Source organism: uncultured Senegalimassilia sp., assembly GCF_934630535.1.
GTDB lineage: Bacteria > Actinomycetota > Coriobacteriia > Coriobacteriales > Eggerthellaceae > Senegalimassilia.
This window is the reverse complement of the sequence record NZ_CAKTVU010000007.1, coordinates 1-57,671: the sequence shown is the minus strand read 5'-3', so window position 1 is coordinate 57,671 and position 57,671 is coordinate 1. Positions and strand designations below refer to the sequence as shown.

Here is a 57,671-nt window from a genome sequence, read left to right as displayed (position 1 = left end):
TGGCCCTTCGCCAGGATGAACCGATCGCGGTCCTCCCACTTCGGCTGCTTTGGATCATGATCCATCACGCCGCCGAAATACAGCGCGGTGAGGATGTCGGTGCACGAAAGCGAGCCGCCGGGATGTCCGCTTCCCGCCTCGGCGATCATGCGCACGATGTCGATGCGCATATCGCATGCCCGCTGCTCAAGCTCGGTCATTGCTTGTCCTTTCGTCGTTTTGACGCTTTCACTATCAACAGGGAACGCGGCTACCCGCATCCCGCTATCGCCATACCATAGCACCCCCGCAAGCGCCGCGGCGCCGGCAAGGGAGCTGACGCTCGAGGCCGCGTACTGCGACCACGGGCGCGTTGAAGGCTATTCCTGCGACACGCGCCACTTGTGGTAGCCCACCACGAACTGTTCGATGTCGCCGTCGAGCACCGCGTCCACATTGCCCGTTTCCACACCGCTTCGCACATCCTTGACCAGCTGATATGGGAACAACACATAGTTGCGGATCTGGCTGCCGAAGCTGTTCTCCATGCGCTCGCCTCGCAGCTCGTCGATTTGATCGCGGCGTTTCTGCTGCTCGATCTCGTAGAGCTTGGACTTGAGCACGCGGATGGCGGCTTCCTTGTTCTGCAGCTGGGACTTCTCGTTTTGGCACGTGACCACGATGCCCGTGGGCATGTGCGTCAAGCGCACGGCGGAATCGGTGGTGTTGACGCACTGGCCGCCCGGACCGCTGGAGCGGTACACGTCCACGCGAACGTCGTTCATGTCGAGGTTTACCTCGATATCGTCGGGGAGCACGGGGAGCACCTCGACGGCTGCGAACGTGGTGTGACGGCGCTGCTTGACGTCGGTGGGGCTGATGCGCACCAGGCGGTGCACGCCGTTCTCGCTGCGCAGCATGCCGTAGGCCAAACGCCCCTCGATCTGCAGGGTAGCCTTGTTCAGGCCGACGGCCTCAGCGCCGGGGACCAGGTCGAGGACCTTGACCTTCCAGCCCTTCGAATCCGCGTAACGGCTGTACATGTTGTACAGCATCTCGGTCCAGTCCTGAGCCTCAAGGCCGCCTTGACCGGGGCTGACGGTGAGGATGCAGTCCCCATCGTCGAAACGCCCGGAGAACCAGCTTTCCACCTCGAGGGCATCGAGCCTGCCGTCGAGCGCTTCTAAGGTTTGCTGCACCTCTTCAGCGAACAGGGGGTCCTCCCCCGCCAGCTCATGTGCGGCGCGCGCATCCTCAAGCAGCGAGACGGCGGCGTTGTACGCATCGATGGTGTCACGCAGGGAGCTTGCCTGCTTCGACACGGTCTGCGCGCGCTGCGCATCGTCCCAAAAACCCGCCTGCGCGATCTGCGCATCGAGCGCCGTGAGCTGCGCGGTTTTATCATCGATATGCAGAAAGCCGTGCGCGTCGGCGACGCGCTGGGCAACCTGCTCGATATCTTTCAGTTCTTTATCAGCCATAGTCATTCCATAGTACCAGCAAAACGCCCCGCGCTTGCGTGCGGGGCGTTGGAGTGCATAGTTTCTTCGCGCCTTCGAAGACGCTGTTGTAAGGCTACCTATCCTTGCCGTGGCACTTCTTGAACTTCAAACCGCTGCCGCAAGGGCAAGGGTCGTTGCGGCCGACGTTGGCGAACGGGTCGTCCTTATCCTTGACGTAGGTCTGCGGCTTGGCCGGCGCGGGCTTAGGCGCCGAACCCGCTGCCTGCTGGGCACGCTGGGCCGCCTGCTGCTGGGCGACGGCATGGCCGACGCCCGTTTGGCCGAGCGCCTGCTCGGGATTGGAGTAGCTCACGCGGCCTTCAAGCGGATTGGGCTCGGCGGGCATCTGCGGAGCAGCCGACGCCGCCACCTGCAGGCGGAGCAGGGTACGCAGATATTCCTCGTACATGGAGTGTGTCAGATTGCTGAAGGCGCGATAGGCCTCGTTCTTGTACTCCACCAACGGGTCGCGCTGACCGAAGGCACGCAGGCCGATGCCGGTTTTCAGGTAGTCCATATCCTGCAGATGCGCCATCCACCTGCGGTCGATGATGCGCAGCATGACCTGGGATTCCAGCATGCGCATGATCGGCTCGCCAAGCTCAGCGGCCTTCTGCGCCACCACACCGTCCAGATACTCCTCGAGCGCCTCGCACACCTGCGCGGGGTCGTCCTCATGATCGACTTCGGCGACATGGAAATCGTTCAGACCCGTCATGGAAGCGGCCCACAGATCGACCGCCTTGCAATCCCAGTCGTCGCTAGGCAGCTTCTCGGGGCAGTTCTCCTCCACCACGGCCTCGACGGCGTCGGCCACGATCTCGGGGATACGGCCCTCCATGTCCTTGCCGTCCAAGATGGCGTTGCGCTCTTCGTAGATGGCCTTGCGCTGCAGGTTCATGACGTCGTCGTACTCGAGGACGTTCTTACGCGCTGCGAAGTGCATGCTTTCGACCTGGCGCTGCGCAGACTCGATGGCCTTGGAGACCATGGAGGCCTGAATGGGCATGTCGTCGGGCATGTTGGTCTTCTCCATCATGGCGCCGATCTTGTCCATGCGCGAGCCGCCGAACAGGCGCATAAGGTCGTCTTCGAGAGACAGGTAGAACTGCGTGGTTCCAGGGTCGCCCTGACGGCCGGCACGGCCGCGCAGCTGGTTGTCGATGCGTCGGCTTTCGTGGCGCTCGGTGCCGATGACGCACAGGCCGCCGGCCTCCAAGACGCGCTTCTGCTCTGCCTTGCACGTTGCGCGCGCGATGTCGAGCGCCTCCTTGCGCTGGCCCTGCGTAGGCGCCGGCAGGCCGCCTTCATCGGCGGGCTGCATGCCGGGCTCGAGATCGGGGTTGAGGCCACGCTCGAGCAGCACATCGTCAGCGAGCACGTCGGGGTTGCCGCCGAGCAAGATGTCGGTGCCGCGGCCCGCCATGTTCGTGGCGATGGTGACGGCGCCGACGCGTCCCGCCTGCGCGATGATATGGGCCTCGCGCTCATGGTTTTTCGCGTTCAAGGTCTCATGCTTGATACCGCGCTTATCAAGCAGGCGGGAGAGCCTCTCGGAGCTTTCGATGGACACCGTGCCGATAAGGCAAGGCTGGCCGGCCTGGTGACGGACGGCCACGTCGTCGGCGACGGCGTGGAACTTCGCATCGACCGTGCGATAGATCAGATCGTCCTCGTCGATACGCTTGACCTGCTTGTTCGGCGGGATAGCCACAACCGGCAGCTTGTAGATCTGACGGAACTCGGCGTCCTCGGTCATGGCCGTGCCCGTCATGCCCGAGAGCTTATCGTAGAGGCGGAAGTAGTTCTGCAACGTGATGGTGGCGAGCGTTTGGTTCTCCTCGCGCACCTGCACGTGCTCTTTGGCCTCGAGCGCCTGATGCAGGCCCTCGGAGTAGCGACGGCCCTCCATGATGCGGCCCGTGAACTCGTCGACGATCTTCACCTCGCCGTTAACGACCACGTAGTCGACGTCGCGATGGAACAGGAACTGCGCCTTCAGGGCCTGCTGCAGGTGATTGGGCAGCTGGCCGGACGGGTCGGCGTAGATGTCGTCGATACCGAGCATGGTCTCGATCTTGGTGAGGCCGGACTCGGTGGCGTTGATGGTCTTTTTCGCCTCGTCCATCTCGAAGTCCTCGTCAAGCTTCAAGGCGGGCATGACGCGGGCGAACTTGTTGTACGTGTCGGCGGCGCGCGTGCCGGCGCCGGAGATGATCAGCGGCGTGCGGGCCTCATCGATGAGGATGGAGTCGACCTCGTCGACGATGGCGAAATGATGGCCGCGCTGCACGCGGGCATCGGCGCGAGTGACCATGTTATCGCGCAAGTAGTCGAAGCCGAACTCGGAGTTGGTGCCGTAGGTGACATCGGCCTGGTAGGCGAGCTTCTTGGCATCGGGGCGCATGCCGTTTTGGATAAGGCCCACGCTCATGCCCAGAAACTCATACACCTGCCCCATCCACTGGCTGTCGCGGCGCGCCAGATAATCGTTGACGGTGACGATATGCACGTTCTGCCCGCCAAGGGCGTTGAGGTAGCCGGCGAGCGTGGACACGAGCGTCTTGCCCTCGCCCGTGCGCATCTCGGCGATCTGCCCGTCGTTGAGCGCCATGCCGCCGATGAGCTGGACGTCGAAGTGACGCATGCCCAGCGTTCTCACCGACGCCTCGCGCACCGCGGCGAACGCCTCGGGCAGCACGTCTGCCGTGGAGGCGCCCGCCTGCACGCGGCTGCGCAGCTCATCGGTGAACGTGCGCAGCTGCTCGTCGGACTTTGCCTGCATCTCGGGCTCGAGGCCGCCGATCTTGTCGGCCAGGGCCTGGTAGTTCTTCAGCTGCTTGCCTTCGCCGAACGTGAGCAGCTTGGAGAGGAAACCTGCCATATGAGCGCCATTCCTTTCAGCGCCGGCCCTGTATGCCGGCGCGGGTTCGTTGAATCAGTTAACTTTAGCATATCCTCGATTTAGCTAGGTTCCATTAGCCGACTTGCACAGCTTCTTCGCAGCGCCGCACAGCTAATCGCGGGGGTTTGCCCTCGTAGGACCCCGCTTCGCGCGGCGCACGTTGCACGAACGCGCCCTGAAACGAGACCGCCCGCATCGAGCGCCGCAAGGGCGCGCTCCCCGCACGCCCCTGCAGCGCCCCTGCCCTACACGCGCTCCTCGACCTCGATGATGGAGCGGTACAGGCGCATGGTCTCGGCCGAAGGGTCGATTCCCAGGTCGTCGGCCAGATACCGGCGGCAGGCGAAATAGGTTTGCAGCGCGGCGGTTCGCTGCAGCGAGGCGATCTGGGCGCGCATGAGCGCCACGTACACGTCCTCGCGCGAATCGTCGCGGGAGAGCGCCGCACGGGCGAACCACAGCCCCTCCCGCGGATCGCCCTCGTCAAGCAGCTTCCCCGAAGCGGCGACCAGGGCGTCCACCAAGCGGTTCTTGCAATCCGCTCGAAGCCCGTCGATGACATCGCAGCCATCATCGCCCGGCAGGAGCTCATCGGCGAACGAATCCTCGACGCGCGCGAACAGGTGCCCCCATCCGCCGCGGCCCGGGCGGTTGAACAGAAGCGCCCGGCACACCTCCTCAAGCTCGAGGACGTCGCTTGCCAGCAGGCGGGCTTCTATGCACACGCCGTTTTGGTGCCTGATAAGGTACGGGCAGTCGCCGTCGGGCGTCGACAACGCCGAGCGCAGCTGCGACCAGGTGGCGTAGAAGTTCTTTCGCCGGCACGACGGGCTGGACTCGGGCCACAGCTGCGCGGCAAGGCGGTCACGGGACACGTCGCGCCCGCGGTTGAGCACGAGCAGGGCGAGCAGCGAGCGAACCTTCTGGCGGGATAGGTGCCCCGATTCCACCGTCGCATCGCCCACCTTCACCTCCAAGCGACCGAACAGGTTGACGGTAAGACGCGGCGGGGTCGGCGCCGCAGGCGGCGGCGTGCCCCACGCCACCCGCCGAAACGCATCGGGATGCGTGCTCTCGAACGACGCGCGTGAGCGCAGCTTGCGGGCGTGGGCGCGTTCGCACTCCATGCGCTGCACGGACAAGGCCCGTTCAAGCCGGTTCGCCGCCATAGCGCAACGGGAGTCCAAGCCCGGCATATCCAAGTACCCGCGCTCCAAAACCCGTGAGAACGCGCATGCGGCAAGGCCCTGGGCAAGCGTGAGCGACCCCGTTGCGGTGAACGCCCGGGATACGTCTCGGGCAACCGCGGCGGCCAAGCGCTCGCAAAGCTGCGCGGGCAGCAGCCCCTCGGAGGCGCCCGCACCATCGAGCAGCTTCGCGGCGCATAGCAGCGCGCCCTCCGACAGCTCCGCTTCCTCGAACGCCTGAAGCCATGCCTGCACGGGAAGAACGTCCTCGTCGACCGACGGATCGACGGTGCAGGCCATGGCATGCAAGTGCGCGAGCGGCCCATCGCCGAGCGCGTGTATGGCCGCCACGCACGCGGCCGCGGCATCCCCTGCCGAACCGGAAAGCTGCACGAGCTGAGCCACCGCCTGCTGCGCGGGGTCGGCGCCGCAGGCGAGCGCCCGACGCGCCGCGAGGCATCCCGCCACGTTCTCCCCCAGCAGCGCGCAGCGCACCGCCTCCTCGATATGCTGCCCGGCATCGAGCTGACGGGAATCCAAGCTTGCATACAGCGTACGCGCGGCAAGAAGGCACGCCGCATCCCGAAGCCGGCGGTTTTGCGCGGCAAGCCACGTGCAACGCACGTGAGCCGACGCCAGGCAGCGCATGACCTCGCAGGCCCGGGCGCAGCGCCCGGCATCCATAAGCGTCTCGGCCAATCGAAGGATGAACGCGCCCGCATCCTCGTGAGCGGCGCCCAGATGAGCCAGCCTGTCCGAGAACGCCTGAGCGATCTGAGGCACGCCGAACGGGGCCGCGCAAAACGCGCCGCGCACGCAGTCGACGCCCACATACACGTAGCTTCGCTCCAAAAGCCGTGCCACCTCGTCGTCGATGCGGACGATGCGCCGGGCATCGGCGAGGCTTCCCGAGCCCAAACACAGCAAAGCGAACACCGCCGCCATCACATCGGCGGGCAGCTCCTCGGACGCGGCGAGCTCCAAAAAGGCAGCCGAATCCGCTTCGCCCCAGGCAAGCGCCGCCACGCGCCGGCAGCGCGCGACATCGTGCGCAGGGGTTTCGGCGATATCGGAGGGAAGGCGCGCGAAATCCACCTCCTCGTCGCTGAGCAGCAGATCGCCCGCGCCTATGAGCATACGGTCGATCTGGTCGGCGAATACATCGGCCGCCGGGGTGCAGGTGATAAGCACCTCGCAACCTCGCTCGAGCAAGTCATCGAGAACGGCGCCGAACAGCTCGGCGCGCAGGGAATCAAGCGGAGGCACATCCTCGAACACGGCGAGAAAAGGCTCGCCGTCGACCTCGACGAGGCCCCGGACGATGCTGCGCGCGTCGAGGTCCCGCAAAAAGCAAGGACTTGCGCAGTCGACCCAGAACACGTGGTCGAAGGCGAAGACCGTTTCCGCATATTCAAGGGCAAGAGTGCTTTTCCCGAAACCGGCCGGAGCCACCATGAACCGCGCAACGTTGCGCTCCCGCAGCAGCTTGGCCACCAAAGCCGGACGCGGATACGCGCGCAAAGAAGAGAATCGAGACGGTCGATTTCCGCGACACGCCGATTGAGCCAAAAAGGACAGCATCCTTCAAACCCCCTACGTAACGGGATCGGATGCTTGGCCTGCAATGCCGTCACCATACCGCAAGATATTGATACAGGCAAGCAATGAGATTTCGATAATACAAGGTGAACTGGTATTTTTTCTCACGTTAGCAATATTGCTTATCTACATATAGTGCCTATACTCAAGCCCCGCACAATAACTTCGGGACCTGGATGCAACAATGCCCGCATACCTTGAAGGCATGCGGGCATCTGCAAACGGCGCAGGTGGCGCCTTAAGCGGCCGAAAGCGGCAAACGCGCTACGCTTCGCGACCGATCAGCTTGGCGATGCGCTCGGAATAGGTCAGATCGGTCAAGCCGGCTTCCCCCTCAAGATCGACCAGGGGCGCGTCGTTCCACAGCGACTCCAGGCGATAGTAATCGCGCGTTTCGGGCTGGAACACGTGTACGATGAAGCTGCCGTAGTCCAAAAGCGACCACGTGCCATCGGCCGTGCCCTCGATATGATAGGGCTTCGCGCCGCCGCGCAGACGGCACTGCTCCTCGATCTCGTCGACGACGGCATCTACCTGACGGTTGTTCGACGCCGTGCAGATGACGAAGTACTCGGTGACGCCGATCAGGTCGCCGACCTCCTGCACCATGATATCGGTGGCCTTCTTCTCGTTAGCGGCCTGCGCGGCGATGATGGCGCACTCACGCGGGCTGAGAAGGTCGGGCTTCTGACGTCCATACATGTCCACGCCCTGGTTGATAGGGGCGTTGTTGTCCACTACCTCGTTCACTTGCTTCCTTTCACATCGTTTGAGGCACCGCGTTCCTGCGCGCGGGCCACGTAATGGTTCCAAACGGTCACGGTATCGGAATGGATGAGTTTGCGACGCTCGATGAGGTTTCCGATCACGTAAGCGAGCGTTTCCAAGAACAGCTCCTCGAGCTCCACCTTCCCCACCAGATCGCGCAGCTGGTCCACGCCCGGGCAATCGCGGGTGGGCTCGATGACATCGGCCACGTACACGATAAGGTCGAGCGGCGACATGCCCACCGCTCCGGTGGTGTGCAGGCGGATGGCCTGCAGCAAAGAGGAGGGCAGCTCGGGAAATTCCCTTGCGAGCGCCGCTGCGGCGGTGGGACCGTGCAGCAGATGCGGCATATCCATATAGCTTGCCAGCTGCTCGGCGACGCCGAGCTCGACAGCGCGGGCGCGTATGCCCTCATCGTCATACGCTTTATCCCAATCATGCAAAAGCCCGGCCAGGCGCGCCAGGCGCTCGTCCTGCCCGTAGACGCGCGCCATGCGCGCCGCCGTTTCCGAGACTCCCAGGGAGTGCTCGAAGCGCTTATGCTTCACGCGATGCTTAAGCTGCTCGCGTCGAGCCTGGTAAAACGCATCGCCGAGCACATCCACCTCGCCCAGCTCCGACCGATTGTCTTGATCTGGTCCGACTTCGCTCACTTCGCGCACCGCTTTCCGATCCTGCTTCCAACCATAGAGCCCATGCCCGGCAATATAATCGAGCACCTGCTGCATCGTCAAATAGCGGATGGACCGGCCCGAACGCACACGGGCGCGCAGATCGCTCGACGACACGGCCAGGCCCGTCGTCTCCAGCATATGAATGCGGAAATTGCCCGACTGCTCGATGGTGAGCCGGGTTTCCTCGGAGAGCGCATACCCCGGCCTGGTTGCGGCGATGAGCTCCGCCATGCTGGCGATGGCGGCGCTTTCGCGCCACTTCAGGATCGAGCATACCGCATCCGCGCCCGTGATGAAGAACAGCGACACGTTTCCCGGATAATGTTCACGAAGCTGCCGCAGCGTATCGGCCGTGTAGGTGACGCCCGGGCGGTCGATCTCGATGCGGCTGACGTCGAAGGCGGGATTGCCGCGAACCGCCAGACGGCACATCTCGAAGCGCTGCTCGGCGGGCGTGACGTCGCGCTTGAGCTTGAACGCCGGCTTTCCCGCGGGGATGAACACCACCGCATCCAGGCCGAATGCTTCGCGCGCCTGCTCGGCGCATGCCAGGTGCCCGATGTGGATAGGGTCGAACGTGCCGCCCATGATGCCGAGGCGCACCGGGCGGCCGTCGGCACCAAGGTCGTCGAAACGCTCGCAGATCACGGGCGCGGGGCAAGCCCCCGCGCGCCCGGCTTCGATGCCAACTTGCGTCAGGCCCATCCTAGGCGCGCACCTGCCCCGTGCCGCGCAGCACGTACTTGTAGGAGGTAAGGCCCTCGAGCGCGAAGGGGCCGCGCACGTGCAGCTTCTGCGTGGAGATGCCGATTTCCGCGCCCAGGCCGAACATGCCGCCGTCGGTGAACGCGGTGGAGGCGTTCACATACACCGCCGCCGCATCCACTTCGTTGACGAAGCGTTCTATGGCCGCCGCGCCTTCGGGAAGCTTCGGGTCGGCGACGATGGCCTCGGAGTGCATCGTGCCGTAGCGGTTGATATGGGCGATGGCCTGCTCGGGGCCGCTGACACAGCGCACCGCCAGGTCGGGCGAGAGGTATTCCGTTTCCCAATCCTGCTCGGAGGCGCGCTCTACCTGCAACGCGGCATCGGTCGGTAACCGCTTTTCACCGGCGGCAAGAGCGGCCTTGCACGCAAGCTCATCGCCGTGGATGCGCACGCCCTTGTCGGCGAGCGCGCCGAACAGCTCGGGCAAGAAGCGCTCAGCCACGGACTGGTCGACGAGCAGCGTCTCGCAGGCGTTGCACACGCCATAACGACGGCACTTGGCGTTGACGACGATGCTTCGCGCCATGTCGAAATCGGCGGTGGCGTGCACGTACACGTGGCAGTTGCCGGTGCCCGTCTCGATGACGGGGACCGTAGCGCAATCCACGCAGTGCGCGATCAGGCCCGCGCCGCCGCGCGGCACGAGCACGTCGACCACGCCGCGCAGGCCCATGAGCACGTCGGCCGCGGCGCGATCGGTGGACTCGATGATGCCGATGCAGCCCGCGGGCATGCCCGCCGAAACCGCGGCATCATGAAGCACATGGGCGATGGCCGCGCAGGACTTGGCAGCCAAGGAACCGCCGCGCAGCACGCAGGCGTTGCCCGACTTCAGGCAGATGCCCGCGGCATCGGCCGTGACGTTGGGGCGCGCCTCGTAGACCACGGCCACCACGCCGAGCGGGACGGCCACGCGCGAAAGCTGGATGCCGCTATCGAGCGTGCGCGAATCGAACACGCGGCCCAGCGGATCGGGAAGCGCCACCAGGTCCTCGAGCGCATCGGCCATGGCCATCACGCGCCCCTCGTCGAGCATCAGGCGATCGAGCAGGCTTTCCTTGGTGCCCGCTTGACGCGCGGCGTCCATATCCTGGGCGTTGGCGGCCACGATGGCCCCGCACTGCTCGCGCAAGGCCCGGGCCATGGCGGTCAGGGCGGCGTTGCGCTCCTGTGTAGTCGCCTGCGCAAGCGCCGGGCTAGCATTCTTGGCGGCCTGCGCGACCGCCAGCACTTCCTGTTCCAGCATGATCGACTCACATTCTGTCGTATATCCAAAGCATAGGGCGGGCGGCCTGTGCGCCACCCGCCCGCCATTGTCCCGCAAGCGCGCGACCCCGCGCAGACCGGTTCGCAAACCGCGAAACAGCGCCGGCGGACGGCGCCTGAGCCGGCATGCGCGGCGGCCCGTGCGGGCAGCGGGCAAAACGGCCTTATTCGAAGACCACCAACTCGTCGCGATGCACCAACGGGCGCTGGGTCAGCGCGGCAAGCAGGCGGTTGCGCTCGAGCACCTCGCGCGTTTTGCCGCAGGCAAGCTCCACCTCGTCGGCGGAGAACGCCGCGCGGCCGCGGGCGAACAGATGGCCCGCAAGATCCTTGATGTCGACGATGTCGCCGGCTTCGAAGCGGCCCTCCACGCTGGCGACGCCCACGCAAAGCAGGGATTTGCCATGCCCGATGAGCGCCGACTTCGCGCCCTCGTCGACCACTACCGCGCCGCGCGCCGAATCGCCAAGGGCGATCCACAGCTTGCGAGGCGTGATCTCGTGGGGCTTCTTCAGCGCCGAGAAACGCGTACCGACGGGCTTGTCCGCCGCGGCATCCTCGACCACGTGGGGCTGACGACCGTAGCAGATGATCATGGGAATTCCCGCCACCATGAGCACGCGCGCAGCCTTGATCTTAGTGATCATGCCGCCCGAACCCACCGTGGAGCCGGCGCCGCCGGCGACCGCCAAGATCTCGGGCCCGATGTTTTCCACATGCGGGATGAGCTTGGCATCGGGGTTGGCGTTCGGATTGCCGTCGTAAAGGCCGTCGATATCCGAGAGGATGACCATGAGGTCGGCATCGATCAGGCACGCGGCCAGCGCGGCAAGCGTATCGTTGTCGCCGAACTTGATCTGCTCGACGGCGACGGTGTCGTTCTCGTTGATGATGGGCACCACGCCAAGCTCGAGCAGGCGCAGAAGCGTGTTACGCGCGTGCAGATACGCATGACGGTCGGCGGTATCGCGGCGGGTGAGCAGCACCGTGGAGGTGACGATGCCGTGAGCCGCGAACGCCTCGGCATACGCCGTGGCCAAAGCCGACTGCCCCACCGACGCCGCCGCCTGCAGGCTTGGCATATCGCTGGGGCGCTTCTGGATGCCCAGGGCCTCAAGGCCGCACGCGATGGCGGCCGACGTCACGATGACGGGCTGCCAGCCGGCGGCCCGCACCTTCGCGATCTGGTCGGCAAGCGCCGCCAGGTACTCGTAATCGATGCTGCTCTCCGACGTGGTGAGCGTCGAAGAACCGATCTTTATGACCAGGCGCCGTGCGGCGCCCGCCTTAGCATCCAGCTGCTCCATTAGATATCAAGCTCCTCGAACAGATCGGCCGCCGTCCTGGTGGATTCGAACTCGAAGGCGCGCCCGCAGATGCGGATCTCGTCGCCGTCGACGGCGCCGGCCTTCTCGAGCGCCTCCTCGACGCCCACGCGCTTGAGGCGGTGCTGCAGAAACACCACGGCCTCCTCGTTTTCCCAATCGCACTGCACCACCATGCGCTCGACCTGGGTGCCCACCACACGGAACACGCCCTCGGAAAGCTTGCGCACGGTGAAGCGCTTGTCGCGGGCCTCGCGCTTGAGCTCCCAAACGTGCTCGTACTGCACGTCGGACGCCTCGGCCTGGCGAGCCTGCTCGCGAAGCTCGTGGACCTGGTTGGCGATAGCGGCCTTCAAGCTGTCCACGCCCTCGCCGGTGAGCGCGCTGATGCAGTACACCTTCGGGTCGATGGGGCTGGGGGCGAACTCATTGCCGCCCGCAGCGGCGATGGAGTCGGCCTTGACCTGCGCCTTCAGACGCTCCAGGGCCTCTTCGGTGCCTGCGACGTCGATCTTGTTCGCCACCACGATGCGCGGACGCGCCGCCAGCTCGTCGGCGTAGAGCGCCAATTCGTTGTTGATGATCTTGTAATCATCAAGCGGGTCGCGGCCCTCCCAGTCGCCCGTGAGGTCGACCACGTGCACGATGAGCGCCGTGCGCTCGATATGGCGAAGGAACTCATGCCCCAGACCGCGCCCCTCGTGCGCGCCCTCAATGAGACCAGGGATGTCGGCCACGACGAAGCTCAAGTCGCCCGAGCGCGCCACGCCCAGGTTGGGCACGAGCGTGGTGAACGGGTAATCGGCGATCTTGGGGCGAGCGGCCGAGATCTTCGAGATGAGCGAGCTTTTGCCGGCAGAGGGCATGCCAACAAGGGCAGCGTCGGCCATAAGCTTCATCTCGAGCTCGATCCAGCGTTCCTGCGCAGGCTCGCCCAGCTCGGCGAACGCCGGTGCGCGGCGCGTGGAGGTGACGAAGTGGATGTTGCCGCGGCCGCCCATGCCGCCGTCGGCGACGGTGATGCGCTCGCCGTCGTGGGTAAGGTCGGCCATAAGCTCGCCGGTTTCCTTGGATTCCTCGAAGTACTCGTGGACCACGGTGCCCACCGGCACCTTGAGCACCAGATCGGCGCCCGTGGCGCCGTGCATGCGGCTGCCCTTGCCGTGCGTGCCGCGCTCGGCCTTGAAGTGGTGTTTGAAGCGGTAATCGATCAGCGAGGACACGCTGGCATCGGCTTCAAGCACCACGTTGCCGCCATGGCCGCCGTCGCCGCCGTCGGGACCGCCCTTGGGCACATGGGCCTCACGGCGAAACGACATGCAGCCTGCGCCGCCGTCGCCGCCCTTGACGTGGATTCGAACCTTATCAATGAACACGATGTGACCTCCATCGGTTTTAGGATTGCGTGTATCGCCTGATTGTATACGAAAAAAGCCCCCTGACAGGCAGGGGGCTTCGCGAATGCATAGATGCCACGCACACGCGTGCGGCTTGTGCTACGCCTGGGGGCGGACATGCACGCGACGCTTCACGCCGCGCGTGAACTCCAGCGTGCCGTCGCACAGAGCGAACAGCGTGTCGTCCTTGCCGCGGCCGACGTTGTCGCCGGGATGGAACTTGGTGCCGCGCTGACGGACGATGATCTGGCCCGTCTTGATCTGCTGGCCGGCGAACATCTTCACGCCCAGTCGTTTTGCGTGGGAATCGCGGCCGTTACGGGTAGAACCGAGACCTTTCTTATGTGCCATTTCATTCCCTCCTTACAATTAAGCGATGGACTTGATCTCAACGCGCGTGAGCTGCTGGCGATGGCCGCGCAGCTTCTTGTAGTTCTTGCGCTTCTTGAACTTGAACACCAGCTGCTTGGGGCCCTTGAACTGCTCGACGACCTCAGCGGTGACCTTCTTGGCAGCTGCCTTGGCCGGATCGGCCTCGACGGTGGAACCGTCGACGAAGCAGATGACCGGAAGCTCGACGGTAGCGCCGACCTCGGCGTCCAGCTTCTCGATGTTGAGCTTGTCCCCGACGGCAACCTTGTACTGCTTGCCGCCCGTTTTCACGATTGCGTACATGTTTTCTCCTACTTTCGAAATAAACGCAAGGCGATAGCTTAGCAGCGTGACCGTAGCAAGTCAACGAAGTGATCGAATGCACAGTCTCCGCGTATCATCGCACTTATTTCCGCTGCGCCTCCTCGGGCACAACATTCGATATGATACCAGATGTTGTGGACACACGCGGCGGCGTTACCGGCTTTTTCCGCATTGCCGCCGCGCTTCACGGAATACCCACAAGCTAGTGCGCTTCAGCCCAGGTATCGGCGGCCGAGATGTCGGCAAGCAAGGGCACCTTCAGCTCCGCCACATGCTCCATGACGTCGCGCACCATGGCCGAGAGCGCCTCCACTTCCCCATCGGGCACGCTGAAGTCCAGCTCGTCGTGCACCTGCACGAGCAGGCGGGCCTTGAAGCCCTCTTCCATAAGGCGCCGCTGCACCTGGCGCATGGCCAGCTTGATGATGTCGGCTGCGCTGCCCTGCATGGGATGGTTCATGGCGGTGCGCTCGCCGAAGCCGCGCGTGTTGCCGTTGGCGGCGTGCAGCTCGGGGATGTGGCGCTTTCGCCCGAACATGGTTTCCGCATAGCCGTTGGCACGGGCTTGCTCGACCGTTTCATCAAGGTAGGCGCGCACGCCGGGGTGCACTTCGAAGTAGCGGTCGATCATGCCCTTGGCCTCGGCGATGGAGATACCCAGGCTTTGCGCCAGCCCGAACGCCTGCTGGCCGTAGACGATGCCGAAGTTCACCGCCTTGGCGCGGCTGCGCTGCTCGGGCGTGACCTGGTCGATGGGCACGTCGAACACGCGCGATGCCGTGGAGGCGTGGAAGTCGGCGCCGCTGGTGAACGCCTGCACAAGCGCTTCGTCGCCGGAAAGGTGCGCGAGCAGTCGCAGCTCGATCTGCGAGTAGTCCGCCGAAAGGAACTTGCAGCCCGGCTCGAGCGGGATGAAGCACTCGCGGATATGGCGCCCGAACTGCGTGCGCACGGGGATGTTCTGCAGGTTCGGGTCCGAAGAGGACAGGCGCCCGGTGGTGGTGACGGTCTCGTTGAAGCTGGAGTGCACGCGCCCATCGCCGGCGCGCATGCGCGGCAGCGCGTCGATGTAGGTGGACTTGATCTTCGCCAGCTCGCGATAGCGCAGCACAAGGGAGGGCAGCTCGTGGATCTCGGCAAGGTCTTTGAGCACCTTGGCGTCGGTGGAGTATCCGCGCTGGGTCTTCTTGCGCGCGGGCAGGCCGAGCACCTCGAACAGGATATGGCCGAGCTGCTTGGGGGAATCCACGTTGAACTCCTGGCCGGCAAGCTCGAAGATCTGCGCTCGCAAGCCCTCGATCTCCTCACCCGTGGACGTGCCCAGCTGCGCCAGGCGCGCGACGTCGATAGCCGCGCCGGTGCGCTCCATGATTGCGAGTACCGCCACGAGCGGCAGGTCGATGTCGAAATAGGCGCGCTCCGAACCCTCGTCCTTGAGGGCACGGGTGAGCGGACCGACCAGGGCGCGCGCTGCCGCGGCCTGTGCGGCTGCGCGCTGCTCTTCGGTTTTCGCCTCGGGCAGCACGCCGCCCATATAGGTATCCAACAGCACGTCGTAGGTATACTCGGACACCGACGAGTTCAACACGTACCCGGCAAGCCCCAAGTCGAAGGCGCGCATGGACATGAGCTGAGCATCGTCGACGAGCGCGGCAAGGGCGTTGTCGGCGGGATAGACGCGATGCACGGCCGCCTTCACATCGAGCGCGGCGAAGTTGCCGCCGGCGATCAAGCGCGCAAGCTGGGAGATGGCAGCATCGTCGGCGAACACGGCGCAGCCTTGCGAAGCGGACACGGCCATAACCGAACCGCCGCCGAACAGCGACTCCTGCTCGGGATCCACGATGGCCACGCCCACCTGCTCGCCCGACTCCAGGACCTCATCCACAAGCTTGCGGGCCTGCTCGCCATGCAGAACCTGGCCCACCTCGATAGAGGCGGATTGGCGCTGAGGGGCCTCGCCCACCAGCTTGAGAACGCGCGTCAGATGCGAGTTGAAGCGATACTTCGAGAACGCCTCGGTGACGGCCTGGGCGCTGAACGCCGGGAACGCCGCGCCTTCAAGGTCCAAGGGGAAATCCAGGTCGCGCACGATGGTAGCAACCTTGCGGCTGGTGAACGCCGCCTCGCGGTTCTCCTCCATGCGCTCCTTCTGCTTGCCGCGCAGCTCGTCGATATGCTCGTAGATGCCCTCAAGGCTGCCGTAGGCGTCCAGCAGCTTCGCCGCCGTTTTGTCGCCCACGCCCGGCACGCCGGGGATGTTGTCGGAGCTATCGCCCTTAAGTCCCAGGAAATCGGGGAACTGCGAAGGCTCCACGCCGTAGCGTTCGCGCACCTCGCCGGGGCCGTAGATGGCCACGTCGGTGATGCCCTTGCGCGTGGTGACCACGTGCGTGAGCTCGGAGCACAGCTGGTAGACGTCCTTATCGCCCGAGACCAGCAGCGTGCGATACCCCAGCGCCTCGTCGCGCGCCGCCACGGTGCCCAGGATATCGTCGCCTTCCCAACCCGTCACGCGCACCACGGGGATGCTCATGGACTCGAGCAGCTCCTCGATGATGGGGAACTGCGCCTTCAGGCCCGGATCCATGGGGGGACGCTGCGCCTTGTACTGCTCGAGCGCCTCGGTGCGGAACTTCGGGCGGCCGGCATCGAAGGCGCACACGATGGCGTCGGGGTTGGAGATGTCGATGAACTTGAGCAGCATGGAGATGAAGCCGAACACGGCGTTGGTGGGCGTGCCGTCCGGGGCGTTCATGGTCGGCGGCACCGCGTGGAAGGCGCGGTGCATCAACGAGTTGCCGTCGATGACGGCCACTTTCTTCTCAGGCATAGAGATTCCTTCAGGTTGGTTGCGCTTTCCCACCATTATATAAGCGGCGAAGGCGAAGCGGCGCCAACCGCATCAGACAAGCACTGTTGGCCCGTTTCGCTATGCGCTCCAAAGATAGCCGACGCCGCGCACCGTTTCCAGATGCTGCGAGAGCTCCGGTCCGAGCTTGGCGCGGACGCGCCTGACGTGCACGTCGACGGTACGGCTACCGCCGTAGTAATCGAAGCCCCACACGCGGCGCAGCAGGGCATCGCGGCTGTAGGTGCGGCCCGGATGGGTGACCAGAAACGCCAGCAGCGCATATTCGAGGTAGGTAAAGTCGAGCGGCTCCCCGCCCACCGTGACCTGGTACGTGGCCAGGTTGATGGTCATGTTGTCCACGGTCACATAATCGGTCGAGGTGCTCTCGTTGCCCGGCCACAGAAGCTGGCGGATACGCGCGGCGCACTCCTCGCTGCCGGCTCCGTGCACCACGAAATCGCTTTTCACCTGCACGGGAAGGCGAAACTCGGGAAGCTGCGCCTCGTTGACGATGACCAGAAGCGAGGCCGAGCCGTCCTCGAGCAGCACCGATTCCACCTGCGACAAGGTTGCCAGCGCATCGGCGCGCGCCTCGTAGATGACCAGGTCGTAGGAAGGATGCTGGGACAGCAGCTTCTTGAACTGCACCGAAGACCCCGCCGCTACATCGACGTCCAGGCCCGAGAGCACCTGCTGGAACTTGTGGGCGTTATCAAGGCTGTCCGCGATGAATATGACCGTTTTCCTCATTGTAAGCACACCTCCTTACGTCGCATCCGCGCACCGCTACAGAACCGCCAGGTAGCGATCAAGCTCCCAGGTGGACACGTTGGACTGGTACTCGTCCCACTCGGCCTGCTTTGCTTCGACCAGGTAATCGCAGATGTGGTCGCCAAGCGTTTCGCGCATAAGCTTCGAGCCTCTGAACAGCTCGACTGCCTGGCCGAGGCTTTCGGGAAGCGTGCGGAACCCTTGACGGCGCAGCTCCTGGCGCGATTGGGTGAACAGGTCGCGATCCTCGATGGGTGCCGGAGGCTCAAGCCCCTCCTCGATGCCCGCCAAACCCGCCGCCAGCATGACGGCGAAGGTCAGGTAAGGGTTGGCGCTGGGGTCGGGGCTGCGCAGCTCCAGGCGGCACGCCATCTCGCGATTGGGGCGATAGCCGGGCACGCGCACGAGCGTGGAGCGGTTGGCGCGGGCCCACGACAGGTAGATGGGCGCCTCGCCGCCGGCGAGCAGGCGCTTGTAGGAGTTGACGCAGGGGTTGGTAATCAGGGCGAACTCGGGCGCATACTTCAGAATGCCCGCAAGGAAGCTTTTCGCGGTGGCCGACAGATGATAGCCCTGCGGGTCCTCGGGGTCGAAGAACACGTTGCCGCCGTCGAAATCGAACAGACTCATGTGCACGTGCATGCCGCTGCCCGGGGCGTCGGTGAGGGGCTTGGGCATGAAGGAGGCGTACACGCCGTGCTTCATGGCGATCTCCTTCACCACCAGCTTGTACGTCATGACCGCATCGGCCATGGACAGCGCGTCGGTGAAGCGAAGGTCGATCTCGTGCTGGGAAGGGCCGTTCTCGTGATGGCTGTACTCCACGGGAATGCCCATCTTCTCCAGGGTGAGCACCGTGTCGCGTCGCAGGTCGCTGGCGTAATCCAAGCTGGTCAGGTCGAAATAGCCGCCGCGGTCCAAAAGCTCGGTGCCCTCGGCGTCCTTGAAGTAGTAGAACTCCACCTCGGGGCCGACGTTGAACACGTACCCCATGTCCTGCGCCTTGCCCACCACGCGCGCCAGCACATGGCGCGGGTCGCCCTCGAAGGGCTTGCCGTCGGGCGTGCGGATATCGCAGAACATGCGCGCCACAGCATTGCTCTCCGGGCGCCACGGCAGCACCTGGAACGTGGAGGCGTCGGGAAACGCCAGCATATCGGATTCCTCGGTGCGGCAGAAGCCCTCGATGCAGCTGCCGTCGAAGCCCATGCCGTCGGCGAAGGCGTCTTCAAGCTCGCTGGGGATGACGGCGAACGATTTCATGCTGCCGAGCACATCGGTGAACCAGAATCGCACGAAGTGCACATCGCGGCTTTTAATGGTTTTCAGAACGAAATCCTGCTCCGGGTTGGAAGCCATGAACGGTTCCTCCTTCACGCGCCAGGCCATGCGGCGGCGCGGATCCAAACATCTTCTAGAGGGAGATTATATCAGCGCATGTTGCAAACGCGTTACGCACCTCGCGCATTGCGAAAGCGAATAAAACCCTGGGCTTCCCATCGAAAACGGGCATAGGCCACGCAAAAGGCCGCCCCGAAAGGCGGCCTGAAAGCGGTTGAAACCCTATTACGCTGACGCGCGCTCGATGCGAACGCCCTACGACCTGCGAACGCGCTTGTCCACCACGCGGGCGACCAGGTCGCCGATGGACTGGAACACCTGCACGAGCACGACGCACAGCACGATGGAGACGATCATGACGTCGCCCAGATAACGCTGGTAGCCGTAGCGGATGGCGATGTCGCCGATGCCGCCCGCGCCGACCGCGCCGGCCATGGCGGTGTAGCCGAACAAGGTGATGACGGTGATCGACGCGCCGCGCACCAGGCTAGGCAGGCTTTCGCGCAGCATGACCTTGCACACGATCTGCCACGTGTTCGCGCCGAAGCTTTGCGCCGCCTCGACCAGGCCGCCGTCGACCTCGGCCAGGCTCTGCTCGACCATGCGGCCCACGAACGGGATGGCGGCCACCGTAAGCGGCACGATGGCGCCGGGCACGCCGAGCGAGGTTCCCACCACCACGCGCGTGAACGGGATGATGGCAACGAGCAAGATGATGAACGGTATGGAGCGGCCGACGTTGACGATCCAGCCGAGCACCGTGTTAAGAGCGCGCTGCGGCCACAGGCCGTCTTTGGCCGTGATGACCAAAAGCACGCCGAGCGGCACGCCGATGACGTAGGCGAACAGCGTGGAGGCAAGCGTCATGACGAGCGTGTCCACCGTTCCCTGGGCGAACAGCGCCCCGTATTGCGAGATGAAGTTGCTTACGTAATCCATTTAGCCCTCCTGGCCCTTCTGAGCATCGTGCTCGACCGCCGCGAGCATGTCGTCGTTGGCCAAAAGCTCGCGCGTGACGGGGCTTTGCGGGTTGCCGAACACGGCGGCGGTGGCGCCTTCCTCCACGATGCGGCCATGGTCGATGACGGCCACGCGGTTGCAGATCTTGCAGGCCACGGGCAGCGAGTGGGTGATGACCACCAAGGTGACGCCCAGCTCGCGGTTGATGTCCTGCAGAAGCTGCAGGATGGAGGCGGTGGTGCGCGTGTCAAGAGCGCTGGTGGCCTCGTCGCAGAGCATGACCTTGGGGTTGTTCGCCAGGGCGCGTGCGATGGCCACGCGCTGCTGCTGGCCGCCGGAGAGCTGGCTGGGATAGCGCTGGGCCAAGTCTGCCAAGCCCACCAGCTCGAGCAGCTCCATGGCGCGCTTGCGGGCCGTCTCGCCCTTCTCCCCGCGCAGCTCAAGCGGGAAGGTGACGTTGCGCATGACGGTGCGCTGCTGGAACAGGCTGAAGTTCTGGAAGATCATGCCCACCTGGCTGCGCAGCTCGAGCAGCGCGCGGCCGGACAGGCCCGTGATGTCGCGGCCGTCGTAGAGGATGGCGCCGTCGGTGGGGCGCTCGAGCAGGTTCAGGCAGCGGACGAGCGTCGACTTGCCGGCGCCCGAGGCGCCGATGATGCCGAACACGTCGCCATCGTTGATGGTAAGGTTCACGTTGCGCAGCGCATGATGGGCGTTATCGCCTTCGCCATACGTCTTGCACACGTGCTGCAATTGGATCATACGTTTCCCGATCACTTGGTTGGATACAACGCAATGGGCGCCAAGAGCCCTTTTTCGCGCGCGAACGCGCAACTTCTAATAATAGGCGAAGCTCAAGCCGCGCACAAGGACCGCCCTGGCGGGAGGCGCTTATCGCCGCGCGCGGGGACGGGAGGGCCGACGGCCCGAAGCGCGCCGCAACCGGGAGGGCGCATCCGCGCAAGCTCGCAGGGGCTCGCTTGCCGCCCGGGCGTCGGACGTGAATCCTACGGGGCTCGTGGGGGTTCGCTGTTCGCCGGGCGCTCGCGGCGCCAAGCTTGGTATACTTGCAGCCATGAATACGCAAACCTACACACAGCGCGCCCAGGCGCGCCCGCGCCGCCGCATCGCCGTGGTCACCATGGGCGTCAAGCTCGGCGACGAGACGCGCGGTTACACGCGCTTCCGCTTCCTGTCCGAGATGCTCGTCGAGCAGGGCTTCGACGTCGATCTGATCACCTCGTCGTTCCAGCACTGGGAAAAGGCCCCGCGCGACACCTCGAAGGCCTGCTATCAGGGCCTTCCCTACAACGTGGTGTTCATCGACGAGCCGGGCTACACGCGAAACCTCGACCTGCAGCGCATCCGCAGCCATCACGTGGCGGCGAAGAACCTGCGCGAGCACTTCGAGCGCACCGCGGGCCGCTATTCCCTGATCTACTCCGAGATCCCGCCTAACGACGTGGCGCGCGTGTGCGCGGAATACGCAACCGAGCACGGCATCCCCTACGTGGCCGACATCAACGACCTGTGGCCCGAGGCCATGCGCATGGTCGTGGACATCCCCGTGCTCAGCGACGTGGCGTTCTACCCGTTCGCGCGCGATGCGAAGCGCGTATATCAGCTGCTCTCCGGCGCCGTGGGCACCTCCGAGGAATACGCCGCACGGCCCGCGAAGGACCGCACGGCGCCCTACCCCCGTGCCACGGTGTATGTGGGCAACGACCTTGCGGCGTTCGACGAGGGCGCGCGCGAGCACATGGCGGACGTTCAAAAGCCCGAGGGCGAGCTGTGGGCCGTTTATGCCGGCACGCTCGGCGCCAGCTACGATCTGGCCACCCTTATAAAGGCGGCGGCGTTGCTGGAAAAGCGCCGTGCGGCCCACACCGCGCGCACCACCGCTGCGGGAACCGCGAAACGCCACCGCCCCTTCCCTGCTGTGAAGGTGAAGATCTTAGGCGACGGCCCCGACCGGCAGCGCCTCGAAGAGCTTGCCCGGCAGGAGAACGCCCCGGTAGACTTCCTGGGCTACCAGGACCACGGCAGCATGGCGGCATGGCTTCGCGCAAGCGACATCACCGTGAACTCCCTGGTGAAGAGCGCGGTGCAGAGCATCGTAACGAAGATCGGCGACTACCTTGCCTCCGGCAAGCCCATGATCAACACCGGCTCTTCGCCGGAATTCCGCAACAAGGTGACCACCGACGGCTTCGGGCTGAACGTGGAGGCCGAGAACCCCGAGGCGCTCGCCGACGTGCTCGAGGAGCTGGCGCGCAACCCATCGCTTCGCAAGATCATGGGGGCTCGTGGACGCGCCGTGGCAGAGCGGGAGTTCGACCAGCGAACCTCCTACCTTGCCATCGTGAATTTGCTGCGCAATCTGATGTAAACGCCGCGGTTTGCGTCATCATCGAACGAAAACCGCCTTGCGTCAGCATGCGTTCATGCACCAGACGCTTGAGCCGGATAGCTAAGGAGATACCATGTCCGAACAGATCCGCATACCGTTTTCCCCGCCCGATATCACCGAGGCCGAGATAGCCGAGGTTGCCGACGCGCTGAGAAGCGGATGGATCACCACGGGCCCGAAGACCAAGCAGCTTGAGCGCGAGCTGGCCGCCTTCCTGGGCACGCCGCGCGTGGCCTGCCTGGCATCGGCCACGGCGGCGCTCGAGTGCGCTCTGCGCGCGCTGGGCATCGGTCCGGGCGACGAGATGATCACGAGCGCCTACACCTATACCGCCAGCTGCTCGCCCATCTGCCACGTGGGTGCGACGCCCGTGCTGTGCGACGTGGCGCCCGACAGCTATGAAATGGATTACGCGCAGCTGGAAAAGCTCATCACCCCGCGCACGAAGGCCATCATCCCCGTCGATCTTGGCGGCGTCATGTGCGATTACGACGCGCTGTTCGGCGCCATCGACGCCTTCGGCGGCCCCTTCACGCCCGCGAACGCCCGTCAGCAGGCCATCGGCCGCATCGCCGTGGTCACCGACGGGGCGCATGCCCTTGGCAGCGTGCGCCACGGCAAGCGCGCCGGCCAGGTTGCCGACCTTACCACGTTCAGCTTCCACGCGGTGAAGAACTTCACCACGGCAGAAGGCGGCGCCGTCACCTGGCGTGAGGGGCTGTTCGACGCCGATGAGCTGTACCACGATTTCATGCTCATGTCGCTGCACGGCCAGTCGAAAGACGCGCTTGCCAAGACCAAGGCCGGCGCTTGGGAATACGACGTGGTCTTCCCCGGCTGGAAGTGCAACATGACCGACCTGCAGGCGGGTTTGGGCCTGGCGCAGCTGCGCCGTTACCCGGGCATGCTCGCACGCCGCCGCCAGATGGTCGCGCGCTACACGCGAAACCTTGCCGACCTTGACGCGTCCATCGTGCAGCACTACCGCGCAGCCGATGGGTCGGATGCCTGCGGCGCCGACGATGCCGCTGCACGCGCCGATGCGGGCCAAGAGTCTTCGAGCGGGCACTTGATGCTCGTGCGCCTGAACGGTTGCGGACGGCAGCTGCGCGACCGCGTCATCGAGCTGATGGCCGAGGACGGCGTTGCAACCAACGTGCACTACAAGCCGCTGCCGCTGCTCACCGCCTACCGCAACCTCGGGTTCGACATCGCCGACTTCCCCAATGCCCTGGCGCAATTCGAGAACGAGATCACGCTGCCGTTGCACACCAAGCTCTCCGATGACGACATCGACGAGGTGTGCCGTTCGCTGCACCAGGCCATCTCGCAGGCGAAGGCGGAGGACGCGCGCTAATGTACGTACGCTTCGGAAAACGAATCTGGGACATAATCATCGGGCTGATCGCGCTGCCGTTCGTGCTGCTCATCATCGCGGTGCTGGCACCGCTGATCAAGCTGGAAGACGGCGGCCCGGTGTTTTACAACGCGCCGCGCGTGGGCAAGGACGGCGTTGATTTCAAGATGTACAAGCTGCGCAGCATGCGCGTGAACGCCCCCGACCTGATCATGGAGGACGGCAGCACCTACAACGGCGCCGACGACCCCCGTATGACCAAGATCGGCGCCTTCATGCGCAAGACCAGCTTGGATGAGATGCCGCAGTTCTTCAACGTGCTGCTCGGCGATATGTCGGTGGTTGGCCCCCGCCCCGACCTACGTCGCGAGACCGAGCTCTACGAGGGCGAAGAAGGCCTGAAACTGTCGGTGAAACCGGGCATCACCGGCTACGCAGCCGTGTACGGCCGCAACTCCCTGCCCTGGAAGCAGCGCCTGTCGCTGGACGTGTACTACGTCAAGCACATCAGCTTCCTGCTGGATGCGAAGGTGTTCTTCCGCACGTTCGCCACGGTGCTCGGGCAGGAGGGCATCTACGTGGAGGATGGCGAATCGTAGCGCACGCTATGCCGCCAGCGCGCAAGCAGCACAAATCAAGCCGCAGAACCAATCGGGCCGGGCATATTGCCCGGCCCGATTCGCATAGGCGCCGATAACGCGCCTTTCATTGAAAAAGCCGCCCGAAGGCGGCTTTTCGTTTCCCTAGTACACCATGCCCATGGCTTCGCGTACTTCTTCCAGGGTTTGGTTCGCGATCTCGTTGGCGCGGCGATTGCCCTCGCGCAGGACATCCTTCACGTAGTCCATGTCGCCTGCAAGCTCCACACGACGTTCGCGGATGGGAGCCAGGAAGTCGTTCACGCTTTCGGTGACGTACTTCTTCAGCTGGCCCGAGCCGCCGTTGCCGATCTCCTCGGCGATCTCCTGCTCGCCGCGGCCGGTGCACAGCGACGCCGTAGTGATAAGGGCCGACACGCCGGGGCGGTTGTCAGGATCGAAGGTGATGAAGCGCTCGGAGTCGGTCTGGGACTTCTTGATGAGCTTCGCCGTCTCCTCTGCCGTTGCCGACAGGCTGATGGCGTTGCCGTAGCTCTTCGACATCTTGCGACCGTCAAGGCCGGGGATGAGCACGGCGTCGGTGAGCAGGCCCTCGGGCTCGGGGAACACGTGGCCGTAGCGCTCGTTGAAGCGGCGGGCGATCTGACGGGTTTGCTCGATGTGCGGCAGCTGGTCCTTGCCGACGGGCACGATGTTGCCCTTGCAGAACAGGATGTCGCACGCCTGATGCACGGGATAGGTGAGCAACAGGCCGGTGAGCGCGTGGCCGGAGGCCTCCTGCTCGGACTTCACCGTGGGGTTGCGCTCAAGCTCGGCCTCGGTGCACAGGGAAAGGAACGGCAGCATGAGCTGGTTGAGCGCCGGCACCTGCGAGTGGGTGAAGATGATGGTCTTCTCCGGGTCGATGCCGCAGGCCAGGTAGTCGATGACCATGTTGTAGACGTTGTCCTGGATATTTGCCGTGGTGTCACGGTCGGTGATGACCTGGTAGTCGGCGATGATCACGCGGGAGGTGACGCCAAGGTTCTGCAGCGCCACGCGCTCGCGGATGGTGCCAAAGTAATGGCCCAGATGCAGCCTGCCCGTGGGGCGGTCGCCCGTGAGCATGCAGTATTTGCCGGGGTTAACGGAAAGGTCGGCGCGAATCTCATCGCTGCGTTTTTTGCTGGCTTCGAAGCTATCGCCCATCATGCCCTCACATTCATAGTTAGGCGGGAATTCAGTAGTTGTTCCAGTATAGCGCTTATGCCCTGCGCGGGCGCGAACCATCTGAGGCCGTTTTCCAGCCGCCATGCAACCGCGCGATGAAACGTGGCACAATGGGAACCATCCGCCAGACGAGAGAAGGAGCGCACCATGGAAAACCCCCGCATGACCGCATTCGCGCAAACGGCGAAAACCATCATCAAGCAGCTTGAGCGGCGCAACATGGAAGGCTATTTTTGCGAAACCTCCGCCGAAGCCGTGGAGCTGGTGCGCAAGCTGGTGCCCGCCGGCGCCTCCATCGCCTGGGGCGGCACGCAAACGTTTGGGGAAACGGGCGTGAAGGCAATGCTGGAAGCCGGCGATTACCGGATGCTCGACCGCTCGAAGGCGACCACGCCCGAACAGACGCATGAGATCATTCTGCAGCAACTGGCCAGCGACTGCTTCTTCATGAGCGCGAACGCCATCACGCGAAAAGGCGAGCTGGTCAACATCGACGGCAACTCCAACCGCCTTGCCTGCCTGCTGTACGGGCCGCGCGAGGTGTTCGTGCTGGTAGGCATGAACAAAGTGGTGGAGGACGTGGACGCCGGCATCAAGCGCATCCATACCATGGCGTGCCCGCCGAATGCCGCGCGCCTGCACACGGATACGCCCTGCGAACGCACGGGCGTTTGCGGTAACTGCCACGAGCCCGGATGCATGTGCTGCAACGTGGTGGTAACGCGCCACAGCCGCGAAACCGGGCGCATCAAGGTGACCTTGATCGCCGAGGACCTTGGGTTCTAGGCAGCTAGCAGCCGAATCGAACCGCGTTCCAAACCAGAAAGATGAAAAGAAAAGGCCAACGGGACAAGCCGTTGGCCTTAGATGTTTTGGTGGGCCCGCCCGGATTCGAACCGAGAACCAAAGGATTATGAGTCCCCTGCTCCACCGTTGAGCTACAGGCCCGTATTGAAGGCGCCGATCGCGTTTGCGACACGCACCGCGTCGTACTTGAAGCGGCAAACGAAAGCCGGACGCAAACCGACTTCGACGCATTTGAAAGAAAAAGGCCGGAACCACTTGATTCCGGCCTTGTCATTCGTGGTGGTCGCTACAGGATTTGAACCTGTGACCCCCGCCGTGTGAAGGCGATGCTCTCCCGCTGAGCCAAGCGACCGTGTTGCGTACTTCGTAGCGCGCTCGATATATAATACGGGAAGGTGCCCTACCGCGCAACCCCCAATTTGAACTTTTTTGAAAAAGTCAGCTTGCAGCGAAACCCCGCTATACCTACAATCAATATAGGGTTTTGGCTAGACACTTTATGACGCGATGCCAACCCCCACCCTCCAACAGAAAGAAGAAGCATGAAGCAACACCTAGCGCCGCGCTGGTGCCTGCTTGCCATCGGAATCGTCGTCATGGCCGCAGGCATCGTCATCGTCACAAAATCGGCTACGGGGAACACCCCCATATCATCAACGGGATACGTGCTCAGCGTGGCCTTCCCGAGCGTCTCGTACGGCGTATTCATGTTCTTCTGGAACATCCTGCTGCTGCTTGGTCAGGTAATCATCCTGCGCCGCCGATTCCAGCCCTTGGCGTTGCTGCAAATCCCCATCAGCGTGCTGTTCAGCCTGAGCATCGATGGGTTCGCCAGCCTGCTTTCCTGGTTCGCGCCCGCGAACTACGCCGAATCCCTGGGCATGCTCGCCCTCGGCATTCTCACGCTTGCTGCGGGCGTCTCGTGCACGGTAGTGGCGAACGTTGCCATGAACTGCGGAGAAGCCTTGGTTGCCGCCATCACCTCGAAAACCGGATGGAACTTCGGCCACACCAAGGTCGGGTTCGATATCAGCTGCGTCATCATAGCCTGCGCGGTCTCGCTTATCACCATGGGGAACGTGACAGGCGTCCGCGAGGGCACCGTGGCAGCGGCGGTCCTCACCGGATTCGTCGTGAACTTCTTCGTGCGCAAGATGGGCGGCGCACGGCCTCCCCTAAAAGCGGGCGGGAAAGCATAACGGGTCGCAAAGCCCAAAACACAGCGCGCAATCACCGTGCGAAACACGATGCAGGAAACGACAAGGGGCTTGAAAGCGATACGGCTTTCAAGCCCCTTCCCTATGTATCGCTATCCGAGCGATTTATCGCCAATCCACCGGCGCTCGGCCTACGCGCGCTTCACCAGGTAGCACTTGTGGATGCGCGGATTGCGCTCGAAATCGTGCGGAATGGTCTGCGCCGTGATGTCCTCGAGCGCAACCCCGTACTTGTCCAGCTGCTCCATGTCGGGCTTGAACGAGCGAAGGTTGCAGCTGAACACCGCCGTGCCCTCCTTGGTGAGCAGGCGCGATACGCCCACCAGCAACTCGACGTGGTCGCGCTGCACGTCCCAGGTGCGCTTGCCCATGGACTTCGAGTTGCTGAACGTGGGCGGGTCCACGAAGATCAGGTCGAAGCGGCGCGGGCTGCGGCGGCAATCGGTGATCCAGTTCATCACATCGCCGCGCTCGAAGCTGTGCGCACGCCCGGTGAACCCGTTTTGCTCCATGTTGCGCTCGGCCCAATCCAAGTAGGTCTGCGAAAGGTCGACCGTGACGGTTTCCACCGCCCCGCCCGCCGCAGCCTGCACCGTAGCCGAGCCCGTATAAGCGAACAGGTTGAGGAAGCGCTTGCCCGCTGCCATCTTGCGCACCATGGCGCGCGTGTCGCGATGGTCGAGGAACAGGCCCGTGTCCAAGTAGCCGGCAAGGTCCACCTCGAGCAGGCACCCCTCTTCGTCGACGTGCGTGACGTAGTTGCGCTTTCCCGCACCACGATACTGCCCGCCGCCCTTGTCATGGCAGCGCACCTTGGAGAACACGTGGTCGGGGCGAACGCCCAGGACCACGGGCGCCAGCGTGAGGATATCGTCGAAGCGACGGCGCGCCTTATCGGGGTCGATGGAACGCGGCGGAGCGTATTCGGCGACATGCAGGTACGTGTTGCCCGCGGCCTGGCCGGCACCGGTGTAAACGTCGATGGCGGCGGAATAATCCGGCAAGTCGGCATCGTAGACGCGATAGCACGTAACGCCTTCGCGACGAGCCCACTTGCGGCGCTCCTTGGCAACCTTGCGCAAACGGTCGGCGAACTGCTGCGAGGATTCCTCGAACACCTCCACCTTGTGCTCCGCACCGCCGTGGGCATCGGGAACCACGGCCTGGCCAAGCTGGGCCGGGGGTCGCATGAACAGCAACACCTGGGTTTCCACGCGTCCGCGGCCGAAGCGCAGCGTGTCGGCCGCGTCGACGCCGAAGCGGCCCTGCACGCCTTCTCCACCGGCGACGGCATATAGGCTGCCCGCCGGAACCGCCGCCGCGGCCTTCACGAACGCCGCGGCCTCCGCCTGGGCGCGGGCCTCGGACTGGATGCGGTCGCCCGCTGGCATGTTAGATGCCACCAGACACGGGCACAGCTTGTCCTGGCCGTTGCCGGCGGCACGCCTGCTCTGCAGCCGCTCGGCCACGTCGCACGCGCGCTTGGCCATTTCGGCCACGGTATGCGCATCCCCTAGCTCGATGCTGACCACCTGGCGCAGGCCGGCGCGCTTGGCACGGTTGCGGGCACGGGCGATGGCGGGGCTGGAATTGGTTGCGCCCACGATGCGCACGCGCTCAAGGTCGGGGCGATCGGAAGCCGAGGCATTCGCCGCACCGGCGCCGCCGACGGCCTCCAGGCCTTCCTCGAAGCGCTCGTCGGCCTCGTCGAGCAAACGGTTCCAAGCCTGCTCGTCGAATGCGGCCCAGCCCATGAAGCCCCAGCGGCTGCGCGCCAGGCCCGGGGCCATATCGCAGGCCGCCGCGGCGGCCTCCACCACCAGCGAGCCGTCGCCGCACGCCGGGTCCACCAATGCGGCGCCGTCGCGCATGCCGTCCCATTCGCACATGGCCAAAACGCCCGCGGACAGGGCGCACTCCAGCGGTGCGTCCTGACCCGCATCGGGCTCCAGGTACGGGCGCGCATACAGCGATTCGCCGGACAGGTCCAGCGAGACGGTGGCACGGCTGTCGCGGATGCGCACGTCGATGTTGGCGTCGGCGTTGGCGCTATCCACATCGGGGCGCGAGCCCGTGCGCTCCCTAAGCGCATCGCAGATGCCGTCCTTGACCTTCAGCTCGGTGAAGTGCGTGTTGCGAAGCTCCTCGTTCATGCCATGAGCGCGAACGGCGATGCTGGCACCGGGAGCGATGACCTCATGCCAGGGAATACGGCGGATGCCCTCGTACAGCAGGCTGGCATCGCCGGCGTTCACGCGCTTGACCACCAGCGTGACGCGCGAGGCCAAACGCGACCACAGGCACACGCGCTGGGCCACGGCCGCCGTGCCGAAGAACGCCACGCCGCCGTGCAGCGGGCGGATGCGGCGACCGCGCAGGCGCTTGAGCTCATCGGCAAGGTATTGCTCGAACCCGGCCAAGCAGCTGGCGAAGAACTCGTATTCATCGTATGCGGGAGAAGTCATCTGGGTGCCTTTCATGGGCGATGGGTCTAGCTAGGGGCGTTGGCCGCCCGAAAAGAAACGCGGGCCTTTCGACCCGCGTTACCGTTAATCTTCCAGGTAATCCTTCAGCTTGCTGGAGCGGGAAGGATGACGCAGCTTGGCAAGCGTCTTGCTCTCGATCTGGCGGATGCGCTCGCGCGTGACGCCGAACTCGCGGCCGACCTCCTCGAGCGTGCGAGGATGACCGTCCTCCAAGCCGAAGCGCAGGCTGATGACCTTGCGCTCGCGCTCGGCAAGGCCGTCGAGCACCTTGGACAGCTGCTCTTGGAGCATGCTGAAGCTGGCGGCATCGGGCGGCACCACGGCGGCGTCGTCCTCGATGAAGTCGCCGAGCTGGGAATCCTCTTCCTCGCCGATGGGCGTTTCCAGGGAAACGGGCTCCTGGCTGATCTTCTGGATCTCACGCACGCGCTCGGCGGGCAGGCCCATCTCCTTGCCGATCTCCTCGGGCGTTGGCTCGCGGCCGAGCTCCTGCAGAAGCTGGCGCTGGATACGGACGAGCTTGTTGATGGTTTCCACCATGTGCACCGGGATGCGGATGGTGCGCGCCTGATCGGCGATGGCACGGGTGATTGCCTGACGGATCCACCACGTGGCGTACGTGGAGAACTTGAAGCCCTTCGTGTAGTCGAACTTCTCGACGGCGCGGATCAGGCCCAGATTGCCTTCCTGGATAAGGTCCAAGAACAGCATGCCGCGGCCCACGTAGCGCTTGGCGATGGAAACGACCAGACGCAGGTTCGCCTCGATGAGCTGCTGCTTGGCATCGATGCCCACCTGCTCCACGCGGCCAAGACGGCGCTTCTCGCGACGCTCGAGTTCGCGGCCCTCCTCCTCAGCCTTATCAAGCTCGGCCGCGGCGGCAACGCCGGCCTCAATCTTCATGGCCAGGTCGATCTCCTCTGCGGCGGTGAGCAGGGGGACCTTGCCGATTTCCTTGAGATACATACGCACCGGGTCGCCGGTGAGCATGGTGACGTTGGCGGCCTCGTTGCGCTTGCGCACCGAGCTGCGGGTCTTCTTCGTGCGCACCTTGGGCAGCGACACATCGGAAGCGGCCTTGAGCTCCTCCTCGGGGATGCCCTCGAGCAGGTCCTGCTCCTCGCCGTCCTCGTTGATGTTGGACTCCGGCTTCTCGTCGGATGCCGCCTCGGTGCTGCTCATATCGGGCTCGACGTCGTCGGCGTCGAGCACGTCCTCGTCCTCAAGCACCTCGTCGACCACCGCGGGGGCAGCGGCCTGCTTCGCGGATTTCGCGGTCTTTGAAGCGGTTGCTTGGTTCTTCGAAGCTTGAGCCACGTGTTCTTCCTTTCGACAGGATAAAAAACGCGCCTATTGCCATTCCGCAAATGGGCGCAAATATGCATCAAATTAAGATAGCATAATCCCCACGTCAGAGCAAGTCATCGGGATCGACGTCCACGGCGACGTTCACCCACTTGTCAGCCTTGCGGCGGCGGAACACCGGCAGCAGCACCGCGGACACGTCGGCGTCGGCGGGGCACTTGACCACCACGTGCCAGCGATACGTGTTGCGCAGCTTCGCCAGCACGCACGGGGTTGCCGGCAGCACGCTCCACCCGTCGCCGCCGAACGCGCGCGCCTGCTCGGCAAGCTCGCCCGCAAGCTCGCGGGCGAGCGCCGCCACGTCGGCCTCGTGGGCGCCCCATACCAACACGTTTGCCATGCGCACGTACGGCGGGTACCCGAGCATCTTGCGCTTGGGCAGCTCGTCTCGCAAGAACAGCGCACGGTCGTAGCGCGCCGCGGCGCGGATGGGCGCGGCATCGGCCTCGTAGGTCTGCACGAGCACGCGCCCGGGCAGCTGCGCGCGGCCGGCACGGCCGGCCACCTGCTCGATCAGGTCGAACGTGCGCTCGTGGGCGCGGAAATCGGGCAGCTGCAGCTGCGTGTCGGCATTAATGACCCCCACCAGCGTGACGTCGTCGAAGTCAAGGCCCTTCGCAATCATCTGCGTACCCAGAAGCACCGCGGCCTGCGCCGCCGCGAACTGCTCGAGCAGGCGCTCGTGCGCTCCCTTCCCGCCGGTAGTGTCGGCATCCATGCGGATGATGGGCACGCCCGCCCCCACCCCGGGCATGGCGTCGAGCACGCAGCGCAGCTCGTCTTCGACGCGCTGCGTTCCTGCGCCGAACTTCTTCAGATAGGGGCTCGAGCACTCCGGGCACACCGCCGGCGACGCCTGCCGGTAGCCGCAATGGTGGCACGCCAAGAAGTTGCCGCGCTCATGGTAGGTGAGCGACGTATCGCAGTGCGGGCATTTTGGCACGAAGCCGCATTCGCGGCACAGCAAGAACTTCGCGAAACCGCGCTGGTTGAGCAGAAGCACCGCTTTGCGCCCCTGCGAAAGCTCCTCTTGCAAGGCGCGCGTAAGGGCGGCCGAGAACATGGAACGAGAACCTTCGGCGAACTCGCGCGCCATGTCCACCACGCGGATGTCGGGCATCGGTCTGCCGTTGGCGCGCTCAGGCAGGAGAACCTGGGTCCAGCGCGGATGCTTCGCGCACCGGTAAAGCGCCTCGATCGAGGGCGTGGCGCTGCCGAGCACTACCGCAGCGCCGCTGCGACGGGCCATCCAGCACGCGACCTCGCGCGCATGGTAGCGCGGCGCGCTGTCCTGCTTGTAGCTGCCCTCGTGTTCCTCGTCGATGACGTAGAGGCCCACGTTGGCAAGCGGGGTGAACAGGGCGCTGCGGGCGCCCACCACCACACGGGCCGCGCCGCTGCGTATGAAATCCCATTGGTCGTAGCGCTCACCGGCAGACATGCGCGAATGCATGACCGCCACGGTATCGCCGAAGCGGCCGCGGAAACGCCCTACCGTCTGCGGGGTAAGCGAGATCTCGGGCACGAGCACGCACGCCGTGCGGCCCTGCGCCAGGACCCGCTCAATGGCCTGCAGATATACCTCGGTCTTGCCCGAGCCCGTGACGCCGTCGACGAGCACCACATGACCGTCGGCGGCATCGCAGGCGGCGGCTATCGCGCTAAGCGCCTGCGCTTGGCCCGGAGTGAGCTGCGGCTTCGGCGAGGGAGCATGCGCTACGTTTTCGCCGCCGACCGCCAGGTCGGTATCGTCGGCGCACGACTGCCCTGCATGGCCTTCGCAAGCCGTCGCGAAGCCGGCGGCTCCCTCCTCGACGACGCCCCCGCCAGCGGCCTCCCCGAAGCCGACCGCCTCTTCGCCAGCCACGCCCCCGAAAGCACCCGAAACCGCGCGCTGCGCGATGCGCGCCGCGTCTTCGGAAAACCCGCGCATACGGCGACGATGCTCGATGACGACCGCGCCCTTCGCCTCCAAGGCCTTAAGCGTGGAAGACACCGAGCCCATTTGCGCAGTTAGCTCGCTGACGCGCAGCTGCCCGCCGCGCAACGCCTCCATGACCGCGACCTGCTTGACGGCGTTTGCGCGGGGTGTGAACTCGGAAAACGCCGAGCCAGCGACCACCCAGCGATCGTCGACCTGGCCGACCGCGGGCTGCTCGAGGCGCCAACGGCCATCGCGCCCGTGCACCATGCGCGGCACGCCGCCGGGCGGCGTGAACAAGCGCACGCACGCCGACAACGGCGCAATATAGCGTTCGGAGAGCCACTGGGCGCACGCAGCGCCCTCTTCGTCGAAGTACGGCTGGCTGACGGCGCGCTCGATCGCCTTGAGCTTGCCCGCATCGATGCCCTGCGGCCACTGCGGCCCGCCGGGCTGCCCGTATTCGCCGAGCGACACCACGAAGCCCACGGCGCGCCGGTGACCGAACGGCACCAGCACCGCGCAACCCACCGAGATGGCGAAATCGCGCCCGAGCGGACCGTCGTCGCAATCGCCCGCGCCTTCGCATGCGGCGGCGAACAGCCCCTCCTCGGGGACTGCATAGGTATAAGGCGCATCGAGCGCCTGCGTAGGTATGTCCAAGATCACAGATGCCAGTTTCATAGCGCACCAGTATACCAGCGTTTCGCGGAAAGTCTTCGAAAAGGCGAACAGATATACGCTTTTCGGGAACCGATTGCGAGCACGCAGCAACCCCTCCCGTCAGTCCCAAATGCCAATCGGCACCGCGCCCGTTTAATAATGAAGGCGAAGCAACGTCCGCACGCACCTGCACGGCGAGCGTCCCCACGGCGGCCGCCCCACAGCAAATCCGCAACATAGAAAAGCCCGCCGGGCAAGCGCTTGGAATAGCCCGGAACCCCAGGCTATGCCGCGCTCGCTTCCAGCGGGCTTTCCCTCCTTTGAAGCACCGATCGCGCCCGCCGCCTTCCGCAGCGAGCACCCCGGCTGATCCCGGCCCGGCGTCGTTTCCCAGCATACGCCGCAATCGTCGCAAGCCAGTCACGCGCCTCGCCCTTCTGCCGAAGGGGGCCGGAAACACTTACTCCAGGCCGCAGGCCTTGCGCAGCGCGTCCGCACGGCCGGTGGCTTCCCAGGTGAACTCGGGAAGCTCGCGGCCGAAGTGGCCATAGGCGGCCGTCTTGCGGTAAATGGGGCGGCGCAAGTCCAAATCGTCGATGATGGCACCGGGGCGCAGATCGAACACCTCGCCGATGGCGCGCTCGATATCGGCCACGGGCACGCACTCGGTGCCGAACGTGTCGACCATGACCGACACGGGGCGGGCCATGCCGATAGCGTAGGCCACCTGCACCTCGCAACGATGCGCCAGACCCGCGGCAACCACGTTCTTGGCAACCCAGCGGGCGGCGTAGGCCGCGGAGCGGTCGACCTTCGTGCAATCCTTGCCGCTGAATGCGCCGCCGCCGTGACGGCCCATGCCGCCGTAGGTGTCGACGATGATCTTACGGCCGGTCAAGCCGCAGTCGCCCATGGGGCCGCCGATGACGAAGCGGCCAGTGGGGTTGATGTGGATGCCAGCGTTGGGGGCAAGCTCCACGCCCTCGCGCTCGAGCACGGGGCGGATGACGTTGGCCTCGATCTCGGCGCGCAGCTGCTCGGTGGAGATCTCCTCGGAATGCTGCGTGGAAACCACGACCTTCTCCACGTTGACGGGCTTGTCGTCGGTGTAGCGGACCGAGACCTGGGTCTTGCCGTCGGGACGCAGGTAGGGCATGGTGCCGTCCTTGCGCACCGCGGCCAACTGCTCGGCCATGCGCTGTGCCAGGTAGATGGGCATGGGCATGAGCGTGGACGTCTCGTCGCAAGCGTAGCCGAACATCATGCCCTGGTCGCCGGCGCCGACCTTCTCGTAGGGGTCGTCACCCGCCTGGCCGTGCTGGGCCTCGTAGCTCTCATCGACGCCCTGGGCGATATCGGGGCTTTGGTCGTGGATGGCGTTGAGCACGCCGCAGGTATCGCAGTCGAAGCCGTACTTCGCGCGATCGTAGCCGATCTCGCGCAGCACCTCGCGCGCGAGCGCGGGCACGTCGACGTAGGCCTGGGTGCGGATCTCGCCGGCAACGATGATCATGCCCGTGGTGGCCATGGTCTCGCAGGCGCAGCGAACCTGCGTGGGGTCGGCAGGTTGGCCGGACGGGGAAACGTAGCCCTGCCCGGACAGCTCGATCTCCTTTTCCAGGATGGCATCGAGCACGGCGTCGGAAATCTGGTCGCACACCTTATCGGGATGACCCTCGGTGACGGACTCGGACGTGAACAGGTAAGAAGAATGCGCGTTGGCCATTGATGTTCCTCCTTCATCGTTGTCGGCCGGACCACCTTGGCGCTTTTGCGCCAGGTTGGTGTCGGGATCTGCGAGCCAACCCTCTCCCCCGACTCTTGATAAACGGATATGTTCGGACGGTGCGCGCCGCCCGCGTTTATGCTAGCTGCGAATAGTACCACACGGGCATCATTTTGTTGCATGCCATTTTCGCCACGCTCGTGGAATAACCATATATTTAAACACGCGAACCCCGGTGACGAAGCCGGCCTCCCGCCGATGAGCGACGGGCCCGCCCTGCGCATCGGCGGACGGGCCCAGCTTAACTAGCATGAGTAAGAAGGGGAAGGCTCCATAACCGGCCTTTAGCGGCGGCCCTTCAGCGCACGGCGCCTCAGACGCGCGCCCAAGGCCGTAGCCGCGGCCACGATAGCCGCCACGCCGGCCGTGCCGGCAACCACGCCTGCAGCATCCCCAGTCGCAGCCAAGCTTGCGGATGCCCCGGCCTTGCCGGCGGTCGCGCTCCCGGAGCCGGCGGGGGCAACAGCGTTCTTCTGAGCACCATCGTCGGTCTTGCCAGCACCGCTCTGCCCCTGATCGCCGTCGACACCGGAAGCCTGGTCACCGTCGGTAGAGCCGCCGCCATCAGCATCGGCCTTCTTCAGGGCGCCCATGGCGTCGCGGATTCCCTTCTCCGCCTGGTCGAGCTGCTTTTGCGTGGCCGCGCCGTCCTCCAAAAGCGCCTTGCCCGCTGCGATCTTCGCCTGCAACGCGTTCCAGGTATCGGCCGTCCACCCATCGTTCGCGAGCGCGCCCGCCTGCTCGACGGCCGCCTCCAATCCCGAGCGATCGACCACTTTCGCCAGGCCGTCCATGGCCAGCTGCAGCTCGGCGGCCGCCTGGTCGTACTGGGCCTTCGTGGCGTAAGACGCGGCGAGCAACGTGTTCGCCGCCTCCAACTTGGCGGTCAGGATCTGCCAGCTATCCCGCGTCCAATCCGCCTGGGACAGCTGAGCTGCCTGCGCCGCGAGCGCGGCAAGCGCCGAGGGGTCGCCCGCCGCCTCGCGCCAGTCGTAGGTCAAAAGCAGCGCATCGGAATCGCCCTTTGACAGGCCTGCGAAATCGCCGTCGTTGGAGTCTCCGTACATGAGCAGGTTCAGCTGATAGCCGTTAATCGCCGTGATCTGCGCCGCGTAATCGCCGGCGGAACCGCCCACGACGTCAAGCGACAGGCGCTTTCCCGCCTTGTCGTACTGCGCCACGTACACGTCGCTCGAGCCCTTGTTCAGGTCCTTGAAATCGAAGTCGGTCCCGTTGCTGTTGCCGATGACCACGTACCGGTCGTCAAGCTCCACGGCGCGCTCCGCCTCGTTGGACTCCGAGCTCTTCAGGCCATCGACCCACTCGACCTTGCCGGTAGCGCCGAGCTTCATAATGTAGGAGTTCTCGTATCCGGAGAATCCTGCGAACGTATCGGAGGAGGATTTCGTCTTGCCGAGCATGATGAACCCGCCGTCGGAGGTTGCCGTCACGCCGTTGAAGTACTCGTTGGACTCGCCGCCGTAGGTGTTGAGCCACACGCTGATCCCGTCAGCCGCGCTGATCTCGGTTGCGAACAGGTCGAACGTGTTGCCGTAATAAGGTGCGTCGGCGAAGTCTTCGGTGTAGGAGGACTTGATGCCCGCGACCACGTAATTGCCGTTCGCAAGGATATCGATGCCGAAATCGCTCGATTCAAGGTTCCTGCCGCCGATGGTGCGCGTCCATTCGGCGTTGCCCGACGCATCGTATTTGACCACGATCAAGTTGAAGATGCCGCGGTTCAAGTCGGTCAGGTCGCCATCATGGGAAGAGGTCTCGAACAGGGCCACGCAACCGCCGTCGGAAGTCGCCTTCACGGCTTTCGCCTGGTCATGGCCCGAACCGGTCAAGCCGCGCATCCAAGCCACGGTACCATCGGCGGAAAAGCGCGTCACGAAGGCGTCGGTCTGCCCGAACACCGCCCCATCGCGATCAAGCGAGGCGAAATCGCCCTTCGGCGTGCCATCGGCGGTGGTGAAGCCGCCGCACAGGAAGAACCCGCCGTCCGACGCCGCGTCGACGCTTGCCGCGTACGCCAGGTAATTGTTCTCCAGCCCGCCCAGCTCGATGGTCTTAAGCGAGTTGCCCGCCGCGTCGCGGATGTTCACGTACGCGTTCGACGGGCCGCGCTGCAAGCCCTCCACATCGCCGTCGAAGCTGTACGTCTGCCCCACCGTGGCCAGCGTGCCGTCGGCAAGCACGGTGGAGTCGGCCGCATACTCGGCGCTCGAGCCGCCGAACGTCGTCTTCCACGTATAGGGGAAGTCGGGCAGCGTCACCTCGACCGGGGCGAAATACGGCGGCGTGTCGGTCACGCGGGCGTTCGCGGGGTCGAACGACAGGCGCACATCGCCCATGGCGTTGTCGATATGGATATGGATGGGCTTGTCAAGGCTTTTGACCCGGATGGTCGTGGTCTTCACGCGCGTCGAGGGGTCATAGGAATCGGAAAGCGCGTCCACCATGACGCCATCGCCGCGGTCGTAGGTGACATCGCCCAAAAACGACGGCGTGACCTCTGAACCCATGATAGTGGCGCGCTGGAAGTACACCGTCACCGTGTACTGCTCGCCCGTGCGCTGCACGTAGGCGTCGGCGTACAGCATCGGGGCCATCATCGACGCCTCGTCCTTGGTCGCATGCAGCGCGCTCACCGGAACGAGCGTGGTCTCCTCGGCGTGCGTCGTGAGCTTTTCGGCGTTCAGGCTGGCGACGAACCCGTCGATCCTGCCCGCCCGCCCGGCGAAGACGCCGTCGTCGGATTTCGTGGTGCCGCAGACCAGCAAGTCGTCGGTGCCGCTCACGGACAAGCCCTTCGCCGTGTCATCGTCGTTGCCGCCGAACGTTTCGATGCCCAAGCGCGCGCCGTCGGTGGAGAAATGGGCCGCGTAGGCATCCTTCTTGCCGAACGTTTGCGTGCCAGTGAAATCGTTGTCCGCGGCTTTATGGGTGCCCGCGACGATATAGCCGTCAAGCGTCGTCACGACCCCATCGGCGGTGACGGCCTCGCTGTCCTCAATCAGGTTCGACCAGATGACGTTGCCCGTCGCGCCGATGCGCATCACGAAACCGGCCGAATCGGAATCAGCCGCATCGCGCACGCCGAAGTCGCCGTCGGCGGACTTGGTCGTTCCCGCGATGATGAAGCCGTTGTCGATAGTCCCATGGCCCTCGTCGGCCGAAGACATCGTGGAGATGACGCGCGAAACGCTTGCGGCCTCGTCCTTGCCCGCGCCGCCGTAAGATTTCGTCCACTCGACGGAGCCGTCGGCGGCGATCTTGGCAACGAGCACGTCGTTATCGCCCTTGTTCTGGCCGTCAAGGTTGCCGTTGTTCGCGTTGGTCTTACCTACCGCCAGATAACCCGCGGACACCGAGACGCTGTTGCCCATATCGTCGAGCGCGGTGGCATCCTGCATCTGCACGACGGCGGAGAACTCGTCGGACTGCAGGAGCTGGCCCTCCATCTTCGTGCCGCCCACGCGAGTGACCCACACCAGGTTCAAATCGTCGTCGTACTTCGCGATGACGGCGTCGGCGTCTGTGCCGGTCTTTCCCGTGGCCTGCATATCGCCGTCCGAGGACGTCGACGACCCGACCACGATGAAGCCCCCGTCGACGGCGGGCGTGATGCGCTGCAGCACGTCCTTGTCGCTTCCGCCGAACGTCGCCGTCTTCACCAGGTTGCCCTCGGCGTCGAACTTCGCAAGCAGGCCGTCTTGCCCGCCGCGGCTTTTGCCCTCCAGGTCGAACTGCGTCGATTTCGTGGCGCCGACCGCCACGAAGCCGCCGTCATCGGCCTCGGTCAAGCTATTGAACAGGTCGGCCTCCTCGCCTTCCACCCAACCGCGCCACAGCTCGCCGCCATCGGCGTCGTAGCGCACGAGCACAGCATCCCGACTGCCCTTCGCATGCTCCTGCACGCTACCCTTCGGCGCATCGAAGGTGGCGGCGGCCACGAAGCCGCCGTTGCCTAAGCGCTGGGTCTGGTTCACGCTATCGCAAATCGTGGAGGCAGTGTTACTACCGGCATCGCCGAACAGATGCGCCCAATCGACGACCGACGACGCTTCTGCGCCGGCAGTCGCGGGCGCCGCGCATGCTAGGGACAGCGCGATAGCCGCACCAGCGACCACCGGCTTTCTTATATGGTTCCCCACCGTTTCGCTCCTTTGAACTTCTCGGACGGGCACGCCGCCGAGTCCCTTTAGTTTTCTCGGGCTAGCTCTATAGGAGCGAATACTATTGTTAGCTTAGGGTTACCTTGCATCACAATATCTTCACTACGGCAAATTTCTCTTCGCCATCAGCGGGAAAAGACGCGAACGTGGCTGCTTGCGCCCACGCGGTATATGGGCGTATCGAAGGGTTCCCAGCCGTACCGCATCCACGCGCCGCCCCGTTTGCTACACTGGGCGAAAACCAACCCGATCGGGAAAAGAGGACGCATGACGCATACCGCACCCCAGCCTGCCGACCAGCCCGTTTTCAAGAACGCCGCCTATACCCGGGAGTACATCGATATCGCCGAATCCCTTGACGGCGACATCCCCGGCCGCCGTGCCGCGCGCGCCTACATGGACTCCTCCACGGCCATCGTGCACCATCGCGTGGTGTCCACCAGCTTCGTTCCGAAGCTCTACGACGCCGCATCGCGCCAGGTCATGCGCGAGGTGGTGGAAACCACGCACCGCATCCTGTGCAAGGTCATGCAGCGCTACCTCGACGACGCCGAGTACCGCAAGATCTTCGACTACGACCCGCGCTTGGCAGAGCTCATCTTGGTCCCGCGCGGCTACGACGCGCTGCTGCCCTTCGCCCGCTTCGACATCTTCCTGGACGAGAACACCGGCGACGTGGCGTTTTGCGAGTTCAACGGCGACGGCAGCTCGGGCATGAACGAGAACCGCGAGATCACGCATTCGGTGGAGCAAACGGCCACCTTCAAAGAGTTCGCGCGCCGTCATCACGTGGAAGGCTGCGAGCTGTTCGACGCGTGGGTGCGCGAGTTCGCCGCCATCTACGCCACCTACGAGCATCGCGTGGACAACCCCCGCTTCGCCATCTGCGACTACCTGCAAAACGGCGTGGTCGACGAGTTCCACCTGTTCGCCAAGCGCTTCACCGACGCCGGCCACCCCTGCACGGTGTGCGACGTGCGCGATCTGACCTTCGACGGCGAAGTGCTGCGCGACAAGGAGGGCCAGCCCGTCCACGCCATCTGGCGCCGCTGCGTCACCAACGACGTGCTGGAGTTCTGGGACGAATCGCAGGCGCTCATCGAGGCCGTCAAAGCGCAGAAGGTGGCGCTCATCGGCAGCTTCGCCGGCCATATCGTTCACGACAAGCAGATCTTCGAGGCGCTGTTCAACCCTGCCACACAGGCGTTTTTGACGCCCGAGGAGATCGCGTTCGTGGAGCGCACCGTCCCGCAGACTCGCTACCTCGACGAGAAGGAAGTCGACCTGGACGCCATCCGCGCCGACAAGGACGCCTGGATCATCAAGCCCACCGACGCCTATGGCGCGGCCGACGTGTACGCGGGCTGCTTCCAAACGCAGGAGCAATGGGAGCAGATCATCGCGAAGTTCGCCAACGGCGCCGCCGGCGCGCCGTTTCTGGTGCAGCGCTACATCACGCCGTTCAAAACGCAGATCCTCACGCCCGACGACGGCATCGCCGACCTGGCCGATGACCAGGTGCAACGCGAGCCGGTGCTGTACAACAACCTGGAGGGCCTGTACTGCTACAACGGCACGTTCCAGGGCATCTTCAGCCGCTTAGGGCCCTACCCCACCATCTCCAAGCCCATGAAGGGCATCACCTGCGCCACCATCTGGGTCGACTAGAACGCACCCCTCCGGCGCTTTCCGCGGCCCCCAAGTCCCAAGACGCGGGGGCCGCGGGTGTTTCATCCCCGAGACCTGCGAGGCCCCTATCACATGACCCGATTGTTCAACGGAATCGTCGCCTTCGGCAGCGCGCTGCTGCTGGCCGTGGCGCTCATCGGCGCCGGCTACGCCGCCGTCGCCATCCCCGACGCGGCCACTGCCACGCTATCGCGCGCATACTCCGGCTGCGACCAGCCCGACACCCCGTTCACCGCCGATGAGCTGGCCTCCATGGCCATAGCCGGCAAGCGCTACACCTTCGACGATAACGACCGCGAAAAACTCGACGCCGCCATCGCCGAGGCCAACGCCGCCGCCGAAGCCGACGGGCGCGCCAGCGCGTCGACCAGGGAGAGCGCCGCCCGCAGCCTGCCCGCTGACGCGATAAGCCACCTGGACGACGTCTACCGCGTGGCATGCGTAGCCAAGCCCGCTCTCGCTATCGTGGCCGCGTTATGCATCGCGGGCCTTGCTCACGTGGCGGTACGCATTGGCCGGCGCGCGCTCGGGCGCACGCTCATGGCGGGCGGCGGCTTGGTGCTCGCGGCGTTTTGCGCGCTCGGGGCATGGGCGGCCATCGACTTCGACGGGCTGTTCGCCGCCTTCCACAGCCTGTTCTTCCAGGCGGGAACCTGGACGTTTCCCTACGACAGCCTGCTCATCACCTTGTACCCAACCGCTTTTTGGATGGGCATGGGCGGCATCTGGCTTGCAGTTACCTGCGGCCTGTCTATACTTGCTGTACTTATTGGTTTTACGTTAGGACATAAGCAACATGACTGAGAGCAAACCGGTGCGCGTCCGCTTCGCGCCTTCCCCCACGGGCAAGCTGCACGTCGGCGGCGCCCGCACGGCCATCTACAACTGGGCGTTCGCCCGCGCTTGCGGCGGCACCTTCATCCTGCGCATCGAGGACACCGATCCCACCCGTTCCACCGAGGAGAACACGCAGGTCATCCTGAACGCCATGAAGTGGCTCGGCCTTGACTGGGACGAGGGCCCCGAGGTCGGCGGCGAGTGCGGCCCGTACTTCCAGACCCAGCGCTTCGACACCTATGCCGCAGCGCTTGAGCGCCTGAAGGAGCGCGGCATGGTCTACCCGTGCTTCTGCACGAAAGACGAGCTTGACGCCAAGCGCGCGAAGGCCGAGGCCGAAGAGGGCGGCTACGCCGGCTACGACCGCACGTGCCGCGACATCGACCCCGCCGAGGCCGTCCGCCGCATCGAGGCCGGCGAGCCGCACGTGTGGCGCCTGAAGGTGCCGCTCGAGCACGGCCCCATCGAGTTCGACGACGCCGTCTACGGCCACATGTCCTTCCCCGCCGACGTCATGGACGACATGATCGTCGTGCGCACCGACGGCACGCCCACCTACAACTTCGCCGTGGTCTGCGACGACGCCAACATGGGCATCACGCACGTCATCCGCGGCGACGACCACCTGTCCAACACCCCGCGCCAGATCCTCATCTACGAAGCCCTCGGCTACGACGTGCCCACCTTCGCGCACCTGTCCATGATCTTGGGCTCCGACGGCCACAAGCTCTCCAAGCGCCACGGCGCCGCCAGCGTCGAGGAGTTCCGCGACAACGGCTTCCTGCCCGACACCATGGTGAACTTCCTGGCGCTGCTGGGCTGGAGCCTTGACGGCGAGACCACCATCATCGACCGCGAGACCCTGTGCTCCAAGTTCAGCCTGGACCGCATCACGAAGAAGGACGCCATCTTCGACCAGACCAAGCTCGAGTGGATGAACGGCCAGTACATCCAGCGCATGGGCGCCGACGAGTGGGTTGCCGCAAGCCGCCCGTGGCTCGTGCAGGCCGGCGCGTCCGAGGCTGACATCGACGCGCACCCGGAATGGTACGCCAAGCTCTACCCGCTGGTCTCCGAGCGCCTGCAGCGCCTTGACGAGGTGCCGGCGAAGCTCGCCTACATGTTCTGGGGCGCCAACGTCGCCGAGCTGGACGAGAAGTCGGTGAAGAAGGTGCTGCTCAAAGAAGGCGCCCGCGCCGACGAGGCCCTGGCCAACTGCCGCGCCATCCTGGCCGACGAGTCCCGCCCCTGGGAAGCCGCCGGCCTTGAGGCCGCCTGCCGCGAGCTGGGCGACAGCATGGACATGAAGCTGAAGTTCGTGCTGCAGCCGCTGCGCGTGGCCGTGTGCGGCAACATGGTCTCCCCGCCGCTGTTCGAGTCCATCGAGCTTATGCCGCGCGCAGACGTGCTCGCCCGCATCGACCAGGTCACCGAGCAGGTCTTCGGCGCATAGCCTGAGCACGGAAGGCACCTGTTGACCGAAACCAGCGAACAACAGCCGTTTCAGATCCCGCAGCGCATCCTCGTGCTGCGGGATCTGTGCATACGCACCCGAGGCGCCGATTGCACGCGCTGCGGCGAAGCGTGCCCGAAAGGCGCCCTGTCCTTTCCCGAGGGAAAGCCGCCCGTCGTAGACGAGGCGGCTTGCTCGCTGTGCGGCATCTGCCAGGGAACGTGCGACGCGTTCGCCTCCACAAGCTATACGCTCACGCAAGCCCATGCCGGCGCGCGGCGAGCCGCCATGGGCGCACGGCCGGCAATCCTCACCTGCGCCGAAAACATCTCGGACGAAGACGACCCCGCAAGCAACGTGGTGGTGCTCCCCTGCTTGGCCATGCTGCCGGCCGAGCTGTGGGCCGCGCTGTTGGCCGAAGGGACCGATGTGCAGGTGGCCATCGACATGGAGCGCTGCGAAACCTGCGCGAAGGCGGGCGGACCTGCGCAATGCCTCTACGCCGAACGCATCGCCCAAGCCGAGGAATGGACGCAGCGCAACGTCGGGTTCGCGGCGTCGCTGCCCCAGGCGGCTGACGAGGGCCTGCTCGCCGGCCTTGCCAACGCCGGCGCCGATGGGGACCGCCGCAGCCTGTTCACCGACATGTTCTCGCAGCTCAAGGATGCCGCATCGGGCACCATGCGCGAACGCACCGACGCGCGCCTGCAGACGCTGCGCGAGCAAAACGAGCGGCTTGCCGCCCATCAACGGCTCGACCTGGGAAACGGCACGCAATTCAACAAGTTCGCGCCGCACGGGCGCGTCCGCCGCGCCATGGGAACGTCGCGCAACCTGCTGCTGCAAGCGCTCGACGCCCAGCCCGATATGGCGGCGCGGGTCGATCTTTCCCTGCCCGAAATCAACGCCGACGCCTGCGAGGGGTGCCTGCGCTGCACCCGAGCCTGCCCTACCGGAGCGCTACTGCCCGACGCCCAAGACGGCACGCTTTCCCTCGATTGGCGCTACTGCATAGGCTGCGGCTTGTGCGAGTCGGCATGCCCCCGCAATGCCATCACGTTAACAACCAAGCCTGTCTCCGAGGCTGCGTGCTAAGATAGCCGGGAACAAACCGTTAGGAGCGCTTCCATGAACCAGCCTCGCAACAATCCCGATTTCAATCCCTACGAATCTGCTCAACAAACGCCCCCGCAAGGCGAACAGTCCGAAACCCCTGATAACCGCCCGCAGGCGCCCGGCAACGACCAACAGGCCACTCAGCAGCCTTCCGGATACGCCGTTCCCCCGCAGGCGCCCTATGCGCAACCTGCTTACGGCGCACCGCAGCCGCCCGCAAACCCCTATGCCGCCGTCGCGCCGAAGCCGGCGAAAAAGTGGCCCTGGGTGCTTTTGGGCTGCGCGCTGGCGTTTCTCATGGGGCTTGGCGGATGCGTAGGCTTCGCCACGGTAGGCATGGTAGCCGATTCGCTTCACAGCCGCGCCGATGGCGTGCATTCGTTCGACTTTGACGACTTGCCGTACGGCTACGACCCCGACGACCTGCCCGATAGCGATTACTACGGCGGGTTCACGCTCTCCGACATCAAGGAGGCGGCAGGCGACCTGCCCTGCGATATCGACGATGAGGGCAAGGCCACCCCGGGCGTGTACGTGGTAGGCCGCGACATCGACGAGGGCCTGTACTTCCTCCAGGGAAATCCGTCCACCGAGTCGGAATGCTACCTGTTCGCCCCCGAGGGATCGGGAACTTACAGCATGAGCACGGCGGTCACCTACACGGGCAATTACTTCGCCGAGCTTGAAAAAGGCCAGGTGGTCGTGTTCATGCCCAGCGCCAAAAGCATGCTGATGATTCCCGCGGAGCAAGCCGATTTCCAACCGCAGGCGCCCTACGCCAGCGGCCTGTACCGCGTCGGCCAGGACATCCCCGCCGGGACCTACACCATCACCGTCAGCCCGGACGCGCCGCACAACGCCTCGCAGGACTATGCCGCCTACGTCATGAAGGACCTGGACTTCGACGATGATTCCATCACCGACTCCAAGCCCCTGCTGCGCGGCGGCACGCAAACCATCACCGTGGAAGACGGTGAATGGCTGGAGCTGTTCGGCACCATCGCAACGCCAGCTGAATAACCGACATCGGATTCACGCGCCCTCCGGCAGGCTTCGGAGGGCGCAACTGTTTTCGCCATCGAACGAAAGGACGCCCATGCTCCCCGAAAACCCCACCATCGATCAGGTCCGCGAATTCTTCGCCAACGACAAGTTCGCCACGGAGGTTGCAGGCTGCACCGTCGTCGAAGCAGCCCGCGGCCACGCCGTTTGCGAGATGCCGCTCGAGCAGATCCACTACAACGCCCAAGGCGGCGTCATGGGCGGGGCGATATTCACCCTTGCCGACTTCTGCCTGGCCATCGCCTGCAACGTAAACGAGCAGCCCACGGTCTCGGTAAGCAACACCATCGAGTTTCTCAGCGGGGCCAAGGGCGACAAGCTCATCGCCGAATGCAACGTCGACAAGTCGGGAAGGAAGCTTGGCTTTTACACGGTGGACGTGTCCGACAACACGGGCCGCAAGGTAGCCCGCATGACCGCAACCTGTTATCGCTAGCCGCCAGAAGAGGATTCACCGATCTCAACCACACGAACCGAACAGGGCGAACAGGAGACGGACCTGCTCCCTCGTCTCCGGAAAGGCACTTTCCCAGACTCAGCCGTACATGTCCGGCTGAGTTCGATAACGAAATCGAAGTGTTCGGATAAGGCTGCGAATCAAGCACGACCAGCCCAAAAACTATGCCGAAAAAATTTCAAAATAGGGGGTTGCGCGCTAAAACGGTTTCCGTATAATAGTCAACGCACCTGATTCGGGGCCTTAGCTCAGCTGGGAGAGCGCATGGCTGGCAGCCATGAGGTCAGGGGTTCGATCCCCCTAGGCTCCACCAAATTTTCTAGGTTCGGCATTCGCCGAACCTTTTTTATTTCCTCGCGTTTCGATCCCTCCACATCTGCAATCGCACCTCAAGCGCAAAAACACGCGAAGTCAAATCCAATCCGCCACTCACCCCGACCACACGAAAGGTTCCTCCGTCCCCTGTTCACGCACCCCGGCTATGTCCGATGGCAAAGCGAAGCACCCAGCCGAGCCTGCGAGTCAAGCACCCGCCCCGCCTAAAAACCTGGCCGAAAAAATTTCAAAATAGGGGGTTGCGCGCTAAAACGGTTTCCGTATAATAGTCAACGCACCTGATTCGGGGCCTTAGCTCAGCTGGGAGAGCGCATGGCTGGCAGCCATGAGGTCAGGGGTTCGATCCCCCTAGGCTCCACCAAATTCAACAGCCGCCTTAAGGGCGGCTTTTTTATTGCCACGGAAAGGGGAACCCATGGCGCAGACTGCATCCGGCGATTCGCAAACCCGCGACTCGTTCACCTCTCGCACCGCCTTCATCATCGCCTGCATCGGATCGGCCGTAGGCCTATCGGGTATCTGGCTGTTCCCGTATCGCGTCTCGCAGCTTGGCGGAGCGGCCTTCCTTATCCCTTACCTGTTCTTCGTGGTGCTCCTCGGCCTTACCGGCGTGGTCGGCGAGATGTCGTTCGGCCGCGCTATGGGATGCGGCCCCATGGGCGCATTCGGCAAAGCCCTCGAGCTCAGGGGCACGCCCCACGCAACGCGCATCGGCAAAGTCATCGGCATCGTGCCCGTCCTTGCCGCGCTCGGCATCGCCATCGGCTACACCGTCGTTTTGGGGTGGTTCCTCAAATACCTGTTCGCCGCCGCAACCGGAACCTTGCTCACCCAACCGGACATGGGCGGATACTTCGGCCAGATCACCGGCGATTTCGGAAGCATCGGCTGGCACGCCGCGGCGCTCATCATCACCCTAGCCGTCATGATCTTAGGCATCTCGCGCGGCATCGAACGCCTGAACAAAGTCATGATGCCGCTGTTCTTCGTCCTGTTCTGCGTGTTGCTCGTGCGCGTCGCCATGTTGCCGGGCGCGTTTGACGGCTATGCGTACCTGTTCATGCCGCGCTGGGAGGCGCTCGCCAACCCGCAAACCTGGGTGCTTGCGCTTGGACAGGCGTTCTTCGGGCTCTCGCTGGCAGGCGGCGGCACGCTGGTGTACGGCAGCTACCTGAAGAAGGACGTGAACGTGGTTTCGTCAGCGCGCAACGTCGTGGTGTTCAGCACGCTGGCCGCGGTTTTGTCGGCCATGGTGGTGGTGCCGGCCGTGTTCGCGTTCGGAGCCGACACCCAAGCAGGCCCCCCGCTTCTATTCATCGTGCTTCCGCAGGTGTTCCGGGAGATGCCCTTCGGCGGGCTGTTCTGCTTCGTGTTCTTCCTGGCCGTAGCCTGCGCCGCCATCACCAGCCTGGTGAACCTCTACGAGCCGCCCATCGAGGCCCTGCAGCAGCAGGCGCGCCTCCCCCGCTGGGCCGCCGTGGCCATCGTGGCGGCGGTTTCCATGGGCGTCGGCGCCTTCATCGAGAACGGCGATGCGGTCAGCGCCTGGATGGATGCCGTCAGCATCTACGCGATCCCGCTGGGAGCCCTTATAGCGGCCGTGATGTTCTTCTGGGTATGCCCCAAGGGTTTCGCCGCAAAACAGGCTCAGATGGGACGAGAGAAGCCCGTAGGCGCATGGTTCGAGTTCATGGGACGCTATCTGTTCGTCCCGCTCACGGCTATCGTCATCATCCTGGGCATCGTGCTCGGCGGCATCGGATAACGTTCGGTCGCGAAACATCGCCCGGGACGCAATCGTCCCCTCATCCCGGCAACATCCCGAAAACCACGAAAGCCTGCATGCCCAAAAGAGCATGCAGGCTTTCTCATACCAGCACGGCAGATCAGGTCGAAGCCGGTAACCGCCAAGCCGCGACAGCGCCGGCCGCGCTAACCCTGTTCGGCGAAGAAGCGCTCGGCGATGCGCGCCGATTCCGCGGCGTCCTTCGCGTAATAGTCGGCACCGATCTGCTCGGCGTACTCGGGCGTCAAAACCGCTCCGCCCACCATCACCTTGCAGCCCGGCAGCTTCTCATGCAGAAGCTCCACCGTCTGCTCCATGGCGCGAACCGTGGTGGTCATCAGCGCCGAAAGCCCGACCAAACGGATGCCCTGCTCGCTTGCCACGCGCAGCACTTCCTCTGGCTCGACGTCGCGGCCAAGGTCGACCACTCGAAAGCCATAGTTCTCCAGCAGCATTTTGACGATGTTCTTGCCGATGTCGTGAATGTCGCCCTTCACCGTGGCCACCGCGATGGCGTTCGACCCCATGCCATCATCGGCAGAATCGCCCATGCGCGCCTTGACCACGTCGAATCCCACCTTCACCGCCTCGGCGGAAGCCATCAGCTGCGGAAGGAAGAACTCGCCCTTGTCGAACTTCTGCCCCACCACATCGAGCGCGGGGACGAACACGCCGTTGACCAGGTCGAGCGGGTTGTGACCTTCCAGCAACGCCTCGGTTGCCAGGCCCATCGGGCCCTTTCGACCCGTCAGGATGAGATGCACCATGTCGCGCACGGCATCGGAGGCGTCCGAAAGCGTCTCAGGAACCGCCACCGGGCACTCCACGACCGCGTCAGCAGCCCCCAAAGGTTGCGCCGCCTCCGCAGCGCCCACGGCGGCACCCGCACCCGCCGCGCCTGCCATATACGGGTCCGCGGCGTCGGCATACTCCCCGATGAACTCGACGGCGCCGGTATCTTGGCAGTTCAGCACCCTAAACGTGTTCACCGTATCGGTGTAGCGCTTCGCCTTCGGGTTCAAAATGGGCATGTCCAGCCCGCACCCGAACGCGGCGGCCAGAAAGGTCGAGTTCACCATGTTGCGCTGCGGCAGGCCGAAGCTGATGTTGGATACACCGAGCGCCGTGCGCACGCCCAGGCGTTCCTTCACCATGTTCACGGCGCGCAAGATCTCAAGCGCCTCCGACTGATTGGTCGCGCACGCCATGGTCAGGCAGTCGATGACCACATCGGTTCGCGGAATGCCGTAACGTTCGGCAGCTTCCACGATCCGCTCGGCAACGGCGAAACGCCCCTCTGCCGTTGGCGGAATGCCCTCTTCGTCAAGGGCGAGGCCGATGACGGCGCACCCGTAGCGTTTCACGATGGGAAGCACGGCCTCCAAGCTCTCCTGCTTGCCGTTGACGCTGTTGATAAGCGGCTTGCCCGCGTAACCGCGCACCGCAGCCTCCACCGCCACCGGGTCGGACGAGTCCACCACCAACGGCAACGTGACCGTGGAGGAAAGCTTGTCCACCGCAGCGGCCAGCACAGCAGGCTCGTCAAGCTCGGGAAGGCCCACGTTGACGTCGAGCACGTCGGCGCCCAGCTCCTGCTGGGAAACAGCCTCCCCTACCAGGTAATCCAGGTCGCTCGCACGCAGCGCGGCCTTAAGCTTAGGCTTGCCCGTAGGGTTGATACGTTCGCCGATCACGGCGATGCGGGGCACGCCCACCGGAAGCACCACGGCCTCCTGGGCGCTGCACAGCACGCAAGCGGGCTCATAAGCGCGCGGCGTCGGCGCGCGACGGGTATCCGCCATACGACGAAGCTGGCGCGTGTATTCCGGCGATGTGCCGCAGCACCCGCCGATGATCGAGGCGCCTGCATCAAGCATGCCCTCCATGGCGGCGGCGAAATCCTCGGGCGACACGTCGAACACGGTGACCCCGTCCTGCACGCGCGGCAGGCCTGCGTTGGGCTGCACCATCAACGGGCATCGCGAGCGATGCGCCATATCCTGCGCGGCGCCCAATAGCTCCGCCGGGCCAAGCGAACAGTTCAAACCCACGGCATGCGCGCCCATGCCCGAAAGCACCTCTGCGGCCACCTCCGGCGACGTGCCCAAAAACGTGCGCCCATCCTCGCCGAAGGTCATGGTGGCGAACACCGGCAGATCGCAGTTTTCCTGAGCAGCCAGCAGCGCCGCCTTCGCCTCGCGCAAGTCGGCCATGGTCTCGATCAGCACCACATCGCAGCCGGCGGCGGCAACGGCGCGCACCTGCTCGGCGAACAGGTCGTAGGCCTCCTCGAAGCTCATGGTTCCCATCGGTTCCAAAAGCGCGCCCGTCGGACCGACGTCGCCGGCGATATAGGGAGCGCCGGCGGCACGGGCGCATTCGGCAGCCGCACGATACACCTCTTCAACACTTGCGGCGCCTTCTAGCTTCAACCGGTTCGCCCCGAACGTGTTCGTAGTGATGACCTCGGCACCTGCATCGACATAGGCCTTATGGATAGCCGCGATGTCGTCGGGATGCGAGAAGTTGAGCAGCTCGGGAATCTGCCCCGCATCGGCAAGGCCCCGCTCCTGCAGCTGCGTGCCCATGGCACCGTCCACCACCAGGAAATCCTGCCCAAGCAGCGCTCGTTTCAAATGCTCGTCTTTGATGGCAAGCCCCGACAGGTCGGGCACGGGCAGTTTCGCCGCCTTCGCCCAACCGCCGGTCAGCTCCTTGTGCGCGCACACGCTCTCACCCATGGCAGGTAACCCCTCGTTTCCTTAACTCGCAACCATCCCTCAAACGACATATCGCGCAGGCATCAACGCGCGCTTCGCCGCCATCAGCGGGTTTTTCGAACAATCCTAGCACGGCGGTGACGCTTTTCACCGGAACGAGCATGTTCGTCGACGTAACCGCGATACCCAAGCGCCGGCTCGCATCAAGCGCCTTCAAAAACGCCGGCTGAGCGCTTAACGGCAAGTCTCCGTAACCGGGGCTGAAGCGCCAGTTCGTCGTCAGACCCATATCACGGGCGAAGCTGACGATAAGGCCTTCCGTGACGTTGGCGGCAGCCTCGACAAACGCAGAGCAGCAAGCTCCGAACATCACGCCGTCCGCCACGCTGATCGCCTCATGTTTTCGCATCTCACGCTCGCTGACGGCGCCGAGCGTGCACGCCATCAGCGCAACCTTGCAAGCCCCGTGCAAATGCTCGGCGATGCTATTGCCCTCGAGGACAAGACCGCAGCCCTCCAGTGCCACTTGAGGCACGAACCCGTTCCCGCATTCGGCTTCCGCACCTGATACCGCGCTGCAGTTCTCTGCCGCATCCGACGCCGCATCGCATGCGTTAAGCGCACCCGTCGCCTCAGGCTCCGGCGCTTCCCAGCGCGTCAGCTTCTCGTCGATATCGAAGACGCTCCAAGCGAATACGGGCTTGATAGCCTTCTCGCACTCGTCGGCCAGCTTATTGAAACGGGTCAGCAGCGCCTGATCGACCTGCTGACCCGTATATCCCAGATATCTCAGCGCCTCGCTGCGATCGAGCCGCGCATCGGGCACGCCCGCTACGCCAAGGCGCCCATACCGCACCATCACGAAACCAATGCCACCTTCAGCGCGCACGAGGCGGCACGGGCGATTTCGGGGTTGTTCATGGTGTACACATGCAGCCCATCGACGCCATGCGCCTGCAGATCGGTCAGCTGGCGGCACGCGTATTCGATGCCGGCCTGGCGCAGGCTTGCCGGGTCGTCCTCATATCGCGCAAGCAGCTTGATGATGGGGCTCGGAAGCGACGCCCCGCACATGAACACCATGCGCTGGATCTGCGCTTTGCTCATAAACGGCATGATGCCCGCGGTAATCGGCACCGTGATACCGGCAGCCTCCGCCCCTTCGCGGAAGCGATAGAAGCAATCGTTATCGAAGAACAGCTGCGTGACCAGGAAGCTTGCCCCTGCATCCTGCTTCTGCTTCAGATGCTCCACATTCAAGCGAAGCGAATCGCAATCGATATGGCCCTCGGGATACGCCGCGGCTCCCACGCAAAAGCCGGCATCCGCCAACACCGGGATGAGGTCCTTGGCATACAGGAAATCGCCGGGCTCATAGCCCTCCGGCAGATCGCCGCGCAACGCCAGCACGTTGCGGATGCCGCGGTCCTTCATGTCGGCGATAGCCGCCGAAATCGACTGATGCGATGCTCCGGCGCAGGTCAGGTGCGCCACAGCGGGAACACCATGATCGTCTTGGATCATGGCGGCGATTTCGGCGGTGGCTTGCTTGTTGCCGCTGCCACCCGCCGAATAGGTCACGCTGATGAACGCAGGATCGAGCTTCGCAAGGTCCTGCGCGATCGTGCGCGCCGAATCCATGCTCAACTCGCCCTTCGGCGGGAAGATCTCGAACGAAACCGGCTGCGCGCCCGTCTGACGGGCCTGCGTGAAGATGTTATCTACGGTATCCATAATGCTGCCTTTTATCATGTTCCATCATCAGTATCTCTAGCGCTGCTTATTATAACGACCCAAGCCTTCCCATCATCGGTAATTCCTGGCACCGGGATATGCTTTATTCAGAAAGCAACCTATCTGCCAACACGATTGCCGGAAGCGTCGAGCACGTTCACGCATCGAGCTTCCGGCAGGCATTCGTCAACGCAATCCCCAGGAGATCGAGCACGCTCGCATATCAGGACTCCGCCCTCCCAACCATCAACCACCGACGCGATCAGCATAAGAAGCGAAGTATGCTCATACGCTGCTACGTCGTGTCCCTTCGTCAACGCAAACGACGGATGACTCGAATGCGATCGCACATCAAAGGCGGCCCCTCTTTGCACCGGCTAACGCGCCGGCAGAAGAGTCGGATGCGTTCGCGCATCGCGATATCGTCCTTCTTGCTATTCGCACGCGGGATTCGCCGATAGGGTCGAACATGCTCACCCATCAACATGTCGCCCTCCCGGTATCGAGGCCGCCGACCCCATCGGCGGAAAGGCCAGGTTACTCCCGAGGCAGGTCTTCGCCCTCCCCTCTACGCGCGCAGACGCGATCAGAGGGAGGATCGAATACGTTCACGCTACTACCCGTTTCGCTTTGGCGAAACGCGCTGAAGCAGACGAGCGTTTGCCAGAGTTCAACCCTCCTCGCAAGCTGACGAGCTTCTTTCGCCCGCTGCTTAGCCTCGGCTTCGTTCTCGAATGCCGGCAATCCACCCGCTTCCTCGTACATACCCGTCCCCTGACACGCTCCTGCTTCCTGAAGTTCACGAGATTCCGCAAAACCGCCCCTCGGCACGCTTCGACGACGCATCCTCCTTGCAACCTTCTCGCACAGCTGCACATAAGCATCGAATTCAGCCACCTGTTCGGGACGCACCAATATCGCACGACGCCGCAGCCCGCCACGCCCGTTATGCGATACCGCAACCTCTCCACCCGCCTCCCGAACCGCTGTCTTTGACCTGCAGTCGTCCTTCGCACCCGCTGCCTCGCTTCCCCTGTCGAATGAAGCACCGCCCTGTTGCGCGCAAAACGCTGCCGCAGGAAGTTCCTCGGGGTCCTCCGGGCCATCGATGTCACAAGAAAGGCCGTTCGCCCTTCGCCCGCCAATTCCACCGGGCAGCGAGATGTTCAACGCCGCCACATCGCGCCGCCGGCTCGTCGAACGCACGGTCAGCATACTGCCGGACCCGCCCGAGCCCTCAGCAGCCAGCAAACAGCCTCTTCCCGCAACGTTCTCGCCAAGCACCACATCCCCCGCCGCAAACCCGCCGAAGCGCCGCGGCATGCTCAAGGCCATCGCCATCGCAGATTCCGTCGGCGAAATGGAGCCATCGCGCACATAGGCAAGCGCACGGCGTGCCTTCGCCGTCCCATAAGCGCCATCAACCTTCGCCAGATACTGACCGATTCTAGAAACCGACGTCAGCGGCTCGTCATCGCCCTCCCGCAAGGCGATCCCGTTTTCGGCATCGGCATCGATGCGATACGACGAGCAGAGCGCATAGCCCATATACACCGTTTCCAACAGGGTATGCTTGACCGCGATCTGCAAAAACGCCAGCTCAGGAGACGAGCAGCAAACCGCGCCGAACCCCTTAACGGGAACCTTCACAAACGATCCGGCCGGATACGCGTTTCCCGAATAATGGGACCGCAGGCAATCGCCATCACGTCTACCGGCCGAAGTCCGCACGAGCACTTCAAGCTTGCCATCTTCAATACCCAAAAGCGAGCGCAGCGCCCTGCTCTCCGAAACAAAAGGCGACGCACAGGGCAGCACCCTTGCCGTGGTCCTATTCCCCGTAATGCGAGGATTGCGATTCCGCACAAGCCAGCGAAATGCCGCATCATGGGATAAGCATATGTTCATGGTTGCCATAACCGGTTTCCTTTCAAGCGCAAATCACTTCGCAAACCAGCATGACGCCGCCATCTTGCGCAACCCTTGTCGGCATCTTGCAAACCGCACCGCCAAACCTTGCAACCCTATCACCGAAACGACAAGCCAGCAGTCCGAGGACCGCTTTCGCAACATGCGAATCGATTCCCCAGGCCCACCGAGACGAAACCCGATGAGCCTATTCGATAGCCAAGCTATCGCCCACCTTGGCGACCTTTGCCACTTCTACAAATGCGCACTCGACATCGGCCGGCCTGGAGTCATATCAAGACCAAGTCATCGGACGCCCTCTGACAGCCGTCATCGCCTCCTCTAACTTGCACCCAGGATTAGCCATATGGGAATCCGAGCCCATGGTCAAGCAGCCGGCCGCCAAAGCAGCCAGCACCGTCTCTATGAGCCTATAGCGGGCATCGCCCGGCTCTAACCCGACTTCATCACCTGCCATAGCAACTTCTCCATGAACTAGTAATGCACCTCGGCCGGCACAAGCCCTGACACAACATCATCGACTCGAGGCAACTAACTCTCCGGGTGATCGAAGTTTTGCATGCCCGCGATCGCAAGAAACCGAGCAAAGCAAGGCATGAGCAGCAGCAATCCGTTTCCCGATAATGAATAGAATGAATTCATAGCGGTAACCGGCTTATACCGGCTATACTGATGCCATAGCTTAATCACACTACACAAACACAGCATCAGGAGAACAAGCTATGGCAGTGGAGCACAGTCAAGACAAGCGTCAGCTTGCCGCATGGGTAGATCGAAAGTTAGCCGAAACGGTAGACGAGGTTGCCAGTAAACGCGGCATCACGCGAACAGCGGCAATCACGGAAGCGCTTCAGCGCTACGTAGAGGAAGAAACCAGCGTGGCACTGCAGCTGTCCGATTTTGCGGAGAAGCTCGAAAAGCTGCTCGAGCGCAGCGAATCGATGCAAAACGAGCTTGAGGAAATCAAGCAGATGAAGCCGGCTCGCTCCACGCGCAAAGCAAAAACCGCACAGCCGGCACCAGCCGCGCAAACGCCCTCTCTGTTCTAGAAGCGGATTCGCCTTATGAGCATTTTCGTAACGGGCGATATCCATGCCTCATATGACATCGCAAAAATCTCAGAAAGCTGCTTCGACACCACGGGATTAACCAAAGACGATTACGTGATCGTATGCGGCGACTTCGGGCTTGTGTGGAACAACACGGCAAGCGAGCAATATTGGCTCCGCTGGCTTGATGCCAGACCGTTCACAACCTTGTTCGTAGACGGAAATCACGAGGGTTTCGCTTTGCTGAACAGCCTACCCGAAACCACGTGGAACGGGGGAAGAGTGCATCAGGTTGCCAACAGCGTGTTTCACCTCCAACGTGGTCAGATGTTCGACATCGACGGGTATCGCATCTTCACCATGGGCGGTGCAGCTTCAAGCGAATACGATAGAGAGCACCGGGTCCTGGGAGAAACATGGTTCACCGAAGAGGTGCCCAACGAGCAAGAGCGCGCAACTGCGATTGAAACGCTTGATCAAGCAGGTTGGAATTGCGATCTCGTAATCACCCATTGCGCCCCAACCTTTGCCGCAAAAGGCATTTCCAAGCACACCGATCGCCTGGAAATCCACCCAATGGACGAGTACACCGATTGGCTCCAAACAATCCAGGACCGTCTCACATACACGCACTGGTTCTGCGGTCATTATCACATCGATGCGCAAATCCAAGAAAATACGACGGCCCTTTACAACCGAATTGCAATGCTAAAAGAGCCCGAAAGCGCCAATGATGCAAAGGGGTCAGACGCATCGACGCTGCCCTACCAGCTGCTTGCCGAAGCGGCAAAAGAACCGAAACATGCAATCACCGATTACGCCACTGACCTAGATGACCAAGATTCCCTTGAAATCGACCTAGAATAATACCCAGAGACAAGAGTAGCCCCGACACAACCGGGGCTATCGTCATACCGCATACAACAGCATGCAAAACAATATGTTTATTCGACAAGGTCATTTCGGCGCACAAGGCGTGACTGGACGGATGCGGTGAACCCTCCCCGATAACACGAAAGAGCCCGCACGAGCGACCTCGCTGCGGACCCTCCGGCACCCCTCGCAAAGCGGCGCACACAGGGACTCCCACAAGGCGAAGACCTCTTCCGAAGACGCGGAAGGGTCCACAGCCCCCCGCGCAGGCCCTCGCCCTCGCCTTGCGGCGCGTTCCCAGGCGCGCCGGGCGCGTGCAGCGGATACGCCCGGCGCAGGCCGCTCGGCCGAAGCCGGCCCCCGAGCAGGATCGGCGCACGAAAACGCGCAAGGGCTCGCAAGGAAAACCTCGCTGCAATCCCTCCAGCGCTCCTCACGAGACGGCGAAGGAGGGCCAAAGCCCATCAAAACGCAAACAGGCCCGCAGAGGGTATTCCCCCTGCGGGCCTTCACGGCGCGTGCGGCGCATTCCGCGCCTCTCCTCGCGCGCGGGACCGCGCGCAAAGACGATATGAGCAGGACATAAAAACATTGAGAGCCCCTGCTGCATGCAATTCCCGTAGATTAGGCCGACAAT

Annotated in this window: 40 protein-coding genes, 4 tRNA genes and 1 riboswitch (1 of these 45 running past the window's edge); of the genes, 16 read left to right on the top strand and 28 right to left on the bottom strand. The window is 64.1% G+C overall.

Features of this window, described 5'->3' with window-relative positions; all coding sequences use genetic code 11:
• The 16 genes from Q0D52_RS05710 to Q0D52_RS05630 all read right to left on the bottom strand — a co-directional run.
• Positions 1-200 carry the 5' portion of a transketolase gene (locus Q0D52_RS05710; RefSeq protein WP_366930331.1) on the bottom strand. 628 nt of this gene lie to the left of the window's left edge, so only the first 200 of its 828 coding nucleotides appear in the window; the start codon lies at positions 198-200; its stop codon lies off the left edge, out of view.
• Between the two features lie 159 nt (positions 201-359).
• Positions 360-1,460: a peptide chain release factor 2 gene (gene prfB, locus Q0D52_RS05705; RefSeq protein ID WP_294380793.1), complete on the bottom strand. Its 1,101-nt coding sequence runs from the start codon at positions 1,458-1,460 to the stop codon at positions 360-362.
• A gap of 94 nt (positions 1,461-1,554) precedes the next feature.
• Entirely contained in the window at positions 1,555-4,365 is a 2,811-nt protein-coding gene (gene secA / locus Q0D52_RS05700) for a preprotein translocase subunit SecA (RefSeq protein ID WP_294380791.1), read from the bottom strand.
• A 266-nt stretch (positions 4,366-4,631) separates the two neighbouring features.
• Positions 4,632-7,154, bottom strand: a complete 2,523-nt coding sequence (locus tag Q0D52_RS05695; RefSeq protein WP_294380789.1) for a BTAD domain-containing putative transcriptional regulator — start codon at positions 7,152-7,154, stop codon at positions 4,632-4,634.
• A gap of 282 nt (positions 7,155-7,436) precedes the next feature.
• Entirely contained in the window at positions 7,437-7,922 is a 486-nt protein-coding gene (rsfS, locus tag Q0D52_RS05690; protein ID WP_294361543.1) for a ribosome silencing factor, read from the bottom strand.
• Positions 7,919-9,319, bottom strand: coding sequence for a nicotinate-nucleotide adenylyltransferase (nadD, locus tag Q0D52_RS10105; protein ID WP_366930330.1), 1,401 nt, complete (start codon positions 9,317-9,319; stop codon positions 7,919-7,921). The genes rsfS and nadD overlap by 4 nt, the downstream gene beginning before the upstream one ends.
• Position 9,320: 1 nt before the next feature.
• Complete coding sequence (locus tag Q0D52_RS05675) at positions 9,321-10,628, bottom strand: glutamate-5-semialdehyde dehydrogenase (RefSeq protein WP_294380788.1); 1,308 nt, start codon at positions 10,626-10,628, stop codon at positions 9,321-9,323.
• A gap of 184 nt (positions 10,629-10,812) precedes the next feature.
• A complete protein-coding gene (gene proB, locus Q0D52_RS05670) occupies positions 10,813-11,955 on the bottom strand; it encodes a glutamate 5-kinase (protein ID WP_294380786.1) in 1,143 nt (380 codons plus the stop codon).
• The gene (gene obgE, locus Q0D52_RS05665) at positions 11,955-13,349 is read right to left on the bottom strand and encodes a GTPase ObgE (protein ID WP_276667018.1); all 1,395 of its coding nucleotides are present in this window, start codon (positions 13,347-13,349) and stop codon (positions 11,955-11,957) included. Before obgE ends, proB begins: the two co-directional genes overlap by 1 nt.
• A 120-nt stretch (positions 13,350-13,469) precedes the next feature.
• Positions 13,470-13,721 carry a 50S ribosomal protein L27 gene (gene rpmA / locus Q0D52_RS05660; RefSeq protein ID WP_042433844.1) on the bottom strand — a complete coding sequence of 84 codons (252 nt, stop codon included), beginning with the start codon at positions 13,719-13,721 and terminating at the stop codon, positions 13,470-13,472.
• 18 nt (positions 13,722-13,739) lie between these two features.
• A complete protein-coding gene (gene rplU, locus Q0D52_RS05655; RefSeq protein WP_118350051.1) occupies positions 13,740-14,045 on the bottom strand; it encodes a 50S ribosomal protein L21 in 306 nt (101 codons plus the stop codon).
• Between the two features lie 223 nt (positions 14,046-14,268).
• Complete coding sequence (polA, locus tag Q0D52_RS05650; protein WP_294380783.1) at positions 14,269-16,899, bottom strand: DNA polymerase I; 2,631 nt, start codon at positions 16,897-16,899, stop codon at positions 14,269-14,271.
• A gap of 99 nt (positions 16,900-16,998) precedes the next feature.
• Positions 16,999-17,670: a winged helix family transcriptional regulator gene (locus Q0D52_RS05645; protein ID WP_294361547.1), complete on the bottom strand. Its 672-nt coding sequence runs from the start codon at positions 17,668-17,670 to the stop codon at positions 16,999-17,001.
• Between the two features lie 36 nt (positions 17,671-17,706).
• Positions 17,707-19,050 carry a glutamine synthetase family protein gene (locus Q0D52_RS05640; protein WP_294380782.1) on the bottom strand — a complete coding sequence of 448 codons (1,344 nt, stop codon included), beginning with the start codon at positions 19,048-19,050 and terminating at the stop codon, positions 17,707-17,709.
• Between the two features lie 237 nt (positions 19,051-19,287).
• The gene (locus Q0D52_RS05635) at positions 19,288-19,971 is read right to left on the bottom strand and encodes a methionine ABC transporter permease (protein WP_294380780.1); all 684 of its coding nucleotides are present in this window, start codon (positions 19,969-19,971) and stop codon (positions 19,288-19,290) included.
• The gene (locus tag Q0D52_RS05630; protein ID WP_294380778.1) at positions 19,972-20,754 is read right to left on the bottom strand and encodes an ATP-binding cassette domain-containing protein; all 783 of its coding nucleotides are present in this window, start codon (positions 20,752-20,754) and stop codon (positions 19,972-19,974) included. It lies immediately after the preceding gene.
• Positions 20,755-21,067: 313 nt separating this feature from the next.
• Here Q0D52_RS05630 and Q0D52_RS05625 point away from each other — a divergent pair, with 313 nt between their 5' ends.
• The 3 genes from Q0D52_RS05625 (at position 21,068) to Q0D52_RS05615 (ending at position 24,358) form a co-directional block, all read left to right on the top strand.
• The gene (locus tag Q0D52_RS05625) at positions 21,068-22,381 is read left to right on the top strand and encodes a glycosyltransferase family 4 protein (RefSeq protein ID WP_294380776.1); all 1,314 of its coding nucleotides are present in this window, start codon (positions 21,068-21,070) and stop codon (positions 22,379-22,381) included.
• A gap of 94 nt (positions 22,382-22,475) precedes the next feature.
• The gene (locus tag Q0D52_RS05620) at positions 22,476-23,759 is read left to right on the top strand and encodes a DegT/DnrJ/EryC1/StrS aminotransferase family protein (RefSeq protein ID WP_294380774.1); all 1,284 of its coding nucleotides are present in this window, start codon (positions 22,476-22,478) and stop codon (positions 23,757-23,759) included.
• The gene (locus tag Q0D52_RS05615; RefSeq protein WP_294380772.1) at positions 23,759-24,358 is read left to right on the top strand and encodes a sugar transferase; all 600 of its coding nucleotides are present in this window, start codon (positions 23,759-23,761) and stop codon (positions 24,356-24,358) included. The genes Q0D52_RS05620 and Q0D52_RS05615 overlap by 1 nt, the downstream gene beginning before the upstream one ends.
• Before the next feature lie 144 nt (positions 24,359-24,502).
• Here the strand turns inward: Q0D52_RS05615 and trpS are convergent, their stop codons facing one another.
• Complete coding sequence (trpS, locus tag Q0D52_RS05610; protein WP_294380771.1) at positions 24,503-25,549, bottom strand: tryptophan--tRNA ligase; 1,047 nt, start codon at positions 25,547-25,549, stop codon at positions 24,503-24,505.
• A gap of 165 nt (positions 25,550-25,714) precedes the next feature.
• Here trpS and Q0D52_RS05605 point away from each other — a divergent pair, with 165 nt between their 5' ends.
• Positions 25,715-26,353: a lactate utilization protein gene (locus Q0D52_RS05605; protein WP_294380769.1), complete on the top strand. Its 639-nt coding sequence runs from the start codon at positions 25,715-25,717 to the stop codon at positions 26,351-26,353.
• 87 nt (positions 26,354-26,440) lie between these two features.
• Here the strand turns inward: Q0D52_RS05605 and Q0D52_RS05600 are convergent.
• Together Q0D52_RS05600 and Q0D52_RS05595 are read right to left on the bottom strand one after the other, a co-directional pair.
• Positions 26,441-26,515 (bottom strand) — tRNA-Ile (locus tag Q0D52_RS05600).
• A gap of 136 nt (positions 26,516-26,651) precedes the next feature.
• Positions 26,652-26,726: transfer RNA gene (locus Q0D52_RS05595), tRNA-Val, on the bottom strand.
• Between the two features lie 190 nt (positions 26,727-26,916).
• Between Q0D52_RS05595 and Q0D52_RS05590 the strand changes: the two genes are divergently transcribed.
• On the top strand, positions 26,917-27,573 hold the full coding sequence (locus Q0D52_RS05590; protein ID WP_294380767.1) for a DUF6198 family protein: 657 nt from the start codon (positions 26,917-26,919) through the stop codon (positions 27,571-27,573).
• A 149-nt stretch (positions 27,574-27,722) separates the two neighbouring features.
• Here the strand turns inward: Q0D52_RS05590 and rlmKL are convergent, their stop codons facing one another.
• The 5 genes from rlmKL to Q0D52_RS05565 form a co-directional block, all read right to left on the bottom strand.
• Positions 27,723-30,056 (bottom strand): bifunctional 23S rRNA (guanine(2069)-N(7))-methyltransferase RlmK/23S rRNA (guanine(2445)-N(2))-methyltransferase RlmL, encoded by a 2,334-nt coding sequence (gene rlmKL / locus Q0D52_RS05585; RefSeq protein ID WP_294380764.1) that lies wholly within the window; start codon positions 30,054-30,056, stop codon positions 27,723-27,725.
• A gap of 84 nt (positions 30,057-30,140) precedes the next feature.
• Positions 30,141-31,394, bottom strand: a complete 1,254-nt coding sequence (gene rpoD, locus Q0D52_RS05580; protein ID WP_294380763.1) for an RNA polymerase sigma factor RpoD — start codon at positions 31,392-31,394, stop codon at positions 30,141-30,143.
• A 94-nt stretch (positions 31,395-31,488) separates the two neighbouring features.
• Complete coding sequence (gene priA, locus Q0D52_RS05575; protein WP_294380761.1) at positions 31,489-34,047, bottom strand: primosomal protein N'; 2,559 nt, start codon at positions 34,045-34,047, stop codon at positions 31,489-31,491.
• 439 nt (positions 34,048-34,486) lie between these two features.
• The gene (gene metK, locus Q0D52_RS05570; RefSeq protein WP_294380757.1) at positions 34,487-35,752 is read right to left on the bottom strand and encodes a methionine adenosyltransferase; all 1,266 of its coding nucleotides are present in this window, start codon (positions 35,750-35,752) and stop codon (positions 34,487-34,489) included.
• A 10-nt stretch (positions 35,753-35,762) separates the two neighbouring features.
• Positions 35,763-35,857, bottom strand: a riboswitch (SAM riboswitch).
• 239 nt (positions 35,858-36,096) lie between these two features.
• Positions 36,097-39,972: a hypothetical protein gene (locus Q0D52_RS05565; RefSeq protein ID WP_294380756.1), complete on the bottom strand. Its 3,876-nt coding sequence runs from the start codon at positions 39,970-39,972 to the stop codon at positions 36,097-36,099.
• 288 nt (positions 39,973-40,260) lie between these two features.
• On the opposite strand from Q0D52_RS05565, the gene Q0D52_RS05560 reads away from it, so the two are divergent.
• The 9 genes from Q0D52_RS05560 to Q0D52_RS05520 all read left to right on the top strand — a co-directional run bounded on the left by Q0D52_RS05560 (position 40,261) and on the right by Q0D52_RS05520 (position 48,708).
• Entirely contained in the window at positions 40,261-41,661 is a 1,401-nt protein-coding gene (locus tag Q0D52_RS05560; RefSeq protein ID WP_294380754.1) for a hypothetical protein, read from the top strand.
• A gap of 93 nt (positions 41,662-41,754) precedes the next feature.
• A complete protein-coding gene (locus Q0D52_RS05555) occupies positions 41,755-42,486 on the top strand; it encodes a DUF1461 domain-containing protein (protein ID WP_294380752.1) in 732 nt (243 codons plus the stop codon).
• Positions 42,479-43,972: a glutamate--tRNA ligase gene (gltX, locus tag Q0D52_RS05550; RefSeq protein ID WP_294380750.1), complete on the top strand. Its 1,494-nt coding sequence runs from the start codon at positions 42,479-42,481 to the stop codon at positions 43,970-43,972. Before Q0D52_RS05555 ends, gltX begins: the two co-directional genes overlap by 8 nt.
• 21 nt (positions 43,973-43,993) lie before the next feature.
• Positions 43,994-45,067, top strand: coding sequence for a 4Fe-4S binding protein (locus tag Q0D52_RS05545; protein ID WP_294380749.1), 1,074 nt, complete (start codon positions 43,994-43,996; stop codon positions 45,065-45,067).
• Between the two features lie 33 nt (positions 45,068-45,100).
• The gene (locus Q0D52_RS05540; protein WP_294380747.1) at positions 45,101-46,108 is read left to right on the top strand and encodes a hypothetical protein; all 1,008 of its coding nucleotides are present in this window, start codon (positions 45,101-45,103) and stop codon (positions 46,106-46,108) included.
• A gap of 76 nt (positions 46,109-46,184) precedes the next feature.
• The gene (locus tag Q0D52_RS05535) at positions 46,185-46,586 is read left to right on the top strand and encodes a PaaI family thioesterase (protein WP_294380745.1); all 402 of its coding nucleotides are present in this window, start codon (positions 46,185-46,187) and stop codon (positions 46,584-46,586) included.
• A gap of 258 nt (positions 46,587-46,844) precedes the next feature.
• A tRNA-Ala gene (locus Q0D52_RS05530) sits at positions 46,845-46,920 on the top strand.
• A 308-nt stretch (positions 46,921-47,228) separates the two neighbouring features.
• Positions 47,229-47,304 (top strand) — tRNA-Ala (locus tag Q0D52_RS05525).
• A gap of 54 nt (positions 47,305-47,358) precedes the next feature.
• On the top strand, positions 47,359-48,708 hold the full coding sequence (locus tag Q0D52_RS05520) for a sodium-dependent transporter (RefSeq protein WP_294380744.1): 1,350 nt from the start codon (positions 47,359-47,361) through the stop codon (positions 48,706-48,708).
• 167 nt (positions 48,709-48,875) lie between these two features.
• Here the strand turns inward: Q0D52_RS05520 and Q0D52_RS05515 are convergent, their stop codons facing one another.
• The 4 genes from Q0D52_RS05515 to Q0D52_RS05500 all read right to left on the bottom strand — a co-directional run bounded on the left by Q0D52_RS05515 (position 48,876) and on the right by Q0D52_RS05500 (position 54,833).
• Positions 48,876-51,470 (bottom strand): homocysteine S-methyltransferase family protein, encoded by a 2,595-nt coding sequence (locus Q0D52_RS05515; RefSeq protein WP_294380742.1) that lies wholly within the window; start codon positions 51,468-51,470, stop codon positions 48,876-48,878.
• On the bottom strand, positions 51,463-52,311 hold the full coding sequence (locus tag Q0D52_RS05510; RefSeq protein WP_294380739.1) for a hypothetical protein: 849 nt from the start codon (positions 52,309-52,311) through the stop codon (positions 51,463-51,465). The genes Q0D52_RS05515 and Q0D52_RS05510 overlap by 8 nt, the downstream gene beginning before the upstream one ends.
• Complete coding sequence (locus tag Q0D52_RS05505) at positions 52,308-53,183, bottom strand: methylenetetrahydrofolate reductase (protein WP_294380736.1); 876 nt, start codon at positions 53,181-53,183, stop codon at positions 52,308-52,310. Before Q0D52_RS05505 ends, Q0D52_RS05510 begins: the two co-directional genes overlap by 4 nt.
• Positions 53,184-53,720: 537 nt before the next feature.
• Positions 53,721-54,833, bottom strand: a complete 1,113-nt coding sequence (locus Q0D52_RS05500; RefSeq protein WP_294380734.1) for a hypothetical protein — start codon at positions 54,831-54,833, stop codon at positions 53,721-53,723.
• Between the two features lie 1,001 nt (positions 54,834-55,834).
• Between Q0D52_RS05500 and Q0D52_RS05495 the strand changes: the two genes are divergently transcribed.
• A complete protein-coding gene (locus tag Q0D52_RS05495) occupies positions 55,835-56,161 on the top strand; it encodes a ribbon-helix-helix protein, CopG family (RefSeq protein ID WP_294361572.1) in 327 nt (108 codons plus the stop codon).
• Positions 56,162-56,176: 15 nt separating this feature from the next.
• Positions 56,177-57,028 (top strand): metallophosphoesterase, encoded by an 852-nt coding sequence (locus tag Q0D52_RS05490; RefSeq protein ID WP_294380732.1) that lies wholly within the window; start codon positions 56,177-56,179, stop codon positions 57,026-57,028.
• Positions 57,029-57,671 lie beyond the last annotated feature (643 nt).

What these genes read in the sequence shown, in the direction of transcription:
- Q0D52_RS05620 (WP_294380774.1), top strand. Translation starts at nt 22,476, where the DNA reads ATGTCCGAACAGATCCGCATACCGTTTTCCCCGCCCGATATCACCGAG.
- Q0D52_RS05675 (WP_294380788.1), bottom strand. Translation starts at nt 10,628, where the DNA reads ATGCTGGAACAGGAAGTGCTGGCGGTCGCGCAGGCCGCCAAGAATGCT.
- Q0D52_RS05560 (WP_294380754.1), top strand. Translation starts at nt 40,261, where the DNA reads ATGACGCATACCGCACCCCAGCCTGCCGACCAGCCCGTTTTCAAGAAC.
- Q0D52_RS05505 (WP_294380736.1), bottom strand. Translation starts at nt 53,183, where the DNA reads ATGGATACCGTAGATAACATCTTCACGCAGGCCCGTCAGACGGGCGCG.
- rlmKL (WP_294380764.1), bottom strand. Translation starts at nt 30,056, where the DNA reads ATGACTTCTCCCGCATACGATGAATACGAGTTCTTCGCCAGCTGCTTG.
- Q0D52_RS05535 (WP_294380745.1), top strand. Translation starts at nt 46,185, where the DNA reads ATGCTCCCCGAAAACCCCACCATCGATCAGGTCCGCGAATTCTTCGCC.
- rpmA (WP_042433844.1), bottom strand. Translation starts at nt 13,721, where the DNA reads ATGGCACATAAGAAAGGTCTCGGTTCTACCCGTAACGGCCGCGATTCC.
- Q0D52_RS05640 (WP_294380782.1), bottom strand. Translation starts at nt 19,050, where the DNA reads ATGGCTTCCAACCCGGAGCAGGATTTCGTTCTGAAAACCATTAAAAGC.
- Q0D52_RS05695 (WP_294380789.1), bottom strand. Translation starts at nt 7,154, where the DNA reads ATGCTGTCCTTTTTGGCTCAATCGGCGTGTCGCGGAAATCGACCGTCT.
- Q0D52_RS05490 (WP_294380732.1), top strand. Translation starts at nt 56,177, where the DNA reads ATGAGCATTTTCGTAACGGGCGATATCCATGCCTCATATGACATCGCA.
- Q0D52_RS05630 (WP_294380778.1), bottom strand. Translation starts at nt 20,754, where the DNA reads ATGATCCAATTGCAGCACGTGTGCAAGACGTATGGCGAAGGCGATAAC.
- priA (WP_294380761.1), bottom strand. Translation starts at nt 34,047, where the DNA reads ATGAAACTGGCATCTGTGATCTTGGACATACCTACGCAGGCGCTCGAT.
- polA (WP_294380783.1), bottom strand. Translation starts at nt 16,899, where the DNA reads ATGCCTGAGAAGAAAGTGGCCGTCATCGACGGCAACTCGTTGATGCAC.
- secA (WP_294380791.1), bottom strand. Translation starts at nt 4,365, where the DNA reads ATGGCAGGTTTCCTCTCCAAGCTGCTCACGTTCGGCGAAGGCAAGCAG.
- Q0D52_RS05590 (WP_294380767.1), top strand. Translation starts at nt 26,917, where the DNA reads ATGAAGCAACACCTAGCGCCGCGCTGGTGCCTGCTTGCCATCGGAATC.
- gltX (WP_294380750.1), top strand. Translation starts at nt 42,479, where the DNA reads ATGACTGAGAGCAAACCGGTGCGCGTCCGCTTCGCGCCTTCCCCCACG.
- Q0D52_RS05540 (WP_294380747.1), top strand. Translation starts at nt 45,101, where the DNA reads ATGAACCAGCCTCGCAACAATCCCGATTTCAATCCCTACGAATCTGCT.
- prfB (WP_294380793.1), bottom strand. Translation starts at nt 1,460, where the DNA reads ATGGCTGATAAAGAACTGAAAGATATCGAGCAGGTTGCCCAGCGCGTC.
- metK (WP_294380757.1), bottom strand. Translation starts at nt 35,752, where the DNA reads ATGGCCAACGCGCATTCTTCTTACCTGTTCACGTCCGAGTCCGTCACC.
- Q0D52_RS05615 (WP_294380772.1), top strand. Translation starts at nt 23,759, where the DNA reads ATGTACGTACGCTTCGGAAAACGAATCTGGGACATAATCATCGGGCTG.
- Q0D52_RS05645 (WP_294361547.1), bottom strand. Translation starts at nt 17,670, where the DNA reads ATGAGGAAAACGGTCATATTCATCGCGGACAGCCTTGATAACGCCCAC.
- Q0D52_RS05495 (WP_294361572.1), top strand. Translation starts at nt 55,835, where the DNA reads ATGGCAGTGGAGCACAGTCAAGACAAGCGTCAGCTTGCCGCATGGGTA.
- proB (WP_294380786.1), bottom strand. Translation starts at nt 11,955, where the DNA reads ATGGAGCAGCTGGATGCTAAGGCGGGCGCCGCACGGCGCCTGGTCATA.
- nadD (WP_366930330.1), bottom strand. Translation starts at nt 9,319, where the DNA reads ATGGGCCTGACGCAAGTTGGCATCGAAGCCGGGCGCGCGGGGGCTTGC.
- Q0D52_RS05635 (WP_294380780.1), bottom strand. Translation starts at nt 19,971, where the DNA reads ATGGATTACGTAAGCAACTTCATCTCGCAATACGGGGCGCTGTTCGCC.
- Q0D52_RS05605 (WP_294380769.1), top strand. Translation starts at nt 25,715, where the DNA reads ATGGAAAACCCCCGCATGACCGCATTCGCGCAAACGGCGAAAACCATC.
- trpS (WP_294380771.1), bottom strand. Translation starts at nt 25,549, where the DNA reads ATGATGGGCGATAGCTTCGAAGCCAGCAAAAAACGCAGCGATGAGATT.
- Q0D52_RS05520 (WP_294380744.1), top strand. Translation starts at nt 47,359, where the DNA reads ATGGCGCAGACTGCATCCGGCGATTCGCAAACCCGCGACTCGTTCACC.
- rplU (WP_118350051.1), bottom strand. Translation starts at nt 14,045, where the DNA reads ATGTACGCAATCGTGAAAACGGGCGGCAAGCAGTACAAGGTTGCCGTC.
- Q0D52_RS05515 (WP_294380742.1), bottom strand. Translation starts at nt 51,470, where the DNA reads ATGGGTGAGAGCGTGTGCGCGCACAAGGAGCTGACCGGCGGTTGGGCG.
- Q0D52_RS05625 (WP_294380776.1), top strand. Translation starts at nt 21,068, where the DNA reads ATGAATACGCAAACCTACACACAGCGCGCCCAGGCGCGCCCGCGCCGC.
- Q0D52_RS05555 (WP_294380752.1), top strand. Translation starts at nt 41,755, where the DNA reads ATGACCCGATTGTTCAACGGAATCGTCGCCTTCGGCAGCGCGCTGCTG.